The organism is Paraclostridium sordellii, assembly GCF_000953675.1.
In the GTDB taxonomy this organism is placed as follows: Bacteria; Bacillota; Clostridia; order Peptostreptococcales; family Peptostreptococcaceae; genus Paraclostridium; species Paraclostridium sordellii.
In genome coordinates this window covers 395911-453581 of record NZ_LN679998.1, presented here as the reverse complement: position 1 = coordinate 453581, position 57671 = coordinate 395911, and the positions used below count along the sequence as shown (strand labels likewise).

The following is a 57671-nucleotide window of genomic DNA, read 5'->3' as shown; positions in this document are numbered from 1 at the left end:
GCTGAAAAATCTCCAATTGTAGACTCTTTTTTATTAATCTTTTGATATAACCATTCAAATCCTACTGATCCTAATATGCACCAAAATATAACATTTATGGCACTTAGTCTAAAAAAATACACTCCTGCTAGAGCTGCAGGTAAAAGAGCTATTATAACTTGTTTCATTATATATGATGTATCTTCACTGCTTCTCACATGAGGAGAAGATGAAACTATTAATTTGTTATCCATCATATTTCCCCCTAACTTTTACTTATTTACTTGTTGATTGTTTTCTTTTTAATGCGATTATTTCTTTTTTAGCTACTCTGATTGATTGAAGAAGAGGTCTTCTCGCTGGACAGATAAATGAACATGATCCACACTCTATACAATCTAGTGCTCTATATTTTTCTGATGATTCATAATCACCATTTATACTGTATGCACTTATATAAAGTGGTTGTAAAAATGCGGGACATACATCTAAGCATTTTCCACATCTTAAGCAATTCTTTGGTTTTGGAGTTTTTGACTCCATTTCATCTAGACATAATATTCCTGATGTTCCCTTATTTGTTGGTATGTTTGTTGTATGCTGAGCTATTCCCATCATAGGTCCGCCCATTATAACCTTGCCTAATTTTTTATCTTCTCTAAATCCACCACACTGATCTATTATCTCTGAAAAAAGTGTACCTACTTTAGTTATAAGGTTTTTTGGTTCTTGTATACAGTTTCCAGTAATAGTTGTGATCCTTTCTACAAGAGGCATCCCTGTTTTTATAGTTTTAGCGATTTGAGCAGCTGTTCCAACATTATTTACAACAGCTCCTGCATCCATAGGTAAACCTCCAGATGGAACTTCTCTTTTTGTACATGCATAAATAAGCTGTTTTTCTGCTCCTTGAGGATATTTAACTTCAAGTCCAACAACTTCTATATTGCTATACTGTTTTGCTACATTTGTGATTGCATCAATAGCATCGGGCTTGTTAACTTCTATTCCTATGTATCCTTTTTTAACATCTAAAGCTTTCATAAGAACTCTTAATCCAAATACTACATCTTCCGGATTTTCTAACATCAGTCTATGGTCAGCCGTTAAATATGGTTCACATTCAGCTCCATTTAATATAACAAAGTCTATTTTCTTATCAGGTGGAGGTGAAATTTTCACATGGGTTGGAAATGTAGCTCCTCCCATACCAACTATACCCGCTTCTTTAATAAATTCTATGATTTCTTCTTTCTTTAAATCCTCTAGATTTCCTTTAGGTTTAACACTTTCATGGATTTCATTTTTGAAATCGTTTTCGACAATTACACATGCGCTTATTCCTCCAGGAACTTCTACATCTTTGATACCAGTAACTTTACCTGAAACTGAAGAATGAATATTGGCAGATACAAATCCTTGCATTTCTCCAATTTTTTGCCCTACTTTAACTTCATCTCCAACTTTCACTATAGGTTTAGCTGGAGCTCCTATATGTTGTTGCATAGATATATATACAACATTAGGTTCTTTAGCCTTTTCTAGTGGTTTGCTATTGGTATACTCTTTTCTATATGGAGGATGTATTCCTCCTTTAAAAGTTAAGAGTTTCATGCTTTTACCCCCTTATGACTTAGTTTAAACTTTTTTTACTACCTATAAGTATACTATAATAAATGTAAAATATTAACTATCGTTAAAAAAATATCTTATTTTAAAACAAAATTCAACTTTTTACGACTTGACATTAATTTTCATTTCAATAAAAAAAAGTTGTTTTTAACAACTTTTAAATGGTTTTTATAGACTTTATAAAACTATAGTATCCTTGTATAGATGAAATAAATAAACTTTCTCCAATGTAATACTCATCATTTTCTATACTTTTTAAACTAGCTTTTGATTTTTCCTTTACAGATTTAGTGTATTTTATAATATTCTCTTTAAATCCTACCATGCCTTCATAATTAATTTTCTTAGAGCTCTTTTCTAAATTTCCTACTATATCCAACCTTGCATTTATTATATTTTTATATTCTTCTTTGTTTAATGATTTTTCACCTTTATCCCAAATTTTAGATTCTTCTTTAAAGTTTGATATTAAATTATTTAATTCATTACATATTTCTTCAACATAAGAATATTTATCTGTATATTGTAACCCTAACAATGGGACTTCTAATTTACTTACAAAAGCATCTGAAAAATTAGTTTTAATACTTTCTAAATTTTTTCTGCTTTCACCTTCTTCAAATGATGAATATGTTTGAACTTTTTTTACATTATCTACGTCAATTATAGAAAATGGTATTTTAAGTTCATCTAACTTCTGTTCTATTTTCTTTAATTCCTCATCATTATCAATTGCAGCAATTTGAATTGAATATATATCTAAGTTATCTACAGTTGCTACTTTTGCATTTTCAGCAACTGTTTCTTTCTTATTTTCTTCTGGTTTATTTATTTTATCTTTAACATCATTATATGAAAATTCTTTAACACTTGTTTTTTCTTTGTCGAAAATACTAAAATTACTTACTTTATCTAATAAGTTAAACTTAGGTAACTTTATAAATGTAGCTCCTCCAACAATACCTATAATAACTAGTCCAACTGTAAGTCCTTTTACTAAATTGTTTCTTTTTCTATTCATCCCCCTGTATATATTTCTTCTTTTATTCATTAGTTTGTCCCCCCATATAAATAATATATTTAGTAAATCTTATTCATTAAATATATTATTTATTCCTATATTTTTAATTTAGTTACTATAGGATAATGATCAGACATATTTTTCATAGGTACATCATAGTATTTCACTTCGATTTCAGGGGATACAAGAATATAATCAATTCTATCTAATGATGCTCCAAATGTTAAAGTATTATTTTTATTAACACTAACAGCTGCATCTTTAAATATTTCTTGATTAAAATCTAAATTACCTTGATTAAAATCACCTACTACTATATATGGATCTTTAAGCTTCTTTACAAAATTTTCAACCTCTTTAATTTGAACCTTTCTTTCATCCTTATCTAAACCTAAATGTAAATTTATTATATTTAAGTTTCTTCCAAAACCAATTTTCACTACAGTATGTAACATTCCCCTTTGTTCTTTTTCGCTACTTAAGTATATATGTTCTTGGCTTTTTATCTTATATTTAGAGTAAGTTACTAGTCCATAATTAGAACCTAATGCTACAACATTTGCTCCAAAATGAGAATACATATTTAAATCTTCTTTTAAACTACTTACTTGAAATCCAGCTTTTGCAGATTCATTTACTTCTTGCAAGCATATAAAATCCGCATTTTCTATTCTTAAAAAATCTATTATATCAAATAATGTAGGAAACATATCTTTATTCAAACCACTATGTATATTATAACTTACTACTTTTATTTCTTTTTTAGGAGGAAACTTATTTATTTCTAAATAGCAAGTAGCACTAGTTACTATAATTGTAAAAAATATAATAAATAATTTCTTTATCAATTTCTAATCACTCCTACTGTATATTGTCTAATAGGTGCTTATTTTTAATAAATTAAGACGCTAACTATATAGCGTCTTAATTTTTAATTTTTCTTAGTTTATCCTTTATTATGCAGTTTATAACTTTTTTTCTTATCTCTTCAGCTCCCTCATCTTCACTTGTTTCTATATTTAAAATCCTAGCAATAGACTTCATATCATTCCTAGCTCTACATCTATATATTTCTACTAATTTATCTTTTATAACTTCTGGTTCAAGTAAATACTCATTGTTATCTTTTATATAATATTCATATTTATTTGCATAATGCCCTTTATTTAGATATATATGGCTAGAAATTTTTTTTAAAATAATTTTATATGATTGTTTATTATTAATATCTAAATTTAAATATTTTGCAAACTTTATGAGTTCCCCTTTTGATTTGAATAGCTCTTCTGATTTAATTATTTTTCCTATCTCAGATATATTTTCTTGATATGATCCTTTTTTTGATATCCTTTTATATATTTGTTCAACTAATTCTTCTTCACTAAAATCATTTATACTATCTTCTATTATAGAATCTATTTTACCTTCTATATATTTTAGTGGTCCTCGGTTATTATTAGAATAATTCTGAAATTCTTCTTGGGTCATATCAAGTATAATTTTTTTAAATCTTTCATTATACTCATTTGGTTCCATGATATCCCCCCTTTAGTTATTTTTATTATATTCTTTATAAATTTAAAAGTGACTCAATCAAAAGCCATTAACTCTTTATTGTTATATTATGTTTAAAATTTTTATTATATTATCTATTATTATTTTTTTGTTTCATAAATTAAGTATATTTTATATATTTTTGCCAATAATATAAATGTAAATCAAACATACTCAATCTCCCCCATTTAGACTTCTATTATTTCCCCCAATAGAAGTCTTTTTTTGTTTATGTTTGATTTTTTTTTAACTATTATGCTAATATGTTAATTAGGAAAGGGATTTTTTTATAATAGGAGGATAAATCATGGATGTAAATATTATAGGGGTACCAACATTTTATGGATGTGATAAACTAGGGCCACAACTAGGTCCAGATAAATTACGCCAAAAGGGAGTAATCTCTCAAATAAAGAAATACAATCATAATGTATTTGATCTTGGTAATATATATGTAAAACAAGTCGATGACTCAGATAAATTTTTATCAAACCCAAATATGAAATATTTCGCTGAACTAGTAGAAATAAATAAAAACCTAGCACATTCAGTTAATTGTTCTTTAAAATCAGGTTGTTTTCCTTTTATAGTGGGAGGAGATCACTCCATAGCACTTGGAAGTATTTCTGGCGTAAGTAAATATTTTAATAAGAATTTAGCAATTGTTTGGTTTGATGCACATGGAGATATCAATACCTTTGAAACTTCTGAATCTAAAAACGTTCATGGTATGCCACTTGCATCTTTAATGGGTTATGGCGATGAAACATTTAAAAACTTATATTATAATGATATTAAAATAAACGAAGATAATGTTTATCATATAGGTGGTCGTGACATAGATTCTGGTGAAAAAAGTTTCATAGAAAATACAAATATGAATATGTTCTATCCTAAAGATTTAAAAGAAAAAGGATTAGATTCAGTAATAAATAACATACTAAATAATTTAAATAATAAAAATATAAATGCAATACATATAAGTTTTGATTTAGATTTTATCGATTCAAAATATGTTCCTGGAACTGGAACTAGAGTTGAAAATGGATTTACAGTAGACGAATCAAAATATCTTTTAAAAAAGCTTGTTGAGTCAGGTCTAGTTAAGTCAATGGATTTAGTAAAACTTAATCCTATATTAGACGTAGACGATACTACTTCTAATATAGCACTGGATATTATAGACACTGTATTTAAAAATATAAAGTAAAATATTTTTAATTATTATGTATTATGAATAAAAAAACAGTAAATATAAATATTTACTGTTTTTTTATTTATTCTATACCTTTTAATTCATATCCCAAATCAGCAATTACATCCTTTAGCATATCATCAGTTACATTTTCATCAGTATCAATTATTGCATACTTATTATCTAAACTAATATCAATAACCTTTACTCCATTTATATCTTCTTCTAATGCATCTTTTAAATGTCTTACACAATTCATGCAACTCATCCCATCTACTAATAATTTTTTTCTCATAATTTAACACCTCTTTCTATTTTTCTAAATGAAGATGGTATATACCTTCATATATATCGAAATCATTAGGCTTTAAATCTCCTTCTATTCTTTTATTAGTGACTAAATAATCATCACTTATACCAATACTTATAAATGGTACATTGTCCCTAGTGTACCTTTGAATAGATTTATATATATCTTTAGTATTACTTACATTAGTTGAATTTTTTAATGAATTTAGATACCCTGTAAGCTTTTCATCACTATAACCACTATAGTTAATTATATCAGTTGCATCTGGTATTGGAGACATTTCCCATCCTATTAATGCTAAATCATAGTCCTTTTTATCTAATGCTTCTGATAAAGCTGTTCCCTCTAACTCAGATATCGTAGATTTTATTCCTATTTCATTTAAATTTTCTTTTATTACATATGCTGCTTTAACTCTCTCACTATTTTCTTTATTAACAAGTATTTTTAAATCTAATCTTTTTATTTCATCTTTTATATTATTTTTATTTTTAGCATCTTTTTCTTCTTTTGTTTCTTCTGTTTTATCTTGTTTTTTATCTTGTTTTTCGCTACTTTCTTCTTTCTTAGTTTCATTATTAGTAGCACTATTATTTATTTTGTCTATATCTATTTTAGTTAAATATTTCTTTGCTTTGTCCATATTGTAGTCTAAAGCTTTTATACTTTCATCATAATATTTTGATTTTGAATGAAGAGGGAAATTAACCATAGCTACCTTACCTAAATATCCTTCATCTACTATCTGTTTTCTATTTATAGCATGAGCAATAGCTTTTCTAAAATTTAAATCCTTCATTATAGGCTTATTATAATTAAAAACTATATATTCATAACCTCTACCTTCATAATTAGTTATTTTAAATTGATTTTTTTGAAATTGACTTAAGTCACTTAGCCCAACTTTTGTTATATCACTTGAAAGAGCTAGAGTCATTGAAACTTGTGCCTCTGCATCAGGTACCATCATTACATTGATTTCTTTCTTTACACCTTTTATTTTATCTTTATCAAAATAATCTTCATTAAGAGTTAATATCATATTAGACCTTTGATCATATTTTGATATTTTGTATGGCCCACTTCCAACCATGTTATTTTTATATTCATCTAAATCTTTAGAGCTTAATCCACTTAAGGCATCCTTACTTACTATTGGAAATATTAATGTATCTATTGAAAATGCATTTGGACTTTTAAAGTTTATTCTAAAGTTTTTACTATCTATAACAGATATATCAGAAATATTACCTATCAACGCCTTATATGGACTAGTCTGAGAACTATTTATCGAGTTAACAGTAAAAGCTACATCTGAAGATGTTATAGGATTTCCATTATGCCACTTAGCATCTTTTAATTTAACTTCCATACTTTTACCATCGCCTAATATGGAGTAACTCTCTACTAGTTGAGGTACAGCATTGTAATTGCTATCTATTGTAAATAAACTATCATAAACTAAATCCATTACATATCCAACAGATTGATCTGTATTATTTATTGGATTTATTGTCTTAGGGTTTATCATAGATAAATGTATATACTTCGAATCATTAGCAGTATTCTCGTACTTACCATTATTTTCATCTTTTTTTCCATCTTTGCTACATCCTACAATACTAAATACAACAGCCATAGCAATTGCTAAGATTTTAATTTTTTTCATTGCTTTCTTCCTTTCTATATAATGACTTGTACATAATATAGTTGTCTTTAACTTTCTTTAAATAGTTTTTAGTTTCATTAAATGGTATTTTATGTAGTTGATTACCATCATAACTATAATCTGAATTATTTAACCATTTATTCACATTTCCTGATCCTCCATTATAAGCTGCTACTACTAAATCAACATCTCTAAATTCTTTAAATAACTTGCTTAAGTACCAACACCCTATTTTTATATTTGTCTCTGGATCAAAGATATCTACCTCTTTTAATTTTAACTCATCTATTGCCCATTTTTGTGTTATATCACTTATTTGCATTAACCCTTTAGCATTTCTTTTAGATACAGCATTTTTATTAAACTTACTTTCCACCTTCATTATACTGTAAACTAAATTTTCATCAACCTTAAATTCTTTTGAATAACGACTTACATATTCTTCATAAAATTTTGGATGAAATAGTTTTAATACTAATTTTTCTCTAACACATACAGACCCTAAAACTAACAACACAAAGACTATAAATACCATTATAAATCTTTTTTTATTCACACCAATTCTCCTTTATATATGTTATTAGTTTATTAGCTTTATAATTTAATTCTTCTAAACTACCCGAGTTGTCTATTATATAATCTCCAAACTTAACTTTCTCATCTTGACTCATCTGAGAACTAATACGATTTAGAGCTTCATCCATATTTGAATTATCTCTATCCATAACCCTATTTAATTGTTCTTTCTCATCACATGTTATAACAATTAATTTATCTATTAAGTCTAAAAATTTACCTTCTATTAATAAAGCCGCATCAACTATTACTATATTTCTACCCTTATTCTCTATATCCTTTATCCTTCTTTTTATCTCATTTTTTATAGCTGGATGTGTTATATCATTTAAAGCTATAAGCCTTTTATCATCAGAGAAAACTATTGAAGCCAATTTTTTTCTATTTAAGGTTCCATCTTTATCTTTTACATCTTCTCCAAAAACTTGAAATACTTCTTCAAGTAATTTATTGTTACTCATAATTTCTCTAGATATAATATCTGCATCTATTATATCTAGAGAATTATCTTTTAAAATTTTAGATAAACTACTTTTCCCACACCCAATATTTCCTGTTAATCCTATTACTAACATTAAACCACCTACTTTGTTTCGTACCAAGATTTACCTACATTTAAATCTACGTCTAAATTTACATCCATAGAAACTGCATGTTCCATTTCATCTTTTACAATTTTTGATACTATTTCAATTTCATCTTCACAAGTCTCTATTATAAGTTCATCGTGAACTTGAAGTATTAATTTTGACTTTAAGTTTTTTTCTTCTAATTTTTTATATACATTAACCATAGCTATTTTTATTATATCAGCCGCACTTCCTTGTATAGGCGCATTCATAGCTAATCTTTTCCCTAAATTTTTAAGAATCACATTTCCTGAATTTATTTCAGGTATATATCTTCTTCTGTTTAAAATAGTTTTTACATATCCATCTTTTTTAGCTTCTTCTATGGTATTATCCATGTATGTCTTTATATCCTCGTATGTATTTAAGTAATTATCTATATACGTTTTTGCCTCTTTTACTGGTATTTTAAGGTTTTGAGATAAACCAAAATCACTTATTCCATACACTATACCAAAGTTAACTGCTTTAGCTGCACTTCTTTGTTCACTAGTCACATCATTTATATCTATACCAAAAACTTGAGATGCAGTTTTTGTATGTATATCTATATCATGATTAAATGCATCTATCATATGTTCATCTTGACTCATATGTGCTAAAACTCTCAGTTCTATTTGAGAATAATCTGCATCAACTAGTTCACAGCCTTTATTTGCTATAAATACTTTCCTTATATTTCTTCCTAATTCCAATCTTACAGGAATATTTTGAAGATTAGGTTCTGTAGAAGAAATTCTTCCAGTAGTAGTTATAGTTTGATTAAATGATGAGTGTATTCTATGACTTATTGGATTTATTATATTTATTAATCCATCAACATATGTAGATTTTAACTTTACAATTTGTCTATACTCAGTTATTTTATCAATAATTTCATGTTTATCTCTTAACCTTTCTAAAACTTCTGCATTTGTTGAGTATCCTGTTTTAGTTTTCTTTATTACAGGAAGCTCTAATTTTTCAAACAATATAACTCCTAATTGTTTTGGTGAATTAATATTAAATTCTTCTCCTGCTAAAAGATATATTTCACTTTCTAATTTATCTATAGATAATTTAAATTCTTCTCCTAATTCTACTAATTTTTCTTTATCTACCATTACACCTTCAAATTCCATGTAGCCTAAAACTTCTACTAGAGGCATTTCTACATGATAAAATAATCCATCCATATCCATAGACTTTAATTTGTCTTCCATCTTAGGATTTACTCGTTCAACTAAATTAATTATATTTCCAATATGCTTATCTATTTCTTCTTTTTCTAATTCTTCAATTTTTTTAGCTTTTACGCCTTTTCCTAATAACTCTTCAGTAGACTTAATTTTTTGACCAAAATAATTCATAGCTATTGAATCATAAGTATAGTTAGCACTACTTGAATCTATTAAGTACTCCGCAATAGATATATCAAAATACATATTATTTAAAAATATACCATATGGTCTTAATGTTATATAATCATCTTTTAGTTCATATCCATATTTTTTGATTTCATCACTTATTAGTAATTCTCTTATTTTATCAAGATTTTCTTCATTTATATAATATATATCTTCTCCATTAATACTTAAGTATATAGTCATTAGATTTTTTTCAAGTATATTTCCATTTTTTCTTATAGCTTTTAATATTAAACTCTTTTTTGATTTTACATCTTTAATAAACTCTTCTATATTCACAAGCTCTTTTATGCTTAAGTTAATATTATTACCTTCAGATTCAACATCTGAGTTTTCTCCAATTCTTGATATTAAACTATTAAATCCAAGTTCATTAAATACCTCTATAACATTAGCTTTGTCATAGTCTCCAAATGATAAATCATCTATAGTAATATCAATAGGTACATCCCTTATTATAGTTGCTAATCTCTTACTCATTATAGCTAAATCTTTATGTTCCTCTATTTTTTTTCTTGAGCTTCCTTTTATAGAATCTACATTTTCTATTATATTTTCAATACTTCCGAATTCTTTTATAAGTTTTATACCCGTTACTTCTCCTATTCCTGGAACTCCTGGTATATTGTCTGATTTATCTCCCATAAGTCCCTTTAAGTCTATAAATTGATTTGGTGTCATTTCATATTTTTTCATAACCTCATCAAAGTCAAACTCATCAACTTCTCCAACACCTTTTTTAGTTATAAGTGTAGTAGTAGTTTTAGATGCTAACTGTATTGCATCCTTATCTCCTGTAACTATAAAAACCTTATACCCTTCTTTCTCAGCTTTTAAGGAAACTGTTCCTATTATGTCATCTGCCTCATATCCTTCTAACTCTAATCTATTTATTTTAAATGCATCCAATAAGTTTTTTAAGGGTTCAATTTGTTCTCTTAATTCATCTGGCATTTTTTTTCTTCCAGCTTTATACTCTTTATATTCTAAGTGTCTAAAAGTTGGAGCTTTTTTATCAAATGCAACACTTATATGTGTTGGTTTGTAATTTTCTATTATTTTAAATAACATTGTTGTAAATCCATATATAGCATTTGTATGTAATCCTTGCTTATTTGTTAAATCTGGTAGTGCATAAAATGCTCTATTTATTATTGAGTTTCCATCTATTATAACCAAAGTTTTATCCAAGTTTATCACTCCTAATTATTTATCCTTTGTATTATTTCTAATTTGTATTATCTTTAATATTACCATATTATTGTAAGTATATTAAGTATAAATATATTGCGAAACGTTTTTGTTACTGGTATAATATAATTATATTAAGCCGGTTTGCTGGAATTGGCAGACGGGGCGGACTCAAAATCCGTTGATAGTGATATCGTGTGGGTTCAAGTCCCACAACCGGCACCAATAAAAAAGAGAGAATAGATTAATCTATTCTCTTTTTATTTTTATAATTGTTGTGATAACATTTTATATATTTCATATCTTTCTCTTGCATTTTCTTCTGTTATATTAAATAAATCATCAGCTATTTCTGGGAACTGTTTAGCTACCGCTGAATATCTTACTTGGCTCATTAAGAAATCTCTAAAACTTTCTGTAGGTTCCTTAGAATCTAATATAAATGGATTTTTACCTTCTTGTTTTAAAGTTGGATTAAATCTGTATAGATGCCAATATCCACACTTAACAGCTTTTTCTTCGTTTGCAACACTTCTTCCCATACCTTCTTTTAATCCATGAGATATACATGGAGCATAACATATTATTAAAGACGGTCCATCATAGTTTTCAGCTTCGATTATAGATTTTATAAGTTGATTTTTATCTGCCCCTAAGGCTACTTGGGCTACATATACATTTCCATACGTCATAGCCATTCTACCTAAATCTTTTTTCTTAGTTCTTTTTCCTCCTGCTGCAAATTTTGCCATAGCTGCAATCGGAGTAGACTTTGAAGATTGCCCACCAGTATTTGAATATATCTCTGTGTCAAATACCAATACATTTACATCTTCTCCAGAAGCTAGAACATGATCTAATCCTCCATAATCTATATCATATGCCCATCCATCTCCTCCAACTATCCATTGAGATCTTTTTATTAAATAATCTTTTAACTCTTTCACTTCATTAATTAAATAAGATACTTTTTCATCAGAACTATTTATTTTGTCTATTGAGTTTATAACTCCTTCAGATGCACATTTAGATTCATTTCCATTATTCTTATTTTCTATCCAATAATTAAATGATTTCTTATACTCTTCATCTATATCCATATTTGATAATTCAGTTAATAAATCTTGTATTCTATCTCTAATCTGTTTAACTCCTAAATACATACCAAATCCATATTCTGCATTATCTTCAAATAAAGAATTTGCCCACGCTGGTCCTTTACCCTCGTGATTTATTGTATATGGAGTTGATGGTGCGGATCCTCCCCAAATAGATGAACATCCAGTAGCGTTTGCAATCATCATTCTATCTCCGAATAATTGTGTTACTAATCTTATATAAGCAGGCTCTCCACATCCTGCACATGCCCCTGAAAACTCTTCAAGCGGTTGTCTAAATTGGCTTCCTTTAACAGTATTTGGACTAATTATATCACCTTTATAAGATACACTAGATGCTGCAAATTCCCAATTTGGTATTTCACTGTCAGTTTGAGTTTCTAATGGTTTCATAACAAGAGCTTTTTCCTTTGCTGGGCATACATCAGCACAGTTTCCACATCCTGTACAGTCCATTGTGTCTACTTGAATTCTATATTGTAATCCTTCTAATCCTTTTCCAACTGCTTTTTTTACTCTAAAGCTTTCTGGAGCTTTGCTTACTTCTTCTTCATTTAATAAAAATGGTCTTATAGTAGAATGCGGACATATATATGAACATTGATTACATTGGATGCAATTTTCAAGTATCCACTCTGGAACATTAATTCCTATACCTCTTTTTTCAAAAGCAGCAGTACCATTTGGGAATGTTCCATCTTCAATGCCATTAAATGCACTTACAGGTAAATTATCTCCTTCCTGAGCATTCATAGGTCTTAGTATATTTTTAATAAATTCTGGCTCATCTGAATTTTTCTTTTCATCTTTAGCAGTTTTCCATGAATCAGGAACATTTACCTTGACTATTGAATTCATACCTTGTTCAACTGCTTCATAGTTCATATTTACAATTTTTTCACCCTTTTTACCATAAGCTTTCTTTATAGACTCCTTTAAGTGATTTTTTGCTTCTTCTTCTGGTATTATTTGAGCTAGTTTAAAAAACGCTGACTGCATTATCATATTTATTCTATTTCCAAGTCCTATTTCTTGAGCTATTTTAGTTGCATTAACTGTATAGAATTCAATATTATTTTCAGCTATATAATTTTTTATTGTTGCAGGAAGATGATTCTCTAATTCACTTTCTTCCCATATACAGTTTAATACAAATATTCCACCTTTTTTAAGTCCTTTTAGTAAATCGTATTCATTAACATAAGATTGGTTATGACAAGCTATGTAATCGGCTTCATCAATTAAATAAGTAGACTTTATAGGAGTTTTACCAAATCTTAAGTGAGACATTGTTATACCACCTGATTTTTTAGAGTCATAAGCAAAGTAAGCTTGTGCAAACATATCAGTATTATTTCCTATTATTTTAATTGCTTGCTTATTAGCTCCTACAGTACCATCAGACCCAAGTCCCCAGAACTTACATCTTATTGTTCCTTCTTGACTTATTTTAAAACTTCTATCTACATCTATAGATCTATTAGTAACATCATCTACGATTCCAACTGTAAAGTTATTTTTAGAATTATCACTTTTTAAGTTGTCATATACAGCTTTTATATCTGCTGGCGTTGTATCTTTTGACCCTAAACCATATATACCACCTATTATTTTAGGTGATTTTTTACATTCATAAAATGCTGTTTTAACATCTAAATAAAGAGGTTCTCCTATAGATCCTGGTTCTTTTGTTCTATCTAAAACACAAATTTTCTCTACACTTTCAGGTATTACGCTCATAAAATGTTTTACTGAAAATGGTCTATATAAATGAACTTTAACTAGTCCATATTTTTCACCCTTACTATTTAAATATGTTATAGTTTCTTCAATAGTTTCCGTAACAGATCCCATTGCAACTATTATATATTTGGCATCTTGTGGTCCAAAATAATCAAATAAACCATGAGGTCTTCCTGTTAGTTGACCCATTTTTTCCATATATTCTTCAATTATAGGAACTATTTGCTCATAATATTTATTTGATGCTTCTCTAGTTTGGAAATAAATATCTGGATTTTGTGCTGTTCCTCTTGTAACTGGATGATTTGGAGATAGTGCCCTTTCTCTAAATTCTTTTAGAGCTTTTTTATCTAATAAATTCTCATAATCTTCATAATCTAAAACTTCTACCTTTTGAATTTCATGTGATGTTCTAAATCCATCAAAGAAATGTATAATTGGAAGTCTTCCTTTTATTGCTGCTAAATGTGCTACAGGTGCTATATCTGCTACTTCTTGTACAGAACTAGAAGCTAAAAGTACGCATCCTGTTTGTCTTGCTGCCATAACGTCTTGGTGGTCTCCAAATATAGATAGTGCTTGAGAAGCTATTGCTCTTGCACTTACATGAAATACTCCTGGCAATAATTCTCCTGCTACTTTATACATATTAGGTATCATCAATAATAATCCTTGAGATGCTGTAAATGTAGTTGTCAACGCTCCAGATTGAAGTGAACCATGAAATGCTCCTGCTGCTCCTGCTTCTGATTGCATTTCCACAACGCTTACCCTTTGTCCAAATATATTTTTTCTACCTTGAGCTGCCCATTCATCTACAACTTCTGCCATTGTTGATGATGGAGTTATTGGGAATATAGCAGCTACATCAGTAAAGGCATAGGCCACATGTGCAGCAGCCGTATTTCCGTCTATAGTAATTATTTGTTTACTCATCTATTTATCCTCCTTATTAATCTTAATTAACCTATGTATTAAACTTAAGTCACGCCTTAAATATTATTTACATTATTTAGTTTATATATACTGAATAATAAGGTTAAATAAAAAAAGACTTCTTATTTAATTAAATAAGAAGTCTTTTACTTTGACATATCTATTAAGGAGTTCATTAAAGACACTTTTGAAACTTTAGAAATATTTATTATCTTTCCTCTATCTTCAGTTATAGAAATTATATAGCTTAATTTTTCTTGATTTTTGTCAACTACGAAATAACTCCTAACTTTATCTTTATTTTTTCCATATACTATTGCATTTGGCATATCTAATGGAGTTTCTTGCATCAATTGTTCTATATTCTTACCTTTATATGATTCTATTGATATACCTTTTAGTTTTTCTTCACTTATATATTTTTGATTATTATAAACATCAATTATAACATCTGTTGATTTTGAACTTTCAGGTAAATCATCAAATCCATGTGAAGTTCCTACAAATTCATTACTTGAAACATCAATTACCTTATCTTTATTTATCTCTATATATAAAGCACTACTTTCATAACCTTCTTTTGGATATACCATTTCTAAATGTAATTGTTTTATAAGTTCATCCGAATCTAATTTTTCATATTTTTTATAATCATCTCTGTTTATATAGTATGTTGTTAAATATGGTTTACCTATATTTTTTATAACATCCTCATAATTCTTCCCCATTATTTCAGTTATATCATTTTGAACTTTCGTTATATTCTTCTGTTGTGTAGCTTCATCTATCTCGATTTTATTGTTTTTCATACTGCATCCTGAGAATATTAGTATGGAAATTAGCAACATGCTAACTATATTAAGTATTTTCATACACTAATCCTCCTATGTATACTTCCATATAATTATATAATATTTTTGTCTCTTAAATAACATATATTATCATATTGTAATATTTTTGTAAAACTTGACTTTCTCTTTATTTTTATAAGTATCAATTAGTATGGTATAATTATATATGATAAATTTAGGGGAGGATCTTTTTATGGATTTAAAACAACTAGAGGTTTTTGTAGCTGTTGCAAAGTACAATAGTTTTTCAAAAGCTGCTAAAGAACTATTTCTTACACAACCTACAGTAAGCGCTCATATTCAAAATCTTGAAAAAAACCTTGATACAGTACTAGTAAATAGAAATAATAAAGTTATAACGCTTACAAAAGCTGGTGAAATTTTATATGAACATGCTATTTATATACTAAATAATTGTAAAAAAGCTATTTATGATATAAAAGAATATAGTGGTAAAATTGAAGGAGTTATAGATATTGCATGCAGTTCTATTCCAGAAACTTATATACTGCCAGATTTTTTGAAAAACTTTTATAGTGATTATCCTAATGTTAAATTTAGTATAAGTAGATATGATTCTCAAGATGCTATTTCTGAAATTCTAAATGAGCGTATAAGTTTTGGATTTGTAGGGTCTAAAGTTAATAATAAACAGGTTGAGTATATAGATTTAATAGATGATGAACTTGTCTTGATAACTCCATTTGATTTAATTATAGAAAATGAAGAAAATTATATAGATTTAGATAAACTTAGTGATTTAAAATTTATAATGAGAAAAGATGGTTCTGGAACTCAAAGTTTATTAATTAATAAACTTAAGTCTCATAAAATTCCAATAAATAATTTAGATACTATAGCTTATGTAGAATCAAATGAGTCAATAAAAGAAATGGTTAAACTTGGGCTTGGTGTATCCTTTGTTTCTTATACTTCTGTTATAGATTATATAAACCTACGCAAAGTTAGATATTATAAAGTAAAAAATTTAAATTTTGATAGAAAATTCTATTTTATATACTCTAAAAAGAAAACATTTACACCTCTAGAGTATAAATTCTTAGATGGGGTTTTTGATTACTTTAATATAAATAAAAAAGATAAGTGATTTACACTTATCTTTTTTATTTATATTATGCTTCTATAGTATAGAATGCTTTATATCCTTTATACATTTCATATATATCTGCTTTAGATACTATTTCATATGGAGCATGCATATTTAATACTCCTACTCCACAGTCTATTACCTCAGCTCCATATTGAGCTAATATATAAGCGATTGTTCCACCGCCTCCTTGGTCTACTTTACCAAGTTCTGATATTTGCCAAACAACATTAGCTTTGTCAAATATTCTTCTAACTTCTGATGCAAACTCTGCATTAGCATCGTTACATCCACCTTTACCTCTTACACCTGTGTATTTAGTTAAGGCGATACCATGACCCATAAAACATGCATTTCTCTTATCTAAAACATCTGGGTATGTAGGATCAAATCCTGCTGAAACATCAGCAGATAATACTTTTGAATTTGCCATAGCTCTTCTTACTTTTAATTCACAGTAGTTTCCTTCTAAATTTATAAGTTCTGCTACTGTATTTTCAAAGAATTTAGAGTGCATTCCTGTATTTCCTTGAGATCCAACTTCCTCTTTATCTACACATAGTGCAACAGCTGTATATTTTGGTTTCTCAATATCAAATATAGATTTTACTGCAGCATAAGAACATACTCTATCATCATGTCCATAAGAAATTATCATAGATTTATCAAATCCTAAATGTCTAGCTTTACCAGATGGAACTATTTCTATTTCAGCTGTTAAGAAATCTTTTTCAGTCATGTTATACTTATCATTTAATAATTTTAAAACATTTGCTGAAATAGCATCTTTTTCTTCACCTTCTAAAGGCATATGTCCAACTAAAAGATTTAACCCTTCTCCAGTTACACCATCAGATAATTTTTTTTGCATTTGATCTGCTGCTAAATGTATTAATAGATCTGTTATACAAAATACTGGATCAGATTCATCTTCTCCTATGCATATATCTACTTTAGTTCCATCTTTTAAAACAACTACACCATACATTGAAAGAGGTAATGTTGTCCATTGATATTTTTTTATACCTCCATAGTAGTGAGTTTTTAAAAGTGCCATATTCCCATCTTCATACAGTGGGTTTGGTTTTAAATCTATTCTAGGAGAATCTATGTGACCTCCAACAATTCTCATTCCATTTTGTAATTCTTCTTGCCCTATTACAAATAAAGCTACACCTTTGTCTTTATTACCTGCATATATTTTATCTCCTGCAGATATTTTTCCTTTTGACATAGCTTCTTGTACAGATATAAATCCATTTTCTTTAGCTTGTCTTATAATCTCTCTAGCCGAAGTTCTTTCAGTTTTACCTACATCTAGAAACTTCATATAATCATTTGCATAATTCATGACAACATCTAATTCTTTGTTATCATTAATTTGATCCCATGCATTTTTAAACTCATGTCTTAAATCCATACTAAATACTCCCTTTCTTTTTTAGATTCCCTTGTGATAATTATAGCACACTTAAATAAGTTTATTGTTAAATCTTTCTAGTTCTTTTTATTTTTCATAGCCTCTTCATACTCCTCTGGAGAAACTACTTTTATATTTTCAAGTCTTGATCTAAAATGACCTCTGAAATGCTCTAAATATTCTTTTCTTAGTCCTTCTCTTTCCTTATGTTCATCTTCAGTTAGCCCTTCTCCTTTATGTTTTTTAGCTAACTCATTTATTCTATTTAATTTATCTTTATCAAATTCATTATTCATATTCTAATCACTCCTAAAAAAATAATTTATTTTCTTTAAATTCTTCTACATTTTTATAGTTTTCTAAAAACTCATTTAAATTCTTAGATATTATATCTATTCCCTTTTCTATTTCATATAAACTAGGTTGTGCTATATTTATTCTAAAAAATCTATCGTCTATAGATGTATCGAAAAAATTGCTTCCTGGAAGTATTGATACTCCTTTTTCAAGTAAAAATGTTGTAAAATCAACCGATGAGTATCCTCTAGGTAACTCTAAGAAGAAGTTAATACCTCCTGATGGTAATTTGAATTTAATTTTATCGCTTAATTTCTCATCTATACATTTTGTGGCTAATTTAAATTTATCAGTATACTCTTTATCTATTTTTTTCAGATATTCATCAAAATCATAATTTTGCATATAGTGATACATTGACCTTTGAATTATACCTGAAGTTGAAATATCAGATGAATATTTAGCCCATAGTATTTTTTTTAGAATTTCACTAGGCATTTCTACTAGCCCTATCCTAAGTCCTGGCATAAGAATTTTAGAAAAACTTTTTATATAAATCACTCTTCCCTTATCATCATAGCTTCTTAATGGATAATGTTCATAAGAGTCAAACTTTAAATCACTCATAAAGTCATCCTCTAATATATAAAAGTCATATTCTTGTGCTAGTTCTATTAACTTTTTCTTTTTGTATATCGAATAAGATATACCTGTTGGATTTTGATAGTTAGGCATTGTGTAAAATATTTTAGGTCTTAATTTTTCAAGTTTTAACTTCAAGATCCCTATATCAATACCATCCTCTAACATAGGTATGCTGATAACCTTAGCACCTCTATTTTTAAAAACCTCTAAAGCTCCACTATATGTTGGTTCTTCAACAAATACTAAATCTGAGTAATTAATTATACCTTTACAAACAATATCAATACCTTGCTGTGCTCCAGAAATTATTTGAATATTTTCCCTAGTCGATTTTATATTTAATGTTTCCAAGTAGTCAACTAGTTTTTCTCTTAATTTTAAAAATCCAAGGCCATCATCATACTCAAATATATAATGTCCTTCTTTTTCCAAAGCTATATTTATAGAATTCTTAAAATCATCAATTGGAAACATATCAATAGATGGATTCCCATTGTCAAATCTTATTATTCCGTCCATAGATATTTTTTTACTTTTGCTAGTGTTTCTGTTTTTATCTGATACAAAGGTTCCACTACCAACAGTCTTGTAAACATACCCTTCTTTTTCTAAAAGTTCATAGGCCTTTACTATAGTTGTATTATTAACTTCTAATAGTTTGGCAATCTTCCTTATAGGAGGAAGCTTTGTACTCGCTTTTATATTATCTTCTATAATCATCTTTTTTATATGATTATAAATTTGTAAATATTTAGGCCTATCTTGATTCATTTTTAAATTATAATTATCCATTTTATCCCCACTTAAAACGATATTGTATATACATGACTTTATTGATGCACATATATTTGATATTATTATGTATATATAATACCAAAATTTATAAAAAAAGGGGACAGTAATTATGTACTACGACTATCATATGCATTCAAATTTCTCTGCAGATAGCCAAACTGACATGGAAGATATGGTTAAAAAATCTATAGATTTAGGCTTAAAAGAAATATGTTTTACAGATCACGTTGACTACGATGTAATAAGTGATATTGAATTTGAGACAGATTACAATGCTTATTTTAAAAATATAGAAAATCTTAAAAATAAATATAGCGATAAAATTACTATAAAAAAAGGTATAGAAATGGGTCTACAACCTCATATAGTCCAAAAATGTTCTAATGATATAAAAAATTATCCTTTTGACTTTGTTATTTGCTCTATGCATGCAATTGATAAAATAGATCTATATAACGGAACTTTTTTTAATAATAAAACTCAATTACAAGCATATAACAAGTATTATGAAACATTATACGAAATAGTAAAAAGCTATGATGATTACTCAGTATTAGGTCATCTTGATTTAATTAAAAGGTATGGAGATTATAAATGTGAACTTGATGATAAACTTTTCTATGAAATCATCGAGGCTATATTAAAAGAAGCTATAAATAAAGGAAAAGGAATAGAAATTAATACATCTTGTTTTAGGTATGGATTAAAAGATTTAACACCATCATCTAACATACTTAAGTTGTATAAAGATTTAGGTGGTGAAATTATAACAACTGGATCAGATTCCCATATTCCATCTCAAATAGCGTATAAGTTTGATTATATTTATAAAAAGTTAAATGATTTTGGATTTAAGTATATAACTACATTTGATTCTATGAAACCTAAGTTCAAAAATATAGAAAATTTAATATAAAAAATATAGCTCTATAATATATAGAGCTATATTTTTTTCATTTTTATATATAAATTTGAATATATCTTAAGATAGGAGGTGGTGAAATTGAAAATTCCTAATCTTGTATACTCAACTTTAATTTTATTTATATCCAACTTCGTAGTAAGAATTATCGGATTTTTATATAAAATATTTTTATCTCATAATTTATCAGATATCCATTTAGGTGTTTATCATCTAGTTTTTAACTTTTTAATGATTTGTATAGCCTTGACAACAACAGGAATACCAACTGCTCTTAGCTGTCTAGTAGCTAGAAAAAAAGCTTTTAATGATAAACACGGCACAAATACACTTTTCATTTCAGCAATATACATATCGTTTTTTATAGCAACTATTATAGCTTTGTTTACTGGATTTAACTCTAACTACTTATCTATTAAAATTTTACATAGTAACCATCTTTCTATCTTTATATTTGCAATATGCCCAGCTATTATAGCAATAACATTATCAAATATAGTTAGAGGTTACTACTATGGCATAAAAAAAGTAAATATACCTGCAATTTCTCAAATATTAGAACAAGTTACTAAAATTTTATTCGTTTACTTAATAGCTAAAAATTTTGACAATCCTACTTTAGTATGCTTATCCGCTATAGTAGGCATCTCCATTGGTGAGTGTACTAGTTTAATTTTTATGACTTTTGGCCTAGCCAAAAAACCTTATATAGATAATAAATATACAATCGATATGAGAGAGTTTATTTCTGCATCTTACGATACAGTTAAAATGTCACTCCCTATAACTTGTAATCGTATGTCTAATATAGTTTTAAACTCCATAAGTTCAATGATAATCCCCTCTAGACTTGCATTATCTGGGATTACATACTCTAATGCTCTAGGTATATATGGGACTATCTCAGGTATGGTCTCTCCATTTGTTTATTTACCTTTTATGCTGGTTTCTGCCCTAGTTGTAAATATAATTCCAAGCATATCCTTAGAAGTAAGCAGAAAAAATACTTATGCAATTAAACGTAAGATTTTCTTTTCTATTTTAATTACGTTAATTATGGGGATTTTATGTTCTTTTCTATTTTATTTTTTCGGAGAAGACTTATGTATCTTTGTTTTTAAAAATGAATTGGCTGGAACGTATCTAAAGAATATGTTCTTAATTCCTTTATTTTTAAGTTTAAACCATATTATATCAGGTATTTTACATTCAGTTGGTAAGGAATATATTTCAAGTTTAATAGGTATATTATCTATGATTTTTCAAACAACTTTACTTTACTTTATACTTCCAATACCTAATGTAGGTATTAATGGCTATATAATTATTTTAACTATAATTCCTTTTATTTCATTTTTAGCTTGTACACTTGTATTATTTAAATATTTAAAATCATTAAGGTGAGGTGATTTTTTTATATGATTGATTCAAATACTAACTATACTCATTCTTTAAACTTTTTTTTAAAAAATAAATGCTTCTATGTAAAAGATTCTTTTAATAACATAAGAAAACTAATAGAAGATATTCATACATATGCCTTTTATATAGACAAATACCACATACCACATATATGTCTTGTAGATTTATCTGGCGTTTTACACTACTTTATATATAAAGACAGTACACTTTCATCTATAAATAAATTCAAGTTAAATATTTTATCAAAAAAAATAAAAAATTTTTCTCTATATCCATTGGATGATTCTTTAAATATATTTTTTCATATAAATTTAAATAATAAGTCATCTAATATCTATCATATTAATTTTAACTTTTATAATGATAAAGTATCTCATAACATAGTAAAAAATGTATCTAGATACTCTAAGTATAAAATAAAATCTAGTAATAATCATTTAATATGCTACTATAATGATAGCTCCATAAATTCAAATTCATTAATTTCAATTTATTTTAATGATCTAAATAAATCCTGGGAAAAATTAAATAAGTTAGATACTATTTATCTTCTATTTAAATTTTGCAGTAGTTTAAAATATGAATAAATATAAAAAGGACATTGTTATCAATGTCCTTTTTATATTTATTGTGTTGTAATTTATTTACAACATTTGTGATTGTTATGATTTTCATCATCGTCAGCTTCACATTTTCCTGTGAATTGAGAGAAGTCACAAACACTACCAAATGTGTCTACTAATCTAGGTCTAATTCTTGTTGGTCCACCTAAAACTATTATTTGTTCTTCTATTAATGCACTTACTACATTTTGTAAACAAAGTACAAGATCTATTCCATTTGGTATATCTAACTCATAGCATGGTTTATTGTTAACCATTTTTTGAGTTATTACACCTTTTCCTATACAGTCAACTGTTAATTGAGTCTGGAAGTCTTGTCTTAGAGTAAATCCTCTTCCATCTGCTGGAACTACTAAATCACCAGATAAAGTATTAAAATAGAATACTACACAGTTTGAATTGTCATGTTTTGATTCACATTTACTACATGGTATCGCTACAGCAGTAAACTCTGAACATCCAAATCTACCTGTTAATTCTAGTTCTAAGTCATATACAACTACATTTAAACCTTTTTCTTTGTATGCTACATTTTGCCCTAAGCACTTATCATTACAGCATCTATTTAGTTGACCACAAACATCATATTCAAAAACTGACTTACATTTTTGTGATTTTCTATCAACTTTTTCAATCTTTAATTGCTCTAATGATGTTGTCCCTGGGTTAATTTTTATACTTGAGTAGTTTATGCATACTTTTTCTATAGTTACATTTGTACGAGCAGAACTTGGTAATGGTCCACATAAGTTACCTAATTCATATTTAAAGTCTAAATCATCTCCATTTGATTTTTTACCATCAGTAAATACTCTAAACATTATAGTATCAAATACTCTATTTGTTTCTATAGGGTATAGAACTGCTTGTGATATAGGAAACTTAGGTGGTGTTAAAGGCTGACTACACTCTTCTGGACAAGGGTTTGGGAAGCAATTCTCTGTACAATCATCTTCATTGCAATTACAGCAACTTGAGTGACAATCATGGTTATGCTTATGATTGTGTTCATGATTACAATCGCAATCACACTCACATTCACACTCGCATTGTACATATGGATGACATTGGGGTTTGTGTCCACTAGATTTGCATCCTCTTTCAAAATCATCTTCAACTTCATTTGTTTCTATATAGCTACTATTTTCTAACTCTTGAGTAGGCTTTGTTACTCTTTTGCTAACTACTTTTTTAGCTCTCATTAAATCCTTCATTAAGTTTTGTCCTCCCCTTTGATTGTCTTTTTAAAAATGTAGGCTCTTTGATTGTGCCTAATTAATAATATGCATGGATTTTATTAATTGTTACTTAATTACCCTTATATTAATTAATTCTTGTTAGAATAAATTTCAAACTAATTAATATATATTTAATAATTAATTTTTTTAGGAGGTATATATGGGATTTTTTAATGAATGTTCTTATGTTTTAAGAAAACATAACAAAGATATGATTTTTATAAATACTAACAATAATTTATATTTTAATTATATGGAAAATAGTGATCATCTTTTGGCATCAAAAAAAATCACTTCAACAACTGATTTTTCTAAATATTATTTTGATATAGACGCTTTAGATACTGTTTATGGAATTTTTATTGATAAAAATATAAATATAGTTCAATTTGATAAAGATCTTAATGAGTTTTCAACAATTCATAAAATTAACTATGATTATAAAAATTTCAATATAAATTTTCCATATATAAAGTATATAGATAATCAGATACACATACTTTACTATTTAAGTAATAATCAGCACCCAACTACTATACTATTCCATCATTACAATAACGGTGAGAAATGGTTTGAAAATAAAATAGATTTTATCAATTTACCTTTAATAGATAACTATATAATATCTATAGATAACTTAGTCCCTAGTGTTTTTTATTTCAAAGAAGATGAAGATTTTCCACAAGTGTACACATCTACATTTAACTTATCTCAATTAACTTGGAGTAAGCCAGTAAAAATTACGAACTCTTATTCAAATAAAATTTATTTATCTGTATTAAAAGATAAACTTAATTTTTATCATTTATCATTTTGTGAAAGTTTTCAAAATAAATATAAAATTAGTTATATAAATGGATATTTAAATACCAATAATTTTAATACAATAATAAATAATAGTATGACTGAGCCTTCATTATTCCTTTATCCTTCATTGGTTAAAAGCGATTCTAAACTCTATTTATCTTATGTTGAACAAAATAGATTATATACAAAGACTTCTTATGATTTAGGGAATACATGGTCGAATAGTATTGAAGATCCATATAGTATAAATGAAAAATTTATTAGATGTTACTTAAAATCAAACTATAGAGATGACTTAGATTATAACTGTAGTTCTTTATTTGCTACCAAAAGTCCATTTAGTATTTTAGGTTATTTTGAATAAAAAAAAGTATTGTGAATTCACAATACTTTTTCCCCCAAAGCACCGATGGCTCTTTAAATTCATACCCGAGAATCTCCCAGGTGGGTGTACTACCAACAGTTTCTAACTTCCCCCATAATTATGGAGGGGCATGTTATACACCGTTAGACTCATACTCCCGTTCAAACTTTGTCGGTTGAATTTAAATAAGCACTGTCGTATGCTCCAGGATTTCATATTTTTATTATATAATAAATTTTCAAATTTTGAAAGTAGTTTTAGATAGCAAATTTATCAATTTTTTTATCTTTTACCACTTTTTACTTGTTTATTCTCACATAATCGTCATCTATATAGTCATCACAGCTATATGCATCTTCATCAAAATCATCAGTATTAAAGTCATCTTCTAAAAATTCGTCTTCTACATATACCTCTTCCTCTACATAAGTATAAGTTGGTTTCATGTCTTTTTTAACTTTTGTATTATCTTTATTATCAGTTCTTAAAAGGCTACCTAATAGTTTTAAATTATTTAAACTTCCTAAGTTATTTATATTTGCTAAAGAACTTAAACTAAATCCGAATCCATCTTCTTCGCCTACATCATCTGGTAAAAATAATTCTGCAAATAATTCAATTTTCTTTTTCATATCAATGGCCTTTTCTACCGACTCTCGTTTTGTTTCTGGAAAAACTTCTAGAATTTCTTTAATCATCATATTTTTTCTATCATCTTCTTCCATACTCCTAAAAAAGTCCGATTCATCTTCATCATCAATTTCATCTACACTTCTTAATTTTTTTATGCCTCTAACTAAGTCTAGTATACTCTCTATTTTTACAAGAACTTTCTTTTCATCTCTATCCATGTACTTTTTAGTCCTTGTTATTATTTCCAGACCTCTATCTAGATCATCATCACTTAGTTCAAGCATCTTCATTCCCTTATCTAAATCACTTATATTAAAGCTAGGCATATCCTCTATTACTTCATCTATATCTATAATATTATTTTCCTCTTCTATTTCATCAACTTCTTGAGGCTCTCCGTGCTTTTTAGGTCGTGACTTATGTTTTAATCGAATTTTATTGCTTTTTTTTAGTGCCTTGCTTCTCATATATCCTTGCTCATCCTCTTCATTTATATCTAAATCTTTATTTTTATTATTTTCTAACAAAGATATATTCCCATTACTAAGCGCTATCATTCCTAAAATAAATAGTAAATTGTTCACTCTCAGTCACCCCTTACTATATACTACTCCTAATATATAAACTATGTTTTATTTATTATTGATGTTACCTTTTTTCTAAGTTTGCATATATATTATTTATAGGTATTTTTTTTATTTTCATATTATTATTCATAATTTAGCTCCTGCTTCTATATATAAATAATATGAATTTAATTTAATATATATTATTGAAAGAGGTGTTTTTATGAAAAAAATAGATAAAGAAGCCATGGAAAAATTTGCACAAGAAAAGAATATAGATAAAGGAAAGATAGAAGATATTGCAAATGGATATAAAGATAAATCTGAAGATGAACTTATGGATGAACTTATTAAAATAGGTAAAACCCTTAAAGGCAAAGAAGAAGTTGTTGAGAAATTCAAAACCTTTTTAGATGAAAATCAAAGAAAAAAAGTTGATAGTATTATGAATAAAATTGCTAATGCTGAATCGAAAGAAAAGGTAAATAGTAAAAAATCTAAAAAATCTAAAGCTGATCAATCAAAAAAAGAATCTTCTAATAAAAAATCTAATAAACCTGAAAATAATAAGTCATCTAAATCACATAAAGCAGAACAAGTTGATGATTCAAAACCTGGAAAAAAAGTTAAAAAAGTAATTAAAAAAGTTAAAAAAAGCGAAGCTTAGGATAAAAAATGTAACCTTAATAGGTTACATTTTTTATGCTTTTACAGGTTCTAATTTTTCATGTATATCCTCAATTATACTTTCTTTGAAAGATTTAGCTTTATCTAAAATTTCTAAGCATCTAGTTCTATACTCATTAATTAATTCTTCATCTTCTAATCCCAATAAGTTTACTTTAACATTTAAAATAGCACCTTCAATACCACTATATATAAGTAAAGTCCCTACGCCTATATCGGTTATTGCATTTTGGTTTCCATATTTAGCTATGAAATTTAATAGTTCTAATGCTTCTAAAGACCTTGTAGCTGTTTTAAAGGGCACCTCTATGGAAAACATAGTTGCACACTTTATAGCTATATTTCTTGCTTCTTTTTCTTCACTAGTTTCCTTAGGAAGTTTTAAAGCTTTCATATACTCTTCAAATGCCTCAGTATCTTTATCTACTAGTTCTATTAATTCTTCTCTTATGTCTCCTAAATTATTAAATTTTTCGGTGAATTCTAGCCTTATATCTTCACTTAAACTTTCATATTTTTTCTTACCAAAACTTAAATTTGCCATCATTCTAGATAAACTTACCCCTATATTTGATGCTAAAGCTGCAACCGATCCACCTCCTGGTGCTGGCGAATTAGAGTCCACTTCTTTTGAAAAATCTTCAACAGTCATTTCAACTAATCTCATATACATTTCTCCTTAAATATATTCTTAGTTTTTGATAAATAAAAACAAATATTAACCAAATACACAGTTAGATTCTTCTATAACTATATGCTTATTTTCAACTACTAACTTTCCATTTTTATATACAGAGCATACATGATTTATTCCAAAGTGATACATTAAATACTCTACATTAGGTGCATCAAATATAACTAAATCTGCTTTTTTCCCCACCTCTATTGATCCTATTTCATTTTGTCTATCTATAGCGCAGGCAGCATTTATAGTCACGGAACTTAAAACTTCATTTGGTGTCATTTTTAATCCTAAACACCCTAACTGCATAACAAATTGTAGATTTTCACTTGGACAACTTCCTGGGTTATAGTCACTTGATAGTGATACTGCAACATTAGAATCTATCATTTTTCTAGCATTTGCATAATCTTTATTTAAATTAAATGAAGTTCCAGGTAAAATGTTAGCTATAACTCCATTTTGTGCCATTAATTCTATTCCATAATCACTAGCTGCCATTAGATGATCTGCTGATATACACCCCATTTGAGCAGATAATTCTGCTCCACCTAGTGATACAATTTCATCTGCATGTATTTTTAATTTATATCCTAAATTTTTTGCATGTTCAAATATTCTTCTAGTTTGATCTATATTAAATACTGAATCTTCACAAAATACATCACAAAATTCAGCTAACCCAAGATCTTTTACTTTAGGCATCATTTCATTTATTATTATTTCAACAAATTTTTCTGGATTTTCTTTGTATTCTAAAGGAACTGCATGCGCTCCTAAAAAAGTATGAACTAAATCTATAGCATGATCTTCATCTAGCTTTTTAGCTACTTCTAATTGCTTTATTTCTGTATCTAGTTCTAATCCATATCCACTTTTTGACTCAACTGTAGTTACTCCTAACTCAAGCATTCTATCTAGACTATTTTTAGCTTTAAAGTATAATTGTTCAAAACTTGCTTCCTTAGTTGATTTGACTGTGCTTAAAATTCCACCACCGCTTTTTAATATTTCTAAGTATGGAACTCCTTCAATCTTTTTAGCAAATTCATTTTCTCTACTTCCTCCATGAACTAAATGAGTATGAGCATCAATAAGCCCTGGTGTAACTAGCTTTTTATGAGCATCCTTTATTTTAGTATTTTCATTTACTAATTTTAAATAATTATCATCTATTCCAATTTCATAAAACTTTCCATCTTTTATTGCAATATATACATTTTCAAGTATTTCTATATCATTCATAGCTTTACCTATGAGAGGAGAATTTCCCCTCATGGTAGCTAGTTTACCTATATTTTTTATAATAAGATCTACACTCATAGCACTACTCCATTAAACTAGTCTCTAGTACTTTATCTAGAGAGAAATTTTCAAGACCTAAGTAATATGATGCACAATCAACTAAAGCTTCCATAGGACAAAGTCCTACAATCTCGCTTCCCATTACATTTACACCATATCTCTTTGCTTCCATTTTTACTGCCTCAAAAGCCCTATACATAGCAGTTTTTGTATAATCAGTTAAATTCATAGTAACTTGAGTTATACCTCTTTCTGGTATTTCTACTGGTCCAGCCTTGATAAATCTATATCCGCCACTGGATTGTCTTATAGTCTTAGCTATTTTAGATGCTATTTCAATATTTGGAGTGTCTAAATTTATGTTGTATGCTATTAGTGGTTTTCTTGCACCTATAGCAATTGCTCCTGCTGTTGGATGTTTTTTTGCATCTCCAAAATCCGGTTTCCAATTAGGATTTTCTAATTTAGAATCCAAACCTTCATATTCACCTTTTCTAACTGTGGCTAAGTTTTCTCTTTCTGGTTTTAATGCAGCACTTTCATATAAAAACACTGGTATTTCATATTTTGTAGCTACTTCCTCACCTAGCTCTTTAGCTAAATCTACGGCTTCCTCCATTGTCATGCCTTTTATTGGAATGAAAGGACATACATCTGTTGCTCCAAATCTAGAGTGTTGGCCTTTGTGCGTATTCATGTCAATCACATCTTTAGCTACTCCTATTGACTCTAATACTGCTTTTTTTACTGCTTTAGGTTCCCCTATAACTGTAACTACAACTCTGTTATAGTCTTTATCAGCTTCATAGTTTAGAAGTTTAACTCCTTCTTTTCCTCTAAGTGGATTAACTATTTTTTCTATTTTTTCTAAATCTCTACCTTCACTAAAATTAGGTACACATTGTACTATAGCCATATTAATTCCCCCCTATAAATTATTAAATCTCTATAGAATAACCATATGTCTATTATCTATATATTAATTTAATTGTTACCTTCTATTACACTATCTATTAGCTCATCATCAACTATGTATGGTAATGTTATATGGTCTTGGCCTTTACACATTTGGTTATATTCCATAACTGTTGTTATAGAGTTTTCATTTCTAGCCCATGCACGTCTAGCAACTCCCCCCATAACATCCCAAGGCATAGCTGTTCTAAGTATTTCATCTACTCTATGAGATCCATCAAGAACCATCCCAAAGCCTCCATTTATTGATTTACCTATACCAACGCCTCCTCCATTGTGAAGAGCTATTAAGCTCATTCCCCTTGCTGCATTTCCTGCAAAGCAATGCGTTGCCATATCTGCCATTATATTACTTCCATCTTTTATATTAGAAGTTTCTCTAAATGGAGAATCAGTTCCTGATACATCGTGATGATCTCTTCCTAACATAACAGGCCCTATTTCACCTTTTCTTACCATTTCATTAAACTTAAGTGCTATATTAGTTCTTCCTATGGCATCTTGATATAATATTCTAGCTTGAGATCCCACTACTAAACCATTTTTTTCTGCATCTCTTATCCATATCCAGTTGTCCCTATCTTGATATCTTCTGTTTGGGTTTATACAATCCATTGCCATCTTATCTGTTTTTATTAGATCTTCTTTTTTTCCACTTAAACAAACCCATCTAAATGGACCATATCCATAATCAAATAATTGAGGCCCTAATATGTCTTCAACATATGATGGAAATATAAATCCATCTTTTTCATCTATTCCGTTTTTAGATATTTCTCTACACCCTGCATCATAAACAGCTTTCATAAAGCTGTTGCCATAATCAAAGAAATAACTTCCTCTGCTAGTTAATTCTTTAATAACCTTGAAATGATTTCTTAAAGTATTATCTACCATATCAACAAACTTTTCTTTATTGTTAGCTAAAAGATAAGTCCTTTCTTCAAAGTTTATACCTTGCGGACAATAACCTCCATCGTAAACAGCATGACATGATGTTTGATCTGATAATAAGTCTATATGTATATCATTATCTATCGCATATTGAAGCAAGTCTACAACATTTCCATGGTATGCTATTGCACATGGATCTTTTTTATCCATATATAATTTAGCCATCTCATATGCCTCTTCACAAGTCTTTGCAACCTTACTTACCCATCCTTGAGTATATCTAGTCTCAATCCTAGAATAATCAACCTCAGCTATTATTCCAACTCCTCCTGCAATCTCTACCGCTTTTCCCTGAGCACCACTCATTCCTCCAAGTCCTGAAGTTACAAATAACTTTCCAGCTAAATCGTCTTTTTCTGGTATTCCTAGTATCAGTCTTCCCGCGTTTAGTAAGGTTGAATACGTTCCATGAACAATTCCTTGAGGCCCTATATACATCCAGCCTCCTGCTGTCATTTGTCCATAATTTGATACACCTATAGCAGCTGCCCTTTTCCATTCTTCTTGGTTATCAAATAAACCTACCATCAATCCATTTGTTATTATTACCCTTGGAGCATCTGGCTTCGATTTAAATAACCCTACAGGATGACCTGATTGTATTACTAGTGTCTGGTCTTGATTTACTGCTTCTAAATATTTTTTTACTAGCAAATATTGCATCCAATTTTGAAAAACTTGTCCCGTTTCTCCATATGTAACAAGCTCATATGGATACAATGCTATATCAAAATCTAGATTATTATCTATCATAACTTGAAATGCCTTAGCTTCTATACATCTCCCCTTGTATTCATCTATAGATTTAGCCTTGATGCTTCCCTCTGGTCTAAATCTATATCCATATATTCTTCCTGTTGTCATAAGTTCATTTAAGAATTCTGGAGCTAATTCTTCATGATATTCTTCTGGTATATATCTTAATGCATTATTTAATGCTAGTTTTATATCTGATTGCGACAACTTCGATTCTCTCTTTGGAGCTCTTCTTATTCCTTCTAAAAATTTAGGTGTTTTATTTGGTATAGTATCTAATTTTATAGTCATAGAATTTTTTATATCTTCATTTGTAAAATTTACAGATTTCTCTAAAGTAATCATAAACTATCTCTCCCTTTTATCCCCTTATATTTCACTTAAAGCTATTTCTTCATTTACAAGTAGTTCAAATTCTAGTGATTTCTCAACTGCTTCTACTACTAAGTTTTCTTTTACAATTTCTTCACACTTATTTATCTCTTTATACATAACCAAATCTTCTTCTATAAAATTTGTGTATTTTCTTAAAACATTATATGCAGCCTCTGTACCTATACCCAATTTTTTCTTTCCTCTTAAATCTATAGCTTGTGTAGCTGCTAAAAGCTCCATAGCTAAAACATTTCTAGTATTTTTCATTATTTCTCTCGCTTTTCTAGCTGCTATGGTTCCCATAGATACATGGTCCTCTTGGTTTGCTGATGATGGTATTGAATCTACACTTGCTGGATGGGCTAAAACTTTATTTTCTGAAACTAATGCTGCAGCACTATATTGTACAATCATAAAACCTGAGTTAACTCCTCCGTTTTTAATTAAAAATGCTGGCAGTCCGTTACTTAATGTGGGATTTACTAATCTTTCTAGTCTTCTTTCTGATATGTTGGCTATTTCTGATAATGCTATTCCTAAAAAGTCAAAACTTAAAGCCATTGGTTGTCCGTGGAAATTTCCACCTGATATTACGTCTTCTTGTTCTGGGAATATTATTGGATTGTCTGTTACTGAATTGATTTCTATATTTATTTTATTTTTTACATACTCTATAGCATCTTTACTAGCTCCATGTATTTGTGGTGAACATCTAATAGAATATGCATCTTGTACCCTCAAATCACCTTGTTTAGTGGTCATCTCACTTCCAGTTAATATATCTAATACATTCTTAGCTGTATTTATTTGACCCCTATGAGCTCTTACTAAATGAACCCTCTCGTCCATTGCACACGTAATTCCATTTAAAGATTCCATAGTCATTGATAGTGCTATATCTGCTGTTTTCAATAAATTCATAGCATCATAAGTTGTAAGTGCTCCTACTGCAGTCATAACTTGAGTTCCATTTATAAGAGCTAGTCCTTCTTTTGATGAAAGCTCTGGTAGTATTTCTACACCAGCTAATTTCATAGCTTCTGATGATGTCATCCTTTTTCCATTGTATATTGCCTCTCCTTCACCTATCATAGTAAGAACCATATGTGCTAAAGGAGCTAAATCTCCTGATGCTCCCAATGACCCTTTTTCCGGTATTACTGGGCATACATTATTATTTATCATATTTATTAATGTGTTTAATGTCTCTATTCTAACTCCAGAATATCCTTTTGATAAATTGTTAACTCTAAGTAACATTATAGCTCTTACTATATCTTCATCAAAGGGATTTCCGACTCCACAAGCATGGCTTATAATTAAATTTCTTTGTAAATCGTGAGTTTCTTCTTTGGATATAACTACATCAGAAAATTTTCCAAATCCTGTAGTTATTCCATAAACTACTTTTTGCTCATCTACATATTTATCAACTAAATCTCTAGCTAACTTAACTTTTTTTATTACTTCCTCACTTAATTCTACTCCATATCCATTTCTAGAAACATTAACTACATCTTCTATAGTTAAATCTCTTCCATCTATAATTACTTTATTCATTTGTTTTCCCCCTATATATAAAAATAAAAAAATAAAAATTAAACTAAAATAAAAGTCTTTAAAATAGCTTCTATGTATCAAATTAATTTCCTTTATTTAAATTATATATTATTAAAATTTTATATATAATTTAATCTAGATAATAAAAAATAAAAAGCATGTCATCTAAATGATTACATGCTTTTTATTTTTTATTAATGTCTATCTATAACACTTTCTCTTTCAACTATTCTATATGGAAGTTCTACCTTTTTATTTTCTAAAACTTCTTTATCAATCATTTTTATTACCATTCTTATCGCTACAGCTCCCATATCATATAATGGCTGATGAACTGTAGTTAACTTTGGTCTATACATAGCAGCTATTTTGGCATCATTAAATCCAGCCACTGATATATCCTCAGGAACTCTATATCCTGCATCACAAATAGCATTTAAAGCACCTATTGCAGCTTCATCACCTGTAACAAATACTGCTTCTGGTACATTACCTTCATCTAGTATTTCTTTCATCTTTTCATATCCATAGTCATATGTAGTTCCTGCATTTTTTACTAAGGATTTATCTATTTCTAAGTTATTATCTTTCATAGCTTTTTCAAATCCTAAGTATCTTTCTGCTTCTAAAACTGTATCATCTTCACTAGTCATTATGAAAGATATTTTTTTATGACCTTTGTCTATTAAATACTTTGTCATATCATATGTTGCATTTGTATTACTTATACTTACAGAATATACATCATAGTTTCTTGCTGTTTTACTTACATATACAGCTGGTATTCTACAGTTTTGTATAAACTCTAAATGCTCTTCATCTACTTTCCAAGACATCATTACTATACCTTCTACTTGCTTAGCTCTTAGTAAGTTTATACTTTTTAGTTCTTGTTCCTTGTCTGAGTATGTGTTTGCTAATAATATATCATAGTCATACATTTTTGCAACTTCTTCTATCCCATTAACTAACTCACTTACAAAAGAATCAGATACTTCTGGAATTATAACCCCTATTAATTGACTTTTTTTAGTTACTAAGCTTCTTGCTAATGGGTTTGGCACATATCCCGTTTCCTTTATAACATCTAATACCTTTTGTTTAACTTCGTCTGTAACTGGCTTAGAATCATTTATAACTCTTGATACTGTAGATATAGAAACGCCTGCTTTCTTAGCTACATCTTTTATTGTTACATTAGTTTTCATTTAGCATTCCTCCTTATCTTAATTCTTACTATATTTTATGAAATCTATTCTTTAGTCTGTGTAAAAATTAATTTTATCATAATTTTATAACTATTTAAATATGTTTCGACAAAAAATAACACGCCAGCTTAAGCTGACGTGTTATTTTTTCTTGTATTATTTATTAATTAACAGCACCCACAACCGTCGTCTCCATCAAAGAATCCTGCACAACAGCAAGTTATTAATAATAATATTAAGAAAGGTATCCATGCCATTATATCTATGTCTACCCAAGTCTCACCAAATGCTAAGAATAAGAAGAATAGTACTATTATCCACCATGCTCCTCCACCAAAGCATCCGTCTTCACCGAAAAATCTAGTTAACATATACTTACCTCCTAATTTCAACTTATCATTGCTTATATAGTTAACTTTGATAGCTAACTATTTTATATAATATGAATATATATATACATTTGTTACTTTTTATTTTTTATCACTAGGCTACTCTTGTATTAATTAAAACCAACCTTCGCAGCTAATTAATATTAATAAAACTATTAAGAAAGGTATCCATGCACATATATCTAATTCTTCCCAGCAATCGCCAAATGCTAAGAATAAGAAAAATAGTACTATGATTATCCATCCACAGCCTGCGAACCCTTCATCGCCAAATAATCTTTCTAACATTTTGCTTTCCTCCTGATGTCAATTTCTTTAAATTATTTAGTTGTAACTAGAAGCATCCACCACAACTACATAATATTAATAAAACTATTAAGAAAGGTATCCATGCACATATGTCTAGCTCTTCCCAACAATCACCAAATGCTAAGAATAAGAAGAATAGTACTATTATCCACCATGCTCCTCCTCCAAAACATCCATCATTACCAAATAGTCTATCTAACATTGTGTTACCTCCTGAGATGATTAAATTTTTGAGCTTTCGCTCTTAAAATATACTATGCATGTGGTTGAGATTTTGATAATAAAATTATTATTTTTTCTTAAAATCTTAAATCTATTAGACACAAAAAAGGCTACTCAAAGAGTAGCCTTTTTATTTTAATTAGCATCCACACTCGAAGTCATCACCACATCCGCCGTCTAATCCACATGAACAAACAATAAGAAGTAATATTAAAAATGGAATCCAGTCCGTTATACATATATCTGCCCAACATTCTTGGAATGCCAAGAATAAGAAGAATAGTACTATTATCCACCATGCTCCACCGCAGAAGAATCCATCTCCACCAAATAATCTACTTAAAGTGCCCATATTTACCCCCTATTTTTTTGGATTGCCAAAACCTTCCTGAAATTTGACTAACCCATATTTAAAAAATATTTATAGAAGTCATATCTCAACTGCTCATACTCTTAATTTATATTATGGGAATTGAAAAAAACGGTTACTATATTATTATTTTTTTTTATAAATATAAATTTTTATTAACATTTAATTTTATAAATAAAAAAAAGCTCTTATAAGAGCTTTTTTTAACAACATCCATCATCAAAATTGAATAATAAAAGGATTATCAGTATTATCCATATCCATGAGTTATCATCACAGAAGAAGTTATCAAGTAAATCTGTTCCTAATAATAGAAAAACAACAACTGCTATTATTAGTAAACTTGATCCTCCAAATGGTGAATTACATCCACATCCAAAACTTCTCAAAAGTTTATCTAGTTTTGACATATGGTTACCCCCTTTAAGTGTTGGAAAACTTTAGTTTTCCTTATTTATTCATATGCACGGGTAGATAAATATGTTACTTGTAATAAATTCTTGTCTAATAAACTATCTAATTCATCTTCTGATAAGTTATTGAATTTTTTTACCAAATCCAAGTGTTTACTTCTATTTTCATCTTCTGAAATGCTATTTACTAAACTTTCGATAGATTTTATTTTGTAGTTTTTATACTTAGCTGTAAAAAATGATGTTTTAGTGTCTTTTATGCAGTTTTTAAGATTTAATAATCTTGATATGTACTCTTCATTATTATTTAATACCTTTTCTTCATTTGATATGTAATCTTCTAATATCATATTACATTCTATTACATATGAGCTAATCTTTTGTATATCTAAGTTTATGATGTTGTAATATGAGTTTATTAATAGCACAACTACGACACAAATAGATGATGCTAATAAACCTATATACTTCATATCCATTCCTCCTGTGTTTTTATGTATATAAATATATATGCTTGTTTTGTTTATTTATTCTAAAATTTATATGAATTTAATATTGAAAAATTTCACAGCTTATATTAAACTACAATTAAAATATGAATTTATTTTTTTAGGAGGTCTACTATGTTTGAAAGAGTTAGGGAAATAATAGCTGAGCAATTAGGCATTGATGACCTAAACACTATAACTTTAAATACATCTTTAACTGAAGATTTAGAAGCTGATTCTTTAGATGCTGTAGAAGTTATAATGGCTTTAGAGGATGAGTATGGTATAGAAATACCAGATGAAGAAGCTGAAAACTTTAAATGTATAGGTGATATATGCAACTTCATAGAAGCTCATAAATAAAAAAAAACCGAGTTTATTAACTCGGTTTTTTTTATTTTTCCTCATAGAATTTTACATTTTTTATAGTTATATCAATACTTCCATCAGAATTTTGCTTTACACTATACTTCATAGGATCCTCAAAATCATTTAAATCTGCTTTTATATCAAATCCAGTATCTGTCTTTATACTTCTTTTCTTAAGTTTTTTCTCTACCCATTGTTTATCTATATTAAATGTTGAGCCTATTCCCTTTTCTTCCATATGCTCTTTAAAACTTTCTTTTAAGTCATTATTATCGATAGATTTTTCAACAAAGTCCTCTAAATCTATTTCTTCTTTTTCTTTAAGAGTATAATTTAGTACACTTCTTACATCTTCAGCTTGTTTTATATCGTTAGCTAAAGCATTTGTTATCCAAGTTTCGGCACTATTTTTAAATACCTTAGTCTTATGCTTATCATCAACTATTTTTTCAGCATTTAAAAATCCATTTATGAATTTAGACTCTAACTCTTCTTTTTCTGCATCCTTATCTAAAAGTCTTAGATGATATTCATCATTCATACCTGTTAGTCCTACAATAGCACATTGCTTTTGTCTTTGAGTTTCAGGTATCCCAATTTCATTAGGAACCATTTGTATATTAAACTTATCATCTATAAACTCTATTGAATGAGTATATAGTCTTTTATAATCTAATTTTAATATACCTACATATTTTTCATCTTTAACTGTATATAAACAAATAGCTAAGTCGCAAGATTCTAACTCTGCATTGATTTTCATAACATCAAATAAATATGCAGCTATCTCTTTTGAGTTTTCTAAAAATGTACTTTCATCATAGATTATTTGCTCACAACAATTTTTCACTACATTGTTTTCATAATCTTTAAATATACCTTTTCTTAAATCATCATCCTTACTCACTCTTTTAATTATTTTTTGAAAAAATTTGTCTACTTCTTGACTTACTTTTCCTTCAAAATCATTTAGTATAGGTACTTCACTATTTTTATCTAGTACATGTACTATAAACTTATGTATTATCATTTTTTTCACCTCTATTTTAATTTTTCTATCAATTTTTTCATATCATCTGGAATCTCAGCTATAAAACTTAAATTTTCTTTTGTTCTTGGCTGGTTAAATTCTAAACTATACGCATGCAGAGCCTGTCTATTGATTAAACTTTCATCAACGTATCCATACAGTTCATCTCCTATTATTCCATGTCCAATGTAGTTCATGTGAACTCTTATTTGATGTGTTCTTCCTGTTTCTAACCTGACTTCTAAAACAGTTGCATCATTTAATCTTTGTAAAACTTTATAATGAGTAACTGACCTTTGTCCTCTCTCATCCACAATTCTCTTTATACTATCTTCTTCTGGTCTATATATAGGTTCATCTATAGTACCAAAATCATTTTCTAAAATTCCTTTAACAATTGTTATATACTTCTTCTCTACCTTATTGTTACTCATATCAGTTGATAAAGTATGATGCGCATATGCATTTTTTGCGACAATAACAAGCCCAGAAGTATTCATATCCAATCTATTTACAAATCTTATTTTAACTTTTTCACCTTTTTTAGTTATATAATCTGTAACTCCATTAGCAATAGTGTTATCAACATGACTTTTAGTTGGATGAACTACCATAAAAGGTGGTTTGTTAACCATTATTAAATCAAAATCATCATAAATTATGTCTAAATTTAAATCTTGTTGAATAAAATTAGCCATCTCTTCATTTATTTTAACTTCTATTAAATCACCTTTTTCTATATTTACACTAGGTTTTTTAAATTTTCCATTAACTAAAACAGATTGTTCTCTTTTCATTTTAGATAAAGATCTTACAGAAAAATTTAATTTATCTAGTAAAATAGATTTCAATGTTGAATTTTCTTCACTTGTATAAGATATTATATTATATTTTTGTTCTTCTTTTTTGAACAAACTGGCACCTACTTTCATTTATAATAACATTATCTATTTTATACTATTTTTAAAAATTAGATAAGACCTTTTATTTTCCACTTGGTATTTACTAGGGTATCAATTGTTTTTTAAATTATGTTATAATACAAAGGTAAAGAGGTGGGGATATGAAAAGAACAATAACGATAAATTCAAATTCACTGGATGTATCTATAAAAACTAGAAAAATACTGACTGCTAAGCTCATAGAAGCTGGATTTCACGTTACTTATAGTTTCGATCCTAATTCAGAGCTTATAATATCTATTGGGGGAGATGGGTCTTTTTTAAAAACCGTCCATGATTTTGATTATCCTGAAATTCCTATTTTAGGTATAAATACAGGACATTTAGGTTTTTTTACTGATGTTTATCCTGACTTTATCGATAGATTCATTGATGATTACAAAAACAATAATTTTATACTGCAAGATATTCCTCTTATACAAGCTACTGTATGTACAATGGGAAGTTGTGTAGACATGTATGCAGTTAATGATGTTGTTATAAAGGGCGATAAATCTAGAACTATACATCTGAATTTAAATGTAAATAATAAACATATTCAAAATTTTAGTGGAGATGGACTTTTGATTTCTACCCCTACTGGATCAACTGCATATAATTATGCTGCAGGTGGTAGTATTGTTGATCCTAGCTTAAAACTTATGCAATTAACTCCACTTCACCCTATTAATACAAATGCATATAGATGTTTTACTTCAAGCATAATTTTTCCTCACGATGCTGTAATTGGAATTTATCCTGAGTACAGGTTTGAGGATGCTTTATTAATAGTTGTTGATGGTGTAGAATATAGATTAGAAAAAATAACTAATATTTCAATTACAACTTCAGATGTGTATGTGAAACTTGTCAGGCTTGTGAACTACGAATTTTGGAGTAGAGTTTCAGATAAATTTTTATAATATTTTGGAGGTGCCTTTATGAAAATAGGTGTAATGAGTGATACTCATGGTAGTTTACCTTACTTTGAAAAAGCATTAGATACTTTATCAGATTGTGACATTTTACTTCATGCAGGTGATGTTTTATATCATGGTCCTAGAAATGATTTACCTAAAGGATATGACCCTAAAGGCGTTATAAGTAAAATTAATAACCTGGATAATATACTTATAGCTAGAGGAAATTGTGATGCTGATGTTGATCAAATGGTTATAAATCATCCAATTCAAGGACCTTATGTTCTAAGTCAGTTTGGTGAAACTAGAATTTTAATAAACCATGGATATGTAGACTCAAAAGAAGAAACTATAAAAAAAGCAAAATCTATGGGTGCAGATATACTTATTCTTGGTCATACTCATGTAAAAGAACTTTTTATCGATGAACATTTAATAGTATTAAACCCAGGAAGTACATCTATTCCAAAAGATGGCTCTCATTCAGTAGCAATAATAGATATAACAGAAAATCATGATGAATTAGATTTAGAAATAAACCTAATAGATATTAATTCAAAGGAAATAATAAATTTATAAAAATAAAAAATGAACTCTAAAACTAGAGTTCATTTTTTATTTTTATTATTTTAAGTTTGTGTACTTTTCAGCTATCTTAACTATTAATTTAGCCCCTTTTTCCATTGCTGAAACTGGTATACATTCATTTTTACTGTGGAAGTTTAATCCTCCTGTAAATATGTTAGGACAAGGTAATCCCATAAATGATAATCTAGCTCCATCTGTACCACCTCTTATTGGCACTATTATTGGAGTTATTCCTGTTTCTTTCATAGCTTCATCTACTATATCAACTACAAATTTAACAGGCTCTACTTTTTCTTTCATGTTATAATATTGATCATTTAAGTCAAGAGTTATTCTACCGTTGTATTTTTCATTTACTTTTTCTACAACCTCTCTCATAAATGATTTTCTTTCTTCAAATTTATTCTTATCATGGTCTCTTATTATATAAACCATAGATGCTTTTTCTACGTTTCCATTTATGTCATTTAAATGATAGAATCCTTCATAACCTTCTGTTGTCTCAGGTCTTTCATTTGCTGGGAACATTTCAGATATTTCTGCAGCTATATGTAGTGCATTAACTAATTTATTTTTTGCACTACCTGGATGCACATTTCTACCTTGTATAGTTATTGTAGCTGCTGCTGCATTGAAGTTTTCATATTGAAGTTCACCAACTATTCCACCATCCATAGTATATGCGTATTTAGCTCCAAATTTTTCAACATCGAATAAGTTTGCTCCTCTACCAACTTCTTCATCTGGAGTAAATCCTATTTTTATATCTCCATGTTTTATTTCTGGATGATTTACTAAATATTCTATAGCTGTTACTATTTCAGCTATACCAGCTTTATCATCTGCTCCTAGTAAAGTAGTTCCATCTGTTACTATTACATCTTCTCCTATTAAAGTTTCCATTTCTGGATAATCTTTAGGAGATGTTACAACATTTAACTCCTCATTTAAAACTATATCTTTTCCATCATAGTTCTTAACTATTCTAGGTTTTACATTTTTACCTGTTACATCTGGAGCTGTATCTAGGTGAGATATAAATCCTACAGTAGGAACTCCTTCTACATTTCCTTTTAATGTAGCCATAACATAACTGTTCTCATCAACATTAGCATCTTCAAGACCTAATGCCTTTAATTCTTCAACTATGTATTTAGCAAATACTCTTTGTCCTTCGCTTGATGGGCAGTTTGAGTTTTTAGGATCTGCTGTTGTATCAAATGTTACATATTTTAAAAATCTTTCTAATACTTTTTCCTTCATAGCAAAAGTTCCTCCATAATATTTTTGATTTAATTGTCGTATATCCATCTTTTATAACTAAAGGAATACGCTTTAATTATAATACTTTACAGTAAATTTATCAAACAAACTAATGTAAAATTTTTTTAATGTTAAATATTTAATTGAACATAAAAAAAGGTGCTAATTTAGCACCTTATGTAAAAACTCTAATTTTCTTAATTCTATTTTTATCTAAACCTTCTATGCAAAATCTTACATTATCAACTTCAATAACTTCATTTTCTTCTGGCAATCTTTTTAAGTATCCAATTATAAAACCTCCTATAGAATCAAATTCTTCAGATTCTAAGTTAGTTCCTATAAGTTCATTAACCTCAGATATTTTTTTGCCACCATCAATTATATACTCATCTTCTTTTATTACTTGAATATCTTCATCTTCTTCGTCGTACTCGTCTTCTATTTCTCCAACGATTTCTTCAACTAAATCTTCTATAGTTATAAGTCCCGATGTACCACCATATTCATCAACAACTATAGCCATCTGACTTTTATCTTTTTTCATCTCTTCAAGTAATTCAGTTATCTTCTTAAATTCATAAGTAAAGAATGCTTCTCTAACATAATTTCTAATATCAAAATTATTTATTTCATCTTCACTTAAAAATATTACATCTTTTATATTAACTATTCCAATTATATCATCAACTGATTCTTCATAAACAGGCATTCTACTAAACTGTTCTTCTTTAAAAAGATTTATAACCTCTTCATAACTGTCTTGTGCATTTATACACACCATATCTAGTCTTTGTACCATAGCTTCTTTGGCCTGCATATCTCCAAATTGGAATACATTATTTATGATTTGTCTTTCTTCAATCTCTAAGACTCCTTCTTCATGACTGACATTAACCATTGTTTTTAATTCTTCTTCAGTTATATATGGTTGACCCATATTGCTTTTTATTCCAAATATCTTAAATATAACACTTGTTATAATATTAAATATCCATACGATTGGAGTTAATATCCATATTATTAATTTTATAGGCTTAGAAACTGCTATAGCTACCTTTTCTGAATTATTTGCAGCTATTGTTTTAGGTGTTATTTCCCCAAATATTAATACTAAAATAGTCATTACTGCAGTAGCGACAGGAACTGCTTCTGATCTCCCGTTTAATATAGTTATAAATAACGATGTTGATAAAGATGTAGCTGCTATGTTAACAATATTATTTCCAACTAATATCGAACTTAAAAGTTTCCCTGAATCTTCAGTTAGTTTTCCTACTAACTTTGATCCCTTAATATCTTCTTCTTGCATATGTCTGATTCTTATCTTACTAAGTGACATTAAAGCCGTCTCTGACGCAGAGAAAAATCCTGAAGACACAAGCAATATTGCTAATATCACTACTTGAATAATAATACTACCCTCGGTCGAACCCAATTCTTACCACACTCCTAATTTCTTTTTTATATTAATTATATCATAGTATTTTTAAATTTGGAAACATATTGGTAACTTCCCGTAGTTAATGATACTTCTCAAATTTATACTCATTATTATATTGTTCACTTACCCATAAAAATATCATATATATAATATATTTTTTTTATTTACACATAATAAATCTATATATTTTAGGAGGTGTTTTATGAAGGATTTATTAGATAAAGGTGCAGTTATTCAAAGAGATATGGAAACTTATGCAATTGCCCCTCACGTTCCGGCTGGATTAATATCATCAGATCAACTTAGAAAGTTAGCTGATGTTGCAGATAAATATAATGCTAAAGCTATAAAAATTACAGCTGCTCAACGTATAGCATTAGTAGGACTTGAAGAGAAAGATATAGATTCTGCGTGGCAAGATTTAGGTATGAAGCCTGGAGCAGCCATTGGTTTATGCGTTAGAAGTATAAAGACCTGCCCTGGTACAACTTTTTGCAAAAGAGCATTTAGAGATTCAGTTAGTATAGGCCTTAAATTAGATGATAGGTATCATGGAATGAATCTTCCAAATAAACTTAAAATAGGTGTTAGTGGATGTCCTAATAGTTGTTCAGATAATCATACAAGAGATATAGGTCTTATGGGAACACCTAAAGGTTGGAGCGTATTTGTTGGAGGAAAAGGTGGAACTCTACCTCGTCTAGGAGATAAATTAATAATGGGTGTATCTGATGAAAAAGTTCTTAATTTAGTAGATGAAATAGTAAAGGTTTATGCTTCTAATGCAACTGGAAAAGAAAGATTAGGGGCCTATATAGATAGGGTTGGTTTTGATAACTTTATATCTAATTTTGATTTAGATTGTTATAAAAACTAGTTATAAAAATTTTATTAATTTATGTTGAAAATAGTAACAATCTTTATATTCACTCATATAATGACATTAAGAAAGATAAAAATTTATCTTTCTTATAAAAATAAGTATTTAGATCATAAGTATAAGATTTAGATACTTGTTAATAATTAAAGTATGTTCGGAAAATATAAAGATTTCTATCCCCCCTATTTATCACCTATACCCCCCTTGTATAGGTGATTTTTTATTTATTTAATTAATTTAAGTATATATTTGCTTTTTCTGTAAATAATTATATTACACGCGAAAAGTGTAAATATATCTCTCCCCCTAATAGTAAAAAAACAATGGTTATCTGTATTTAGAAACCATTGTTTTTTTATTTTTAATTGAACTTATATAAAACAGCTTCCTCTATACCGAATAAATATATATAAGCCTCTTTTACTTTTTTACCTGTTAATTCATTTAAGGCTTTACTATATATTTCTAATTGCTTTTCATATTTTGATATAAGTTCTAACTTATTTTCTTCATTTACAAAGTCAGTTTTATAGTCAATTATAACTAATTCATCTTCCTCTTCAAAGTATGCGTCAATTATACCTCTAAGCATTAATGTATCTTCATTTTGCTCTTTCTCAAATTCACTTATATCTTCAAATAAATCTTTTAATTTCATCTGTAAGTAAAAAGCTTGTTCTCTTTTTAGAAAATATGAACTTAACATTCTTTTTCCTAAGTTTGATTTGAAAAACTTCAGCACTTTATATGGATTTATAACTTCAGCTTGAACACTAGTAAAAATTTTATTTTTGACTAATCTCTCTATCTCATTTTTTATTTCTTCTAGATTATTTACATTATTTAAATCAACAACCTGCATAAATAAATGCATTATTGTACCTTTTTGTGCTCCAGTTAACTTCTCTTTACTATTTTCTTCTTGTATAAATAAAGGTGTTTTTATTTCTGTTGGTCTATCTATTAAATCTTTTGTTGTGTAACTTTCTTCATTTTCATTTTCTAAACGCTTCATCTCTGTAACAGATATAGTCCCTGCTCTATTTACAGATTCCATAAATGGATACTTGTAATCTAATTTATTTTTTATGATATCATAATAATCACTATTATCTTTATTTAGATCCATGTTTGTAAGTATTGATGCTATTGTTTCTTCATCGTCTTCATCTATTTTATTTGTTGAAATATCATTTTTATCCCATAACCTAGTTTCCCATTTGGAATCATGATCATCTAAGTAATCATAATCTAAATCTACTAATTCTCTTAAATTTTCTAAATCCCTATGTTTTAAAATAGCAGGCATTATCCAATCTAGAAAATTTTTACCTTTAAGTATTTGGTATTGAGAAACCGGTCCTTTATTTTCTATATCTTGCGCCCATTTTTTTATACTAGATTCTATATCTCTTACTGAACCTGTTATAATCAATTTTTCCTTTGGCCTTGTAAATGCAACATATAAAACCCTCATCTCTTCAGATAAGTTTTCCATATTTATAGTGGTCTTTAAAGCTTCCTTTGCAATACTTGGGTAAGATATTCTTCTTTTGTAGTCTACAATCTGAGGCCCATAACCTAATTTATGATGATATAAAATATCTTTTCTAAAATCTTGATTATTGAAATTTTTGCCCATACCAGCACATATTACAACTGGAAACTCTAGCCCTTTACTTTTATGGATACTCATTATCCTTACTACATTTGCATTTTCTCCTAATGTTTTCGCACTTCCCATATCAGAGTTTGATTTTTTTAATCTTTTAACAAAATTTATAAAGTTAAATAGTCCCTTAAAACTTGTTTCTTCAAATTGTTTTGCTCTTTCAAATAAAACTTTTAAATTTGCTTGTCTTTGACTACCTGCTGGAAGAGCTCCCACATATGCATAATATCCAGTTTCTATATACACATACCATAAAAATTCATCTGTACTCATATATAGTGATTTAGTTTTAAAGTCATTCAATTTATCCAAGAAATATTCTATTTTTTCGCTAAGTTCACTATCTTTTTCTTTTAATCCACATAATGCTTCATAAAAACTAACATCTCTATTGTCAATACGTATATCAATTAATTCTTCTGGTGTAAAACTAAACATAGGTGATTTAAGTACGGCTATAATAGGTATATCTTGCATAGGATTATCAATTATTTGTAGTAATGCAAGTACAGTTTTAATTTCTATCGTATCAAAGTATCCGATACCTGTATCTGCATAAGTTGGAATATCCATATTCATAAGCTCCTCTACAAAAACTGGAGCCCAGCTAGATGTTGCTCTTAATAAAATAACAATATCCTTAAATTCTACATTTCTATAATTATCTATTTTTTTATCATATACTTTCATTATTTCCCCATTTTCCTTAGGGCTCATAATATCTTTGATTATTTTACCTAACATCCTAGCTTCTAACTGTATATTATCAATTTCTTCTTGTTCTTGTTCTTCTTCATCTGAATTTTCATTTTTCTTGTTATTTTTTTCTATTAAGTGAATTTCCGTAGGTCCTCCAACTATAGAGTTTTCTTCTTCACACTCCTTAAATACTGCTCCTAAGTTTAATCTTTCATTTTGATTGTACTCTATTTCTCCAATGCTTTTACTCATTATATTTTCAAATATATAGTTTGCACAGTCTACAACTTCTTTTCTACTTCTAAAGTTTTTATATAGCATTATTTTTCTATTTTTGCTACCTTCTTCAGTGTCATAATTAGCATATTTTTCTAAAAATATTTCTGGTTTTGCTTGTCTAAATCTATATATACTTTGCTTAACATCCCCGACCATAAATCTATTTGGGACTTCTACCTTTGCTATGGTGCTTAATAAAACTTCTTGTACTAAGTTACTATCCTGATATTCATCTATGAATATTTCAGAGAATTTTTCTACATAAGTTTTGGCAACATCTGATGGTAATATATTTCCATACTCATCCTTATCAGTTAATATCTCTAATGCAAAATGTTCTATATCATTAAAATCTATTATTCCTTTTTCCCTTTTCTTTTCTTGATATTTATTTTCAAAACTTATAACTAAATCAGATATAGCTTTTACTACAGGGTATAAAAATTTAATCTCTTCATAAATTGAACTATTGCTTTTATAAAAGGTTGCTCCTATTATACTTTCTAAGGATTTTTTATTTTTATCTCTTATATTTTTGGCGTTTTCTCTTGCTTGTTTTACATATTCTGGAGTATCTTTAGAAAGTCTTTTAACTCCTTTTGAAAAGTTTTCAAATTGCATATTACTCATATGATAAAACGCGCTATCCCAGCCTTCTTTGCATGCCTCTACGATGTCTACTATTTTTAAGTATTCTATATTTAATTTTTCTTTATAACTTTCTAATTCTTCTATTCCATCAACGTATTCTATAGCTTTTTTCATACTAGATTCAATACCTTCAACTTCTATCTTTAAATTATCAAGTATAGACGTTGCCCATATTGAATTTGAAAAACTAAAATCTTCATCTATATTGAAAAGTTCTACTGAATCATATAACCACTTTTTAGGATCTGGTGATGCCATAGAAAAATTATATATAGATAATATAATTTCTTGTAGTTCTTTATCTCCTCTTTTTTCTGCATAGCTTTCAACTAAATTTAGAAACTCAATATTTTTTTCTTCATAATACTCTTCAAATACTTCTTCTATACATTCTTGCTTAAGTAAAGAACATTCTGTTTGATCTCCTATTCTAAAATTAGGATCAATATTTATTTTATGAAAGTTAGACTTTATTACATCTAAGCAAAATGAATGAATAGTTGTTATGCTTGCTCTATTTAAAAGTACTAATTGATTTTGTAAATGACTATTTTCAGGGCTTTTATCTAAAGCTTTTGCAATAGCATCTCCTATACGCTCTCTCATCTCAGATGCTGCTGCATTAGTAAATGTAACAACTAATAATTTATCTATATCAACTAAGTTTTTTGTATCTGTTATTAATTGAATAATACGCTCAACTAGTACAGCTGTTTTCCCTGATCCTGCTGCTGCTGCAACAAGCAGGTTACAGTTTCTACTATCTATAACAGCTTTTTGTTCCTCTGTCCATTTAGGAGAACTCATTTATTCAACATCTCCTTTCATTTTATTTATTATCTCATCCTGACTCTTTTTATTTATAATCCTATAACTATTATCTTTAAATGTACTATCAAATTGACAAATAGATGAAAAACTACAAAAATCACAAGAGCTTGATTCTTTTGTCTTATACGGAGAAATTGATATATCTCCATCTAACATATCTTCACTTAATTCTTTTATTGTCTGTTTAACATATTTTCTAAGGATATCAAACTCTTCTTGGTTTACCCCTGATGTAGTTTTTGATATTGTTCCATCTTTATTTATAGATGCTGGCACAACTAATGATGTTCCTTTTTCACCATCTGGAAGTGTATTATCCATCTTTTTAATAACATTACTATCCTTTAGTACAAGTCCTTTCATCTTTAACTTCTTAAGTATTTCCTCTTTGATACTTTCATCTTCCTTATTTTCATTAGTTTTTATTATTGGATCATCTATCTTGAAATATAAAATAGCCGCTGGGTTTATATCTCCACCATTGTGCTTTGAACTCTCTAATATAGCATCTAAATATACTAATAGTTGCAATTGAAGTCCATGATATACATCAGTAAGACTTATATCTTTATTCCCTGACTTATAATCTACTATTCTTATATACTTTTGACTTTCTTCTTCTAATGTGTCTACTCTATCTATTTGTCCAATTAAATTTATTTCTTCTCCGTTATCCAATATAATTTTAATAGGAGGATATTTTTCATTTATTCCAAATTTAACTTCATAATCCGTTGGATCAAATGATCCTTTTCTTATCTGATAACTAATTATAGCTATTGCGGATATAAGCATATTTTTTAACCTATATGCTAAATATTTATATCTTGCTGAACTTTCTAATATATATCCCGGTATTTTAGATACTAATTCTTCAACTATAATTTCTACCTTTTCAGATATATATTCATCAGTTATATCTCTCCAATCTAAATTATCCTTTGATAATTGCTTTGAAAATTTATCTAGTATGTTGTGAACAAATGTACCAAAATCCGGTGGTGTAAACTCAAATTCTTTTCTTTCTTTTGCTTTCAATCCATACTGTATAAAATATGCAAATGGACATTGTGCGTATTTTTCTAACCTTGAAACACTAAATAATTTATTGTTATATAATTCTCTTATTTTATCACTCTCAACTTTTTTAACTTGATTTGTGTAATTTAATCCTTCAACTATGTTCTTAGCTCTAACGTGATATTCATCATCTTTTATATAAAATCTATATACATCTAACCATATATCTTCTATCTTTTTTTCTTCTTCATAATCTTTTATTGATTTTATTAGTTCATTAAAAATAGGAGATTTGGTAGTTATATTATTTGCTATTTCTTCATTTGATTTATACTCTACATCATTTAAATAACTTTCATTTTTTATATTAGGGAATATTTTCTTAAGTCTAGATATTATAACTGATGGTCTTAAAGTTTTTCCTTCATGATCAGCTATAGGGTAAGTTACTGTCAATGATTGAGATGTTGATGTTAATGCTCTATAAACTAAAAATTGTTCTTCAAAAGTTTTAGTTTTACTATCTATATCAACTTCAATTCCACTATCACCCAAATTTTCTCTATCTTTATCATTTAATATTCCATCGTCCTTAGATATTAATGGGAATATACCATCTGTAGTACCCATTAAGTATAAATGCTTTGTATTTGGATTTTTCATTCTATCTACACTACTGACTAAAACTTGATCTAAACTAGGTGGAACTGTTGCTAACTCATATTCATCAAATCCTATACTTATAACTTTTATAAACTTATCTAAACTTATAAAATCTTCTCCCATAATCTCAACTATTTGATCTAATATATCAACTACAATTTCCCAAACTTGAGAATACTGATTAGCTAAATTTATTTCATTTTTAGACTTAAAATCATCTATCATATTTTTTATAGTTTCAGGTATATTTATATCAATTAAAAATTCATATATGTATCTACATATATCTTTTGCTTTATTTCTTCCCTTTAATTTTTTTTGTAGTTTTACTATAGGATTTATTATCACATCTTTTATTTCATTAACTTTTTCAATTATCTCTAATTCAACTTCACTTTCTTCGTCATTAAGTTTATGATTTAACCTATAGTTCCATTTTTCTTCAAACCATTTCTTACCTTTTATCCCATTTGCTAAGACATAATTTTCTATTAAGCTTATATCTTCTATGCTCAATCCTATTAAGCCACTCTTTAAGTATCTAAACATAGTTTCATAATTATATTTTCTACTTTGCATTTCTAGTGCAGATATTATAAGTACTATAATTGGATTTGTTTTAGCCTCTTTTTTAGAATCAATAAAATTAGGAATTTCGTATTCATTAAATATAGATTGAACTAAAAATCCATATCTATTTAAATCTCTTGTAGCCACAGTTATATCTTTATATCTAAAACCTTCTTCTCTGACTAAAAATACTATTTCCTTAGCTATTTGTTCTACTTCTGAATATAAATTACTAAACTCTTTTATGCATATACTTTTAGTTTCTTTTTCATATGTTTTATAAGGGTAGGAATAATAATTACTTTCAAGGTGCTCTAATTCTAAATTCCCATTAAATCTTTTTATTTGTTTTGAATTTAGGCTTATTTCTGGCTTAATTTTTACACCTGCTTCTAAACATAATTTTTTTAACTTCTCTTCAGTAAATTTAGTACGAGAAAATACATCTCTTTTATTATAAGTTTTTACTAAATTATTATCTAAAGTTAACGTGATATTGACTTCACTTGCTTTTGTTAATAAACTTCTTATAACTTTATATTGATTAGGCGTAAATCCTGTGAACTCATCTATATATATCTTTGCATTATTAAAATAACTACATAGTTCAATTTTATCGGCTAATGATGCCAATAAATCCTGTGTATCTACATAGTTTTCATGGAGAATCTTTTCATAACTATCATAAATTTTACTTATATCTTGCAATTTTAGTTTTAAAGTTTCACTTTGTAATTCTCCAGCTACATTCTCCAAAGCATCAGGTGTTATACTATATTGTTTAAACTCAGATATCATATCTGCAATAGTACCTATAAAGCCTGGTTGAGTTGAAGCTTTTGAAAATATTTTTAAATCTTCACTGACTCCTTCTAGCGCTTTATATATCATCATAGATCTTCCACTAGAGTTTATATTTATATCTGTAAGTCCTCCTACTTGTGAAAATACTATATTACTTAGAGTTTTAAAACTTAATACTCTTGATCTAAGGTAAGGATCTTTTTCTATATACTTACTTAATCTTTTTTCACTTTCAAATGTATATTGTTCTGGCACCAACAATATTATAGGTGATGTTTCTTCACTTTGTACTTCTTTAGAAATTTCTTCTAGACAATACGTTGTCTTTCCACTACCACCTCTTCCAAAGATAAACCTAAGACTCATATATTTCATCCTCCAGTATGCTAAAATTTATTTCTTTATTATTACATAGTTTATTAAATTCGCAAAATTTACAGTGGTTAATATTTTTTAAGTTTTTTTCATAATCAAAATTTGTATTTTTTATTTTATTTACATATTCATATAATTGTTTTTCTATTTTATTATGCTTTTCTTCGCTATATCTAATTGTTATAGCTTCATTATAAAATTCTGGCTGATAGTAATTTATACTTATATTTTCATAGCTTATATCTAAATCATATAATTTAGTCACAACTTCTTTACATAAGTATAAGTAAACTAATGTCTGAATTCTATTTTCAATATTCTTATAATCTATCTTTCTATTTTCAGTTTTCCAATCCCATATACTTATATTTTCATTATCAATTATTATTAAATCGTACTTAGCCTGTATATTTATGCAATCATTTTTTAATCTAACCTCATATTCTGTAAGATAGGTCTTATCCTCTTTAATTGGTATTAACCTCTTTATTTTATTTAACCATATATTAAAATCTTCATTTTTGCTATGCTCAATTCCAATTGGAATATTGGCAAAATACCTTTCACAAATTAAATGAAAGTCTGTTCCTAGCTTTAAATTATCATAGTATTCTCTACTATTCTCATCATCCTGTTTCCAATTTATTTTATCAATATATTTATATTTAAACTTTAATGGACAACATTTATAGGTGTTTATTGAGTTTTGACTGTATAAAAAATTTTCTAACTTTTTATTCAACTAACTCACCTCTCTTTTCTTTTATAAACTTTCCTAACTTATTAAAATAAAAAGATGGCTTTTGTTGCTGTCTTTTATTTGCATTTTTATCTTTATAAGTATGTCCAGATAGCATTAACATTTCTTTTGCTCTTGTTATACCCACATACAACAACCTTATTTTTTCATTTATTATATCTACCTTGTGTTTATACATAAAATCTATAGGCTTGTCTCCAGTTAAGATGGATTCTACTTCTGATTTTGCTATTGCTACAGGGTTTTTATACTTATCTTTTAAATACCAAAGTTCACCTTGGAATTTTTGGTTTATATTTGCTGGAAATTTGAATTCTGTTAAATCTAATAAAAATACAACATCCCATTCCATACCTTTTGACTTATGGTATGTACAAATAGTTATTCCTCCTGGCTTAGGTTCATATCCATTGATTTCATATATAATTTCACTTATATAATTGAATACTCTATTTCTATCATCTAATAAAATTTTACCTATGTCATATAAGCTTGTATTTGGATTATCTAATACTAATTGTTTTATATAAAAAGCAATGTAATCTACCATGGCTTTTTCCTCATCACTTATATCCATATTGTCACCTATAAACAAAATCAATTCATCAAATTTTACGGAATTATAACTTAGTAAAATTTTCAATCTATTTATCCCATTTATAAAATTTATATATATGTCATCTGTATTGTCTATAACTATATCTTGAATTATATTATCTGTATCATATATGATATCTTCAACATCATATCTTTTTAACTTCAATAAAAACTCTTCTTTACCAATTTTATTTTCAACATTTATATATATTTTCTCTAATATATTTACTAACTTATTTATATCATCACAGTCAGCTAAAAACTCAATAATATATCCAATATTATTTATTAGTTTCCTTTTATGAAGAGAATTTGGTCCTAGTTCATCAAATTCTAAATTAAACGATTCTAGTACTCTTGCAATTTCTTTAACCTGACTATTAAAAGGAACTAATAAACCTATACTTTTATCTGGAGTAGTTTTTTTTATGTATTCTACGAACTTTGCTGTTTGTAAAATTTCTTTTTCCCAGGTCTCATACCATCTAGCATTTAACAGGTATTTATCTGACGTTGGATTTTCTTTATATCCCTTTCCTTTTGGTACAGTACGTATTTCCATTTTTTCTAATGCACATTTACAATCTTCTATATAAAAATCTCCAGTTATTAAATCTACTAACTCATTTGCTAATTCTATAATATCTTTAGAACTTCTATTTGACATATCCATTTTGTAACAATGGTCTGCTTCTTCCATGAAGTTTTTAAAAAATATAGGATTAGAAGAAGAAAATGTTCCATTTATACTTTGATTTACATCTCCAACTCTAACTAAATTGTTATTATTTTCTGATATAAGTTTTATAATATTTCCTTGAAGTTCATTTGAATCCTGACATTCATCTTCAAAAATATATGAATATCTATTTTGAAATTTCACTTTTAAATCTTCATCTTTATTAAGAGCTTTATAAGCTAATATTAAAATATCATCATAGTCTAGAAATCCACTATTTTTTAATTTTCTTTCATAATCTTTATATATTGGTAAAATACATTTTAATACTCCTTTATGCCCCTTTGATATTATATCTTCAAGTTTTTTGGGAGATATGTCTTTATACTTTAACTCGCTTATTGAATTTGTTACTAAATCAAAAAAGCCTTGATTCCAAGACTCCATACATCTATTTCTCCACTCTTCATCTCTTTGTTCTTTAACAAAGAAATTAAAAGCTCTTTCGCCTCCATTATTTTTAAAATTATTTATGCATTCATTTAATATTATAGTTTTCTTAAGATCATCTACTATACTAAATTCATCATTTAACATAAGTATTTCTGGCTTTTCTTTTATTATTTTTACTGCTAAACTATGAATAGTCATAACTTCATAAGAATTAGTTTCTTTTATATCATTTTCATCTAATAGTTTAGCAATTCTGCCTTTAAAATTGTTTACTGCACTATTCATATATGTTAGTATTAATATTTTTCCTGGCTTATTTTTTCCTTCTTTTATTAACTTTGCAACTAAATTAGTTACTATAAATGTCTTTCCAGCTCCTGGTACAGCTGGTACTGCCATAGTTCCACCCTCATAATTTATTATAGGGATTTGATCTTCTCTATAGTTTATCTTACTCATCAAATTCACCCTTATCTATCAAACTTATAATTAAATTGTATAAAAGTCCTTCTTGGATATAACCATTTAAAGTATACTCACTTTTATATGCATATACTGTTTCTGTATTTATTAATAAATTATATATAGTATTATACAGATAATATTCTTTATAAAACTCTTCCATATCTTCAGTGTATATTTCAGAATCTTTAAATGTTCTTTTTAATACTTGTACATTACTTATTTCCTTTTCACACTTCATACTCCACATATTACTACCTACGTCTACCCAAATCTGTATAGGATTTTTCATATTTTGCGATATATATCTATATGGTGTTGTTAAAACTACTGAATTATTTTCTTGAAAATCCTCTATTTCACTTAATGAGTAATAATCTTTAATATTTGATTTCAATGCTTCAAAAAATATTTTTTCTTTAAATTTATCTTTGTCTAGGCCTAATAAGCTTATACTTTCAGTAAAGTTTTCACTCTCTTGAATTATTTTTTTGCAAATCTTTACATTTTCTTTTCCATTTGGTAGGTTTAATAAATTATCTATATAAAACTTTATTAAGAACTCATATATACTTAAATCTGCACCCTTTTTTTCTTTTATATAGTTAATTATATTTATATAATCTTCACTCTTTTGTTTATCATTAAAAATTTTCATAGCTCTAATTTTATTTGATTGAGTTAAAAGACTTATAAAATTTATATAATCATCATTGTTTAAAATTTCTTCACATTCGTAAAAAATACATGAAGCCACCATTAATGCATGTGCATATGGATAATCAATTAATCGTTTATCTTGCTTTGTATTATAAATATGTATATCATTCTTTTCTAATAAATTTTTTAACTTATGATATATTACTGTACTACTTATAGGGCATATTATGGATATATCTTGTGGATTAATATCTTTTTTTACAAGTTCTATAATTTTATCTCCTATGTGTTTAATCATTTCACTATATAGTTGACTATCTTGATTTAATTCAATTTTCTTATTTAAATTTTTTAAATCGGAAAGATATAAGCTATTAATACTACAATTTTTTATAACTTTACATCGTGAAACTATCTTTTCGTTTATATATTTCATGTCTATATTATTAAAAGCTGCATAATCTTTAGTATAATTTATATACATATAGGAATCATTAACTTCATCTAAAAGTCTAGATATAAATTCTACTTCACAAGCTGTACTATTTTCTAAACTATCAACAAGTAAATACTTTATATCTTTTCTTAGAAAGCTTAAATATCGTTCATCTTTTAGCAAGTAATTGTTGTATAAATAAATCATCAAAGAATTATCTATAATAGAATTACTTAATAATAAAGAAATATATTTATCAATAACTTCTTGCATTTCACTATATGAAAATCTATTTATCTTATCATGATTAACTTTTGAATAATAGATTTTCTCTCCAATAGATTTAATATCTATTAGATTTTGAACTGCTTTGTTTAAATTATCAGATATACTATTTGCAATATTTCTATTTGATGCAGTTATATCTTCAAAATAATTTCTAAAATTTCTATTTTGTTTTACTATCTCAGTTAAAATATAATCTCTTAAACTACTTGATATAGTTATTGGCTTTAATCTATGTTCTAAAATCTCATCACATTTTTCATCAATCATAGGCCAAAACTTAATAACTTCTTTAGATATAAAAGATATATACGTAGTTGTTTTTATTTCTTCACTTATATTTAAATTTATATTTTTATCATATTCTCGTTTTATCTTGTTATTTGGAACTAAGAATAATATATTTCCAGTTCTAATTCCTTTTATACTCGCAAATTCTATATATTTTTTTAACAAATCATTAAACTTATTATCATTATAAATATCTTTTACTATTAAATTCATACACTTTACCTTCCTTTATAAGATAATTATAACATATTAATCATGATACGCTTATCATTGCTACTGCATAAAAATAATGTAATAGGTATGTAGCTCTACATACCTATTACATTATTTTTATAAATGTTATATCTTCATTTTTTATTTCTAAATCTTTTAAAATACATTGATCTATAACTATATTTTTAAATTCATATATATCACGATTTATATTAAAATCCTCACAGTCAAATAATACATTTTTATCTAAGCTTTCAAAATCCTTATATCTTAAATTTACTCTATACATAGAATCCTCCAAATATTTTGTTTGTACTTTAATTATTTATTAGATTTTGTATTTTTATTCAATTTTAATAAAATAAAAAGAAGCGCTTTTGCACTTCTTTTTATAATAATTAGCTTAAATAAAAAAAGATTACGTGGCTACGTCCTACTCTCCCAGGCAGCTTCCCACCAAGTACCATCGGCGCTAAAGAGCTTAACTTCTGTG

The 57671-nt window shown here is 27.6% G+C and carries 50 protein-coding genes, 1 tRNA gene and 1 other RNA gene (1 of these 52 running past the window's edge); 12 read left to right on the top strand and 40 right to left on the bottom strand.

Features of this window, described 5'->3' with window-relative positions:
- From ATCC9714_RS02180 to ATCC9714_RS02160, 5 genes are all read right to left on the bottom strand, one after another.
- Positions 1–233, bottom strand: partial view of an RnfABCDGE type electron transport complex subunit D gene (locus ATCC9714_RS02180; RefSeq protein WP_021125023.1) — the 5' end (the start) only. 748 nt of this gene lie to the left of the window's left edge; only the first 233 of its 981 coding nucleotides appear in the window; the start codon lies at positions 231–233; its stop codon lies off the left edge, out of view.
- Positions 234–255: 22 nt separating this feature from the next.
- On the bottom strand, positions 256–1593 hold the full coding sequence (gene rsxC / locus ATCC9714_RS02175) for an electron transport complex subunit RsxC (protein WP_057544356.1): 1338 nt from the start codon (positions 1591–1593) through the stop codon (positions 256–258).
- Between the two features lie 175 nt (positions 1594–1768).
- Complete coding sequence (locus tag ATCC9714_RS02170) at positions 1769–2662, bottom strand: hypothetical protein (protein WP_057544355.1); 894 nt, start codon at positions 2660–2662, stop codon at positions 1769–1771.
- A gap of 65 nt (positions 2663–2727) precedes the next feature.
- Positions 2728–3480 (bottom strand): endonuclease/exonuclease/phosphatase family protein, encoded by a 753-nt coding sequence (locus ATCC9714_RS02165; protein ID WP_021129095.1) that lies wholly within the window; start codon positions 3478–3480, stop codon positions 2728–2730.
- Positions 3481–3556: 76 nt separating this feature from the next.
- A complete protein-coding gene (locus ATCC9714_RS02160; protein ID WP_057544354.1) occupies positions 3557–4168 on the bottom strand; it encodes a hypothetical protein in 612 nt (203 codons plus the stop codon).
- Positions 4169–4493: 325 nt separating this feature from the next.
- Between ATCC9714_RS02160 and rocF the strand changes: the two genes are divergently transcribed.
- Positions 4494–5396, top strand: a complete 903-nt coding sequence (rocF, locus tag ATCC9714_RS02155) for an arginase (RefSeq protein WP_057544353.1) — start codon at positions 4494–4496, stop codon at positions 5394–5396.
- Between the two features lie 67 nt (positions 5397–5463).
- On the opposite strand, the gene ATCC9714_RS02150 is transcribed toward rocF, so the two are convergent.
- From ATCC9714_RS02150 to polA, 5 genes are read right to left on the bottom strand one after another with little or no spacing between them, the layout of a single operon-like run.
- Positions 5464–5676, bottom strand: a complete 213-nt coding sequence (locus ATCC9714_RS02150) for a heavy-metal-associated domain-containing protein (RefSeq protein ID WP_057544352.1) — start codon at positions 5674–5676, stop codon at positions 5464–5466.
- A gap of 16 nt (positions 5677–5692) precedes the next feature.
- Positions 5693–7360 (bottom strand): ABC transporter substrate-binding protein, encoded by a 1668-nt coding sequence (locus ATCC9714_RS02145; RefSeq protein ID WP_057544351.1) that lies wholly within the window; start codon positions 7358–7360, stop codon positions 5693–5695.
- Positions 7347–7916 (bottom strand): lytic transglycosylase domain-containing protein, encoded by a 570-nt coding sequence (locus ATCC9714_RS02140; protein ID WP_155485656.1) that lies wholly within the window; start codon positions 7914–7916, stop codon positions 7347–7349. Before ATCC9714_RS02140 ends, ATCC9714_RS02145 begins: the two co-directional genes overlap by 14 nt.
- Positions 7909–8511, bottom strand: coding sequence for a dephospho-CoA kinase (coaE, locus tag ATCC9714_RS02135; protein WP_057544350.1), 603 nt, complete (start codon positions 8509–8511; stop codon positions 7909–7911). The genes ATCC9714_RS02140 and coaE overlap by 8 nt, the downstream gene beginning before the upstream one ends.
- An 8-nt stretch (positions 8512–8519) precedes the next feature.
- Positions 8520–11162 (bottom strand): DNA polymerase I, encoded by a 2643-nt coding sequence (gene polA, locus ATCC9714_RS02130; RefSeq protein WP_057574318.1) that lies wholly within the window; start codon positions 11160–11162, stop codon positions 8520–8522.
- Between the two features lie 138 nt (positions 11163–11300).
- On the opposite strand from polA, the gene ATCC9714_RS02125 reads away from it, so the two are divergent.
- A tRNA-Leu gene (locus ATCC9714_RS02125) sits at positions 11301–11387 on the top strand.
- Between the two features lie 41 nt (positions 11388–11428).
- On the opposite strand, the gene nifJ is transcribed toward ATCC9714_RS02125, so the two are convergent.
- The gene (gene nifJ / locus ATCC9714_RS02120) at positions 11429–14959 is read right to left on the bottom strand and encodes a pyruvate:ferredoxin (flavodoxin) oxidoreductase (RefSeq protein WP_057544348.1); all 3531 of its coding nucleotides are present in this window, start codon (positions 14957–14959) and stop codon (positions 11429–11431) included.
- 146 nt (positions 14960–15105) lie between these two features.
- Positions 15106–15831: a hypothetical protein gene (locus tag ATCC9714_RS02115; RefSeq protein WP_057544347.1), complete on the bottom strand. Its 726-nt coding sequence runs from the start codon at positions 15829–15831 to the stop codon at positions 15106–15108.
- A 172-nt stretch (positions 15832–16003) separates the two neighbouring features.
- On the opposite strand from ATCC9714_RS02115, the gene ATCC9714_RS02110 reads away from it, so the two are divergent.
- Positions 16004–16918: a selenium metabolism-associated LysR family transcriptional regulator gene (locus ATCC9714_RS02110; protein WP_057544346.1), complete on the top strand. Its 915-nt coding sequence runs from the start codon at positions 16004–16006 to the stop codon at positions 16916–16918.
- Between the two features lie 25 nt (positions 16919–16943).
- Here the strand turns inward: ATCC9714_RS02110 and ATCC9714_RS02105 are convergent, their stop codons facing one another.
- The 3 genes from ATCC9714_RS02105 to pdxR form a co-directional block, all read right to left on the bottom strand.
- Complete coding sequence (locus ATCC9714_RS02105) at positions 16944–18338, bottom strand: aminopeptidase (protein ID WP_054631988.1); 1395 nt, start codon at positions 18336–18338, stop codon at positions 16944–16946.
- Between the two features lie 77 nt (positions 18339–18415).
- Positions 18416–18634, bottom strand: coding sequence for a DUF896 domain-containing protein (locus tag ATCC9714_RS02100; RefSeq protein ID WP_021125053.1), 219 nt, complete (start codon positions 18632–18634; stop codon positions 18416–18418).
- A 13-nt stretch (positions 18635–18647) separates the two neighbouring features.
- The gene (gene pdxR / locus ATCC9714_RS02095; protein ID WP_054631989.1) at positions 18648–20072 is read right to left on the bottom strand and encodes a MocR-like pyridoxine biosynthesis transcription factor PdxR; all 1425 of its coding nucleotides are present in this window, start codon (positions 20070–20072) and stop codon (positions 18648–18650) included.
- A gap of 112 nt (positions 20073–20184) precedes the next feature.
- Here pdxR and ATCC9714_RS02090 point away from each other — a divergent pair, with 112 nt between their 5' ends.
- The 3 genes from ATCC9714_RS02090 to ATCC9714_RS02080 all read left to right on the top strand — a co-directional run bounded on the left by ATCC9714_RS02090 (position 20185) and on the right by ATCC9714_RS02080 (position 23006).
- Positions 20185–20991 carry a histidinol-phosphatase HisJ family protein gene (locus tag ATCC9714_RS02090; RefSeq protein ID WP_021125056.1) on the top strand — a complete coding sequence of 269 codons (807 nt, stop codon included), beginning with the start codon at positions 20185–20187 and terminating at the stop codon, positions 20989–20991.
- A gap of 81 nt (positions 20992–21072) precedes the next feature.
- Positions 21073–22401, top strand: coding sequence for an oligosaccharide flippase family protein (locus tag ATCC9714_RS02085; protein ID WP_244465150.1), 1329 nt, complete (start codon positions 21073–21075; stop codon positions 22399–22401).
- A 14-nt stretch (positions 22402–22415) separates the two neighbouring features.
- Positions 22416–23006 (top strand): hypothetical protein, encoded by a 591-nt coding sequence (locus ATCC9714_RS02080; protein WP_057544344.1) that lies wholly within the window; start codon positions 22416–22418, stop codon positions 23004–23006.
- A gap of 53 nt (positions 23007–23059) precedes the next feature.
- Here the strand turns inward: ATCC9714_RS02080 and ATCC9714_RS02075 are convergent, their stop codons facing one another.
- A complete protein-coding gene (locus ATCC9714_RS02075) occupies positions 23060–24256 on the bottom strand; it encodes an exosporium morphogenetic protein CdeC (protein WP_021129111.1) in 1197 nt (398 codons plus the stop codon).
- A gap of 184 nt (positions 24257–24440) precedes the next feature.
- Here ATCC9714_RS02075 and ATCC9714_RS02070 point away from each other — a divergent pair, with 184 nt between their 5' ends.
- Positions 24441–25451: a hypothetical protein gene (locus ATCC9714_RS02070; RefSeq protein WP_054631861.1), complete on the top strand. Its 1011-nt coding sequence runs from the start codon at positions 24441–24443 to the stop codon at positions 25449–25451.
- A 27-nt stretch (positions 25452–25478) separates the two neighbouring features.
- Here the strand turns inward: ATCC9714_RS02070 and ssrS are convergent.
- Both ssrS and ATCC9714_RS02060 read right to left on the bottom strand, forming a co-directional pair.
- A non-coding RNA gene (ssrS, locus tag ATCC9714_RS02065) (6S RNA) lies at positions 25479–25665 on the bottom strand.
- Positions 25666–25750: 85 nt separating this feature from the next.
- Positions 25751–26668, bottom strand: coding sequence for a hypothetical protein (locus tag ATCC9714_RS02060; RefSeq protein ID WP_054631860.1), 918 nt, complete (start codon positions 26666–26668; stop codon positions 25751–25753).
- A gap of 205 nt (positions 26669–26873) precedes the next feature.
- Here ATCC9714_RS02060 and ATCC9714_RS02055 point away from each other — a divergent pair, with 205 nt between their 5' ends.
- Positions 26874–27317: a hypothetical protein gene (locus ATCC9714_RS02055; RefSeq protein WP_021129114.1), complete on the top strand. Its 444-nt coding sequence runs from the start codon at positions 26874–26876 to the stop codon at positions 27315–27317.
- A 33-nt stretch (positions 27318–27350) separates the two neighbouring features.
- Here ATCC9714_RS02055 and ATCC9714_RS02050 read toward each other — a convergent pair whose 3' ends face one another.
- The 12 genes from ATCC9714_RS02050 to ATCC9714_RS01995 form a co-directional block, all read right to left on the bottom strand.
- Entirely contained in the window at positions 27351–28004 is a 654-nt protein-coding gene (locus ATCC9714_RS02050; RefSeq protein ID WP_054631859.1) for a cyclodeaminase/cyclohydrolase family protein, read from the bottom strand.
- Between the two features lie 51 nt (positions 28005–28055).
- Positions 28056–29342, bottom strand: a complete 1287-nt coding sequence (gene hutI, locus ATCC9714_RS02045; protein WP_054631858.1) for an imidazolonepropionase — start codon at positions 29340–29342, stop codon at positions 28056–28058.
- 4 nt (positions 29343–29346) lie between these two features.
- Positions 29347–30240, bottom strand: coding sequence for a glutamate formimidoyltransferase (gene ftcD / locus ATCC9714_RS02040; RefSeq protein ID WP_021129117.1), 894 nt, complete (start codon positions 30238–30240; stop codon positions 29347–29349).
- Between the two features lie 68 nt (positions 30241–30308).
- Positions 30309–32354 carry a urocanate hydratase gene (locus ATCC9714_RS02035; protein WP_057544343.1) on the bottom strand — a complete coding sequence of 682 codons (2046 nt, stop codon included), beginning with the start codon at positions 32352–32354 and terminating at the stop codon, positions 30309–30311.
- A 24-nt stretch (positions 32355–32378) separates the two neighbouring features.
- On the bottom strand, positions 32379–33944 hold the full coding sequence (gene hutH / locus ATCC9714_RS02030) for a histidine ammonia-lyase (protein WP_021129119.1): 1566 nt from the start codon (positions 33942–33944) through the stop codon (positions 32379–32381).
- Between the two features lie 194 nt (positions 33945–34138).
- Positions 34139–35152 carry a LacI family DNA-binding transcriptional regulator gene (locus ATCC9714_RS02025; protein WP_057544342.1) on the bottom strand — a complete coding sequence of 338 codons (1014 nt, stop codon included), beginning with the start codon at positions 35150–35152 and terminating at the stop codon, positions 34139–34141.
- Positions 35153–35319: 167 nt separating this feature from the next.
- Positions 35320–35523 carry a membrane protein gene (locus ATCC9714_RS02020; RefSeq protein WP_021125079.1) on the bottom strand — a complete coding sequence of 68 codons (204 nt, stop codon included), beginning with the start codon at positions 35521–35523 and terminating at the stop codon, positions 35320–35322.
- Between the two features lie 132 nt (positions 35524–35655).
- A complete protein-coding gene (locus ATCC9714_RS02015; protein ID WP_021125080.1) occupies positions 35656–35829 on the bottom strand; it encodes a hypothetical protein in 174 nt (57 codons plus the stop codon).
- Between the two features lie 46 nt (positions 35830–35875).
- Positions 35876–36052: a hypothetical protein gene (locus ATCC9714_RS02010; protein WP_021125081.1), complete on the bottom strand. Its 177-nt coding sequence runs from the start codon at positions 36050–36052 to the stop codon at positions 35876–35878.
- Between the two features lie 159 nt (positions 36053–36211).
- Positions 36212–36424: a hypothetical protein gene (locus ATCC9714_RS02005; RefSeq protein WP_021125082.1), complete on the bottom strand. Its 213-nt coding sequence runs from the start codon at positions 36422–36424 to the stop codon at positions 36212–36214.
- Between the two features lie 221 nt (positions 36425–36645).
- Entirely contained in the window at positions 36646–36852 is a 207-nt protein-coding gene (locus ATCC9714_RS02000) for a twin-arginine translocase TatA/TatE family subunit (protein WP_021125083.1), read from the bottom strand.
- A gap of 44 nt (positions 36853–36896) precedes the next feature.
- Positions 36897–37328, bottom strand: coding sequence for a hypothetical protein (locus ATCC9714_RS01995; protein ID WP_021129122.1), 432 nt, complete (start codon positions 37326–37328; stop codon positions 36897–36899).
- 150 nt (positions 37329–37478) lie between these two features.
- Between ATCC9714_RS01995 and acpP the strand changes: the two genes are divergently transcribed.
- Positions 37479–37706 (top strand): acyl carrier protein, encoded by a 228-nt coding sequence (gene acpP / locus ATCC9714_RS01990; protein ID WP_021125085.1) that lies wholly within the window; start codon positions 37479–37481, stop codon positions 37704–37706.
- A gap of 31 nt (positions 37707–37737) precedes the next feature.
- Here the strand turns inward: acpP and ATCC9714_RS01985 are convergent, their stop codons facing one another.
- Together ATCC9714_RS01985 and ATCC9714_RS01980 are read right to left on the bottom strand one after the other, a co-directional pair.
- On the bottom strand, positions 37738–38742 hold the full coding sequence (locus ATCC9714_RS01985) for a nucleoid-associated protein (RefSeq protein WP_057544341.1): 1005 nt from the start codon (positions 38740–38742) through the stop codon (positions 37738–37740).
- Positions 38743–38753: 11 nt separating this feature from the next.
- Positions 38754–39656 carry an RluA family pseudouridine synthase gene (locus ATCC9714_RS01980; RefSeq protein WP_057574319.1) on the bottom strand — a complete coding sequence of 301 codons (903 nt, stop codon included), beginning with the start codon at positions 39654–39656 and terminating at the stop codon, positions 38754–38756.
- Between the two features lie 149 nt (positions 39657–39805).
- Here ATCC9714_RS01980 and ATCC9714_RS01975 point away from each other — a divergent pair, with 149 nt between their 5' ends.
- Positions 39806–40606, top strand: coding sequence for an NAD(+)/NADH kinase (locus ATCC9714_RS01975; protein ID WP_054631979.1), 801 nt, complete (start codon positions 39806–39808; stop codon positions 40604–40606).
- Positions 40607–40624: 18 nt separating this feature from the next.
- The gene (gene yfcE, locus ATCC9714_RS01970) at positions 40625–41182 is read left to right on the top strand and encodes a phosphodiesterase (RefSeq protein ID WP_021125093.1); all 558 of its coding nucleotides are present in this window, start codon (positions 40625–40627) and stop codon (positions 41180–41182) included.
- A gap of 45 nt (positions 41183–41227) precedes the next feature.
- On the opposite strand, the gene pepT is transcribed toward yfcE, so the two are convergent.
- Together pepT and ATCC9714_RS01960 are read right to left on the bottom strand one after the other, a co-directional pair.
- On the bottom strand, positions 41228–42454 hold the full coding sequence (pepT, locus tag ATCC9714_RS01965; RefSeq protein WP_054631696.1) for a peptidase T: 1227 nt from the start codon (positions 42452–42454) through the stop codon (positions 41228–41230).
- 175 nt (positions 42455–42629) lie between these two features.
- Positions 42630–43892, bottom strand: coding sequence for an HlyC/CorC family transporter (locus ATCC9714_RS01960; RefSeq protein ID WP_038293560.1), 1263 nt, complete (start codon positions 43890–43892; stop codon positions 42630–42632).
- A 208-nt stretch (positions 43893–44100) separates the two neighbouring features.
- Between ATCC9714_RS01960 and ATCC9714_RS01955 the strand changes: the two genes are divergently transcribed.
- Complete coding sequence (locus tag ATCC9714_RS01955; protein WP_021129129.1) at positions 44101–44775, top strand: nitrite/sulfite reductase domain-containing protein; 675 nt, start codon at positions 44101–44103, stop codon at positions 44773–44775.
- Positions 44776–45139: 364 nt separating this feature from the next.
- Here ATCC9714_RS01955 and addA read toward each other — a convergent pair whose 3' ends face one another.
- The 6 genes from addA to ATCC9714_RS01925 all read right to left on the bottom strand — a co-directional run bounded on the left by addA (position 45140) and on the right by ATCC9714_RS01925 (position 57467).
- Complete coding sequence (gene addA / locus ATCC9714_RS01950) at positions 45140–48886, bottom strand: helicase-exonuclease AddAB subunit AddA (RefSeq protein WP_057544339.1); 3747 nt, start codon at positions 48884–48886, stop codon at positions 45140–45142.
- The gene (gene addB / locus ATCC9714_RS01945) at positions 48887–52333 is read right to left on the bottom strand and encodes a helicase-exonuclease AddAB subunit AddB (protein WP_057544338.1); all 3447 of its coding nucleotides are present in this window, start codon (positions 52331–52333) and stop codon (positions 48887–48889) included.
- Positions 52323–53084 (bottom strand): PD-(D/E)XK nuclease family protein, encoded by a 762-nt coding sequence (locus ATCC9714_RS01940; protein ID WP_057544337.1) that lies wholly within the window; start codon positions 53082–53084, stop codon positions 52323–52325. Before ATCC9714_RS01940 ends, addB begins: the two co-directional genes overlap by 11 nt.
- Positions 53077–55290, bottom strand: a complete 2214-nt coding sequence (locus tag ATCC9714_RS01935) for an ATP-dependent helicase (RefSeq protein WP_057544336.1) — start codon at positions 55288–55290, stop codon at positions 53077–53079. Before ATCC9714_RS01935 ends, ATCC9714_RS01940 begins: the two co-directional genes overlap by 8 nt.
- The gene (locus ATCC9714_RS01930; RefSeq protein ID WP_057544335.1) at positions 55283–57178 is read right to left on the bottom strand and encodes a hypothetical protein; all 1896 of its coding nucleotides are present in this window, start codon (positions 57176–57178) and stop codon (positions 55283–55285) included. Before ATCC9714_RS01930 ends, ATCC9714_RS01935 begins: the two co-directional genes overlap by 8 nt.
- 106 nt (positions 57179–57284) lie before the next feature.
- Positions 57285–57467, bottom strand: coding sequence for a hypothetical protein (locus ATCC9714_RS01925; protein WP_021125120.1), 183 nt, complete (start codon positions 57465–57467; stop codon positions 57285–57287).
- Positions 57468–57671: the final 204 nt, after the last annotated feature.

Coding starts and splice junctions, on each gene's coding strand:
- ATCC9714_RS02050 (WP_054631859.1), bottom strand. CDS start 28,004: ATGAGATTAGTTGAAATGACTGTTGAAGATTTTTCAAAAGAAGTGGAC.
- ATCC9714_RS01985 (WP_057544341.1), bottom strand. CDS start 38,742: ATGATAATACATAAGTTTATAGTACATGTACTAGATAAAAATAGTGAA.
- ATCC9714_RS02090 (WP_021125056.1), top strand. CDS start 20,185: ATGTACTACGACTATCATATGCATTCAAATTTCTCTGCAGATAGCCAA.
- ATCC9714_RS02110 (WP_057544346.1), top strand. CDS start 16,004: ATGGATTTAAAACAACTAGAGGTTTTTGTAGCTGTTGCAAAGTACAAT.
- pdxR (WP_054631989.1), bottom strand. CDS start 20,072: ATGGATAATTATAATTTAAAAATGAATCAAGATAGGCCTAAATATTTA.
- ATCC9714_RS02080 (WP_057544344.1), top strand. CDS start 22,416: ATGATTGATTCAAATACTAACTATACTCATTCTTTAAACTTTTTTTTA.
- ATCC9714_RS02070 (WP_054631861.1), top strand. CDS start 24,441: ATGGGATTTTTTAATGAATGTTCTTATGTTTTAAGAAAACATAACAAA.
- hutH (WP_021129119.1), bottom strand. CDS start 33,944: ATGAATAAAGTAATTATAGATGGAAGAGATTTAACTATAGAAGATGTA.
- ftcD (WP_021129117.1), bottom strand. CDS start 30,240: ATGGCTATAGTACAATGTGTACCTAATTTTAGTGAAGGTAGAGATTTA.
- ATCC9714_RS01975 (WP_054631979.1), top strand. CDS start 39,806: ATGAAAAGAACAATAACGATAAATTCAAATTCACTGGATGTATCTATA.
- ATCC9714_RS02100 (WP_021125053.1), bottom strand. CDS start 18,634: ATGAATAATGAATTTGATAAAGATAAATTAAATAGAATAAATGAGTTA.
- ATCC9714_RS02170 (WP_057544355.1), bottom strand. CDS start 2,662: ATGAATAAAAGAAGAAATATATACAGGGGGATGAATAGAAAAAGAAAC.
- nifJ (WP_057544348.1), bottom strand. CDS start 14,959: ATGAGTAAACAAATAATTACTATAGACGGAAATACGGCTGCTGCACAT.
- ATCC9714_RS02105 (WP_054631988.1), bottom strand. CDS start 18,338: ATGGATTTAAGACATGAGTTTAAAAATGCATGGGATCAAATTAATGAT.
- pepT (WP_054631696.1), bottom strand. CDS start 42,454: ATGAAGGAAAAAGTATTAGAAAGATTTTTAAAATATGTAACATTTGAT.
- ATCC9714_RS02055 (WP_021129114.1), top strand. CDS start 26,874: ATGAAAAAAATAGATAAAGAAGCCATGGAAAAATTTGCACAAGAAAAG.
- ATCC9714_RS02150 (WP_057544352.1), bottom strand. CDS start 5,676: ATGAGAAAAAAATTATTAGTAGATGGGATGAGTTGCATGAATTGTGTA.
- rocF (WP_057544353.1), top strand. CDS start 4,494: ATGGATGTAAATATTATAGGGGTACCAACATTTTATGGATGTGATAAA.
- rsxC (WP_057544356.1), bottom strand. CDS start 1,593: ATGAAACTCTTAACTTTTAAAGGAGGAATACATCCTCCATATAGAAAA.
- hutI (WP_054631858.1), bottom strand. CDS start 29,342: ATGAGTGTAGATCTTATTATAAAAAATATAGGTAAACTAGCTACCATG.
- ATCC9714_RS01935 (WP_057544336.1), bottom strand. CDS start 55,290: ATGAGTAAGATAAACTATAGAGAAGATCAAATCCCTATAATAAATTAT.
- ATCC9714_RS02025 (WP_057544342.1), bottom strand. CDS start 35,152: ATGAAAACTAATGTAACAATAAAAGATGTAGCTAAGAAAGCAGGCGTT.
- ATCC9714_RS02020 (WP_021125079.1), bottom strand. CDS start 35,523: ATGTTAACTAGATTTTTCGGTGAAGACGGATGCTTTGGTGGAGGAGCA.
- ATCC9714_RS02035 (WP_057544343.1), bottom strand. CDS start 32,354: ATGATTACTTTAGAGAAATCTGTAAATTTTACAAATGAAGATATAAAA.
- ATCC9714_RS02160 (WP_057544354.1), bottom strand. CDS start 4,168: ATGGAACCAAATGAGTATAATGAAAGATTTAAAAAAATTATACTTGAT.
- ATCC9714_RS02010 (WP_021125081.1), bottom strand. CDS start 36,052: ATGTTAGATAGACTATTTGGTAATGATGGATGTTTTGGAGGAGGAGCA.
- addA (WP_057544339.1), bottom strand. CDS start 48,886: ATGAGTTCTCCTAAATGGACAGAGGAACAAAAAGCTGTTATAGATAGT.
- ATCC9714_RS02075 (WP_021129111.1), bottom strand. CDS start 24,256: ATGAAGGATTTAATGAGAGCTAAAAAAGTAGTTAGCAAAAGAGTAACA.
- acpP (WP_021125085.1), top strand. CDS start 37,479: ATGTTTGAAAGAGTTAGGGAAATAATAGCTGAGCAATTAGGCATTGAT.
- ATCC9714_RS01925 (WP_021125120.1), bottom strand. CDS start 57,467: ATGTATAGAGTAAATTTAAGATATAAGGATTTTGAAAGCTTAGATAAA.
- ATCC9714_RS02015 (WP_021125080.1), bottom strand. CDS start 35,829: ATGTTAGAAAGATTATTTGGCGATGAAGGGTTCGCAGGCTGTGGATGG.
- yfcE (WP_021125093.1), top strand. CDS start 40,625: ATGAAAATAGGTGTAATGAGTGATACTCATGGTAGTTTACCTTACTTT.
- addB (WP_057544338.1), bottom strand. CDS start 52,333: ATGAGTCTTAGGTTTATCTTTGGAAGAGGTGGTAGTGGAAAGACAACG.
- ATCC9714_RS01955 (WP_021129129.1), top strand. CDS start 44,101: ATGAAGGATTTATTAGATAAAGGTGCAGTTATTCAAAGAGATATGGAA.
- ATCC9714_RS02005 (WP_021125082.1), bottom strand. CDS start 36,424: ATGGGCACTTTAAGTAGATTATTTGGTGGAGATGGATTCTTCTGCGGT.
- ATCC9714_RS01930 (WP_057544335.1), bottom strand. CDS start 57,178: ATGAATTTAATAGTAAAAGATATTTATAATGATAATAAGTTTAATGAT.
- coaE (WP_057544350.1), bottom strand. CDS start 8,511: ATGTTAGTAATAGGATTAACAGGAAATATTGGGTGTGGGAAAAGTAGT.
- ATCC9714_RS02000 (WP_021125083.1), bottom strand. CDS start 36,852: ATGTCAAAACTAGATAAACTTTTGAGAAGTTTTGGATGTGGATGTAAT.
- ATCC9714_RS01995 (WP_021129122.1), bottom strand. CDS start 37,328: ATGAAGTATATAGGTTTATTAGCATCATCTATTTGTGTCGTAGTTGTG.
- ATCC9714_RS02115 (WP_057544347.1), bottom strand. CDS start 15,831: ATGAAAATACTTAATATAGTTAGCATGTTGCTAATTTCCATACTAATA.
- ATCC9714_RS02145 (WP_057544351.1), bottom strand. CDS start 7,360: ATGAAAAAAATTAAAATCTTAGCAATTGCTATGGCTGTTGTATTTAGT.